Source organism: Wolbachia endosymbiont (group A) of Norellia spinipes, assembly GCF_964273535.1.
This window is the reverse complement of record NZ_OZ187006.1, coordinates 1,672,471-1,730,141: the sequence shown is the minus strand read 5'-3', so window position 1 is coordinate 1,730,141 and position 57,671 is coordinate 1,672,471. Positions and strand designations below refer to the sequence as shown.

Below are 57,671 nucleotides of genomic sequence, written 5' to 3'. Positions count from 1 at the left end.
ATGACAATGAAGGTATTCAGTTATCTTCATCTGTGCAGATTAAACAGCAAGAAAACAACGTAGTTGGCGTCTTATTTTTAATTTTTTGCACTATGTGCACCTTATGTCTTCACAACATTTCTAGGTTTTTACCTATATAAGCTGAAACGCGCTTATAAGTCGTTTAAGACAGTATAGTACGCCAATTTGCAGGATTAGGAAGTGAACACTAATTACCACGGGGTTTCTTTTGCCTTTTTTTCCATTTGGTAAGTTTCTTAATGTTTGTAGCTAAACGACAACCGTCATCCCGCTACGTGTTAGCGGGATCTCTTGTTAGCGGCTGAGATACCGCGAATGAATCGCGGTATGACGGTTAAGTATCCCGCTACGTGTTAGCGGCTAAGAGATACCGCGGCGGTATGATGGTTCGCGGCGGTATAGTATAGCTCTTCTCATAATAGTCAGAATAAAAAAGCAGAATCAACAGCTTGACGGAAAGACTTAAAAATAGGGATATTTTTTCTAGCTCTATTCTTTATAGCAAACCAATTATGCTCAATTTCGTTAAAGTCTGGAGAATATGGAGGAAGATAAAGAATTTCAGCACCAACTCCTCTAGCAAGATTATCTATTTTTTTAGATTTATGGAATGTAGCGTTATCAAGAATTACAGTTTGGCCAGACCTTAAAATTGGAGTTAAAAACTGCTCAAACCAAGCCTCGAAAACATCCTTATTGCAGTATCCTTCAAAGGTCAATGGAGCAATGATCTTCCTTTTATTTAGAGCTGCAATCATACTGACACGCTGAGTTTTTTTACCTGATTTTAATGAATGAAACCTCTCTCCTTTTCTGCAATATCCGTATGGGTAGTCTTCTGTATTATCTATTCCAGATTCATCAATATATACAAGATTTTCATGACGTTTTGTTGCTATAACCTTTAAAAATTGAGCTCGCTTTCCTTCATTTCTTTCTTTATATCCGTAGGTCTTTTTTTCTTGTAAATCCAATATTTTTAAGTGCGCGGTGAATCGTTTGTCGACTGATATTACCCCAGAGTTTAGCCATCTCTGACTGAGTTTTGCCACCATGGTTTTTTGCAAATTTGGTAAAAACATTCCAGTCAGTAATTTTATGGTTATATCCTACGCTTCCAGGCTTTTTTGACTGAAAATCTCCCGTTTCCTTACGCCTTTTCTGCCACTCATATAGAGTCGTTTTTCCAATTTTAAATCTCTCTGCAACAGTTGCTCTACTTTCTCCTTCATCCAATGCCTCCATTGCTTTTTTCCTTAAATCGTAACTATACGCTGCTGGCATACAAACCCCACTACCATAAATCCATATCTTAACTTGTTTGGATTATTATGAGAAGAGCTATAACTCGTCATCCCGCTACGTGTTAGCGGCTAAGAGATACCGCGGCGGTATGACGGTTCGCGGCGGTATAGTAACTCGTCATCCCGCTACGTGTTAGCGGCTAAGAGATACCGCGGCGGTATGACGGTTCGCGGCAGCATGACGATAAGCTCGTCATCCCGCTACTTGGATGACAGCAGATCACCTCTTCACAAAAATTTTATCAGTAATACGCATATCAATAATACTCCAATCGCTGAAAGTAAAATCAGTTGTATTGTGCAAGTGGTTTAAATAGTCCCATGCACTAGAAGGGTTATCTTCAGGCAGTTTCACTGTGGAATCGTTATCAAGTATGATATTCCATCTTCTATTCCCTATATAAGCAAAAGAAGAAATGTGGTTACTTAATTGAGTTTTACTCTCTAACACATCTCTAACAAATTCTAGGTTTGATAACGAGTTTTGTCCTGTAATTACAACAAGATCATCTACTGGATAGTCATCTACGATCACTTTGCCTTCGAAATCAATTACCGAGGTTTTGTTATTATCTTTCCAGAGAGCAAACGGTTTATGCTCATCTATATTAATATGTAGGGTATTGGGCAAAATTCTGTGAACTCCTACGTATTTTATCCATCTGCTTACGGATTGTATGTTACCGGCAAGTTTTGAAAGTGATATATACAGGATAGGTTGCGTTCTATCTGTCAAACTTAGAATGTCCTTTTTGTTTGTAAATTTGTTGCCGCTCACGACTACTTCATCGATTGAAAATCCATTGCTGAGTAATAAACTGGATAGGCACTCATTACACCAAGTAAAGTAGTAATTAAATCGATTTATTATTTTATCAAGTGAACTATAAAGTACTAATGTAAAAAAAAGCGCAGTTATAATAACGAAAGCGCACTTGCGCAAAAAACTCCTTTGGCTTCTAGTAATACTGCTCAACATGACTTAAATCCCTAATATTTTTGTGCTGCAAACTATCTTCAATAATAATTTTAACTAATTCATTAAAATTGATTCCTTTTGCCAATTTTGCAATTTCTGGCACTAACGATAACTCAGTAAAGCCAGGATGTGTATTAATCTCAAGCATTTTTAAAGTGTTATTTTTGGGATTATAACGGAAATCTGAGCGGGAAATAGTTTTACAGCCTAAAAATTGATGAATTTTCAGTGCGTGTTCCAAGGTCATTTTATATATATTGTCAGGAATTTCAGCAGGAAATATATGTTCTGCAAATCCATCTGTATACTTTGCTTCATAATCATAGAATTTATTTTTTGGTCGTATTTCCATAGTGCCAATTGCTTCATCTAGCAATACAGCAGTATGTAACTCTATTCCTGGGACATATTCTTCTATGATCATCAAGTCTCTTGTCATAGAGGTAGCTGACACTGGTTCTTTTTTCTGGATTCCAGTGTCAGCTACTTGAATGACATCAAGTATGATAGCGTCATTTTTAAATTTTAAATGGTCTTCATATGAGGAAACAATATGCACTCCGATGCTAGAACCTTCGTTAATTGGTTTTAAGACGTACGGATAATCGATTTTAATATTATTTTTTAGTAGATCTTCTTGGCTAATTACATAACCTTTTGGAGTGTCGATACTAAGGGATCGAAATATATGCTTTGACATCACTTTATTCATAGCAACAGCAGAAGCCATAACTCCTGAGTGTGTATATTTTATACCTAAGATTTCCAATAAACCTTGAATGCAACCATCTTCACCATAAGGTCCATGCAGAGCAATAAAAGTAAGGCCCGGATTAATCTTTTTAAGCTTTTCAACAATGTTGCTGTCAACATCTATTTCTATTGCATTATATGAAAGGCTATCAAGTGCCTTCTTTACGGCTTTTCCGCTCATAAGCGACACTTCTCTCTCGCAAGAAAATCCACCACTTAAAATTGCTATAGTTGGAATCATGGGCATTCTATGTTTTGCTATATAGCATATAGAAGATACTTTTATCTTCAATAAAAACCTGCTTCTATAGCTAAAAATTTATCAATGAATTAATATTAACTTAGTATTAAATAATGTTAAAAACTTAACATTATGATTATTTTCAGCAATAAAAACTAAAGGTTGTGAGAACCGTTCATTTTGGAATCTGTATACCTATCCTCAAAAGATTATGAACAGGTTCTCACGACTATAATTCATCTGGCGAGTGATCAGATAACATCTTGCTCCCTCTAACCCTTTTTCCTGATTAATTTTTGCTAGCGCTACTTGCTAGCCTATTAAGTGATAATCATGATTATAATCATCTAGCGGGTGATCAGTAGTTGTTATAACATCTTGTTGATCAGATTCCTTTAATTCTTTTTCCTGTTTCTCCTGATTAATTGTTGTTTTAGGTCTCTCTTCTGTATTTAACTCTCCTTGATTATTGTCTAATCCAATGTTTTTTAATTCTTCTGCTACATCTCTTATAAATTCGCCTCTTGGGAAAGAAGTGCCGTAATTTTTCTCATTATACAAATTTAGAGTAACATAAATCATTGTTGTCAAATCATTAGCTATAGACTCACTGTGATAATGGTATTCGTGATAATCCGCGGTAATAGAATCATAATCATCGTCAGACAAATTTGCTAAGTTGTTATATGTAAAGCCTTTAACAGTATGATCTGTGTTCATATCTAAATCATATCTCTCTTGGTAGGCATGAAAAATATAATTAGCGTATTTTTCAATCGTAAGGAGATCTTTCTCATCTAATTGATCGTAATGTATTTCATACTTAAATTTTGTTCCTTCAATATTGATTGTTTTTGAGTTTGGTAATACTACTTTATGCTTTGTTGGGTTTATACTCTCTTTAGCGTGATTTTCCATTTTGATGCCTCTAAATTTTATAATACTGTCATCCTACTAAAAGTTATATAATAATTCGTTAATTCTATATTTAACATAATCTTTCGTTGTTTCCAAGTAGATTATTATTAATCTAATATTAAATATTACTAAAAACCTAAATAATGCGACCATTTTCAATAACCAAAGACAAACAGGATAAGATATAAAAGAAGTTTCTTCCTCTTCAGCAGTATTACTCTAAATTTTCATCAAAATAAGCTGTTTTATCCTTTTTTTCCTTATACTCTTCTGCAGTATAGAGAGGTTGCTTTTTAGCTGTAATGTTTGGCCATTTTTGTGAGTATTCTACATTTATATCGTAAAATAACTTGAAAGTTTTTTGTTCGCTGCTCAGTAATTCTTCATCTAATTCTAAAATATCTTTTATGGAATCATCAGTTACAATTGCATCTACTGGACACTCAGGTATGCACACTCCGCAATCAATACATTCATCTGGGTTAATCACGAGCATGTTTTTACCTTCATAGAAGCAGTCAACGGGACATACTTCCACACAGTCCGTATATTTACATTTTATGCATTTATCTGTAACAAAATGCGTCATAAAACACTGTATATTTGTATTATCTTGGGTACACTAAATTGATAAGAAATTCAAGCCTTTTATGAAGATAAATAAATTGAACAACAAAGAATTAGAAGTATGGTTAAGCTTGGCTAGAACTATAGGACCAATAAAGTTTTTTAGTATACTAAGAACACATGGATCGCTAGATGAGGTGCTAAAATATCTCAATAGGGTGGCTAATAATAAGGTGTATGGCATTCAAGATGCACGAGAAGAAATCAATAATGCAGAAAGAATTGGAGCTAAAATTATACCCGCATGTGACCCAGATTACCCTGATCTTTTAAGAAATATCTCTAGTTGTCCTCCTATAATAACTGCGTTTGGTAATATATCATTATTAAGCCGTGAGATAATTGCAATAATCGGTGGGCGCAACTCTTCGATGAATGGAAGAAATTTTGCCAGTAAACTAGCACTTGATTTAAGCGAAGCTGGTTTTGTTATCGTTTCTGGACTTGCAAAAGGAATCGATACCGCAGCAAACAGTGTAATATACAAAAATCATCCCACTATTGCTGTTACAGCAAGCGGAATTGATGTGGTGTATCCAAAAGAGAATTTTGATCTATACAAAAAAATCACTGGGAACGGTGGTTTAGTAATTACTGAGCTTCCATTTGCTACTAAACCAAAGCCTCAGTATTTTCCTCAAAGGAATCGAATTATATCTGGTCTATCGCTGGGTGTTGTAGTGATTGAAGCATCGAAACGTTCTGGCTCTCTAATAACAGCAGATTTTGCTTTAAATCAAGGGAGAGAGGTATTTGCAGTTTCTGGTTTCCCTTTAGATTCACGCTGTAGTGGTAGTAATTATTTAATTAAAAACGGTGCTAAGCTTATCGAGTCCGCTGATGACATAATAGAAAGTGTTAGGTTTAGTTTACCTCCGCAGCAAAAAAACCTATTTAATGTTGAGCACTATGCTGTTAACCAAAAACAAGAAAAATTACAACAGGCAAAATCTGTTATAGTTGATCATATTAACTCTGTACCTGTTGATATAGATGAACTTATATTAGCAAGCGGACTTTCTGCCAACATAGCTCTAATGGCTCTTTTAGAACTAGAGTTGGAAAACAAAATAGAGCGTTCACCGGGGAATAAAATATCGTTAATTTTCTAGATTACTTTAGCTATAGCTAACCCAAGAAAGGTTTTCCTACGTCATACCGCCACGGTATCTTGGCATAGATTCCGCTAACAAGTAGCGGAATGACGAATTTTTGTTTTTCAAATTATCGGTAAACCTAAGTCACTTTAGCTATAGGTCAGTATGTCGTTTTACTAGATGTTCGTACAGATATATGCTTGACACTGGAATGATGCCATTTGCTATAGGATTCTTAGTTGCTGATTTTAGAATTGATAAGAGAAAACTTTTTTTCAACTTGTTGTATGATTTTATAAAAGTGATCGAAATCTAAGCTTGCACTGCCAATTAAAACTCCTGATAAATTTGAAATATTTAACAAATTTTCTATATTTTCTGAACTGACTGAACCACCATATGTAATGTGTTTTTTACCAGTACACAATTTTATTACCTCTATCACCTCAGCAATTGCATCATTATTTGGCACATGACCTGTGCCTATTGCCCATATTGGCTCATATGCTACGGTATATTCACCGTGTGTTGGCAAACGGTTTTTGCATTGATATTCTATTACTTCTTTTGTTTTTTCATTCTTATAATCTTCTGAATTTTCACCTACACAGATAATTGGGTGTAAGCCTGATTCTATTGCTATTTCCGACTTAAGTTTTATTTCACTATCTGTTTCGTTAGCCCTTTCAGAATGCCCAAGTATTACGTAAGTACACCCTAATTCCTTTAACATTTCTGCGCTAATTTCACCTGTGTAAGAACCAGATTTTTTATAATGGCAATTCTGTGCTCCTATATTAATATTATCGCTCAACTCTATACTGTCTGAAAATGCGGTAAATGGTGGACAAATCACTAGTCTAGAAGTAATCTCATTGTTCTTGTTATTAAGTTTGCCTATAAAGTCAACAAATGAAGACCGTGTTCCATTCATCTTCCAATTTGCTACTATTAAAAAGGACATCAACTTTACTTATATGGGCGAGAGTGCCGGCTGTCGGACTTGAACTGACAACCTACTGATTACAAGTCAGTTGCTCTACCAATTGAGCTAAGCCGGCGTTAAACACATTAATAATATACAATTATCAATGGATTTTAGTCAACTGATTTTTAAAATACTGTATAATGAAAATAATATGAGAAAATTTTTACTGAAGCCAAAAAAGAGTCTAGGGCAAAATTTTATTTTATCGAGTGAGATAATAAAAAGAATAGTCGTTTTAGCTGGCAATCTAGAGAATTTTAACGTCATTGAGATTGGTCCTGGATATGGTGCATTAACAAGAGAAATATTGGTGCATAATCCAAAGTCTCTACTTTCTATAGAAAAAGATAGAGATTTAGTAAAACACCATGACCAACTGCTAAATGAGCATCAAGGAAAGTATAGAATTATAGAAGCGGATGCACTGCATGTTATAGAAGAAGAGCTGATAGAGCGCCCAGTCAAAGTTATTGCTAACTTGCCTTACAATATCTCGATAGCGTTATTTTTAAATTGGTTAAATAATATAAAATTTTTTACGAACTTGACATTAATGTTTCAAAAAGAGGTAGCAGATCGCATTACGGCAAGACCCAATTCTAAAGATTATGGTTCCTTATCAGTGCTAAGCCAGTTACTATGTGATATAAAAAAGGAATTTGATATTGAACCTAAAGAGTTTTTTCCAAGGCCAAAAGTACATTCTTCAGTAATTACAGTAAATCCTTTGCCTACCCCAAAGTTTGCAGTAAATTTGGAAACCTTAACAAGATTAACACGTGCCGTTTTTGCTCAAAGAAGAAAGATGCTGAGAAATAGCTTGCAAAATATAACGAACCACGCTGAAACTGTCCTTGAAAACGCTAAATTGAGTGGAAACGAACGTCCAGAAAACTTAACTATTGAGCAGTTTTGTTTACTGGCAAATAATGTAGAATGCTTATTTTGCAAAAGTCCTATTGCAATTTAATTAATTGGCGTATAAGCTTTAAATAAAGCCTATGAAAAAAATGGAAGCTTGTTATTCGTTTGACGATATACTTCTTTTGCCAGCCTATTCTAATATATTGCCTTGCGATGCAGATACAAAAACTTATTTAACAAATAATATAGAACTAAATATCCCTCTCATATCCTCTGCAATGGATACTGTTACTGAATCGGGCTTTGCAATAGCTATTGCCCAACATGGAGGGATAGGTTGCATACATAAGAATTTATCAATAGATGAACAAGTTTTAGAAGTAAGAAGGGTGAAAAAATATGAAAGTTGGATCGTGTATAACCCAATTACGATTTCACCGGATAAAACAGTTGCGGAAGCAATTTCATTAATGAGAGAGCACAATTATTCTGGCATTCCTGTAGTCGATCAACTCAAGTTAGTTGGAATTTTAACTAACCGAGATGTGAGGTTTATTGAAGACCAGAACATGAATGTAAAAGTTTCCGAAGTGATGACAAAAGATAAGTTAGTGACAGTGCGGGAGCAGGGAGTGAATAGTGCCTCAGCAATGAAATTGTTGCATGAAAATAGAATAGAAAAGCTTTTGGTCGTAGATGAAAATTCTTGTTGTATAGGTTTAATTACGGTTAAAGACATTGAAAAATACAATAGATACCCAAATTCATGTAAAGACAGTAAAGGGCGGCTCAGAGTTACCGCTGCAATTGGCACTGGTAAAAAAGATGGTATAGAAAGATGTGAAGCTTTGATCGGAGAAGAAGTTGATGTAGTTGTTGTGGATACTGCTCACGGTCATTCCGAAAACGTTATCAATACCATTAGGGAAATAAAAAAGATGTATCCTAATACGCAATTAATTGGCGGAAACATTGCAACAAAGGAGGCTGCTGAAGCGTTGATTGATGCGGGTGTTGATGCAGTGAAGGTCGGAATAGGACCAGGATCAATCTGTACAACCAGAATAGTTACAGGTGTTGGTGTGCCACAATTCTCTGCAATCAAGAATGTTGCAGAGACGTGTAGAGCAAGAAACGTCAGACTAATTGCTGATGGTGGGGTAAAATACTCAGGAGATGTTGCAAAAGCTATTGCAGCTGGTGCTGACTCTGTGATGATTGGTTCGATTTTTGCTGGCACTGACGAAAGCCCAGGTGAGATTATCATGTATAAGGGCAGAGCATATAAAGGCTATCGAGGAATGGGATCTATTAGTGCAATGAAACGAGGTTCAGCTAGCCGTTATTTTCAAGATAAAGATTCAAAACTAAAATTAGTTCCACAAGGAGTGGAAGGAAGAGTTCCATTCAAAGGTCCAGCTTCAGGAGTAATCCATCAGTTGATTGGCGGATTGCAAGCTGCAATGGGGTATACTGGTAATAGGAATATAGAAGAGATGAAAAAAAATTGTAAATTTGTTACTATTACTGCATCAGGATTAAGAGAGAGTCATGCTCATGATGTAGTCATTACACAAGAAGCTCCAAATTACGCTTATCAAGCGTCCAATTTGTTAACCGATTCAGAGTAGTGACCGTTTATTATTTTGCACCCCAGTCTTTTTCAAATATTGCTAGCCCTTGGTCAGTAAGTGGGTGATTAATTAATTGTCTAAGTACTTTTGCTGGCACAGTAATTGAATCAGCACCAAGCCTTGCAGCCTCTATTACATGTGCTGGGCTTCTCACTGATGCAACAAGAACTTTAGTATCAAAACCGTAATTAGAATATATAGTACATATATCTTCTATTAGCGATAAGCCATCATAGCTTATATCATCAAGGCGACCAACAAAGGGAGAAATAAAACAAGCACCGGCCTTAGCGGCAAGCAGTGCTTGTCCAGGAGAAAAACATAATGTGATGTTAACAGGTATTTTATGCTCTGTCCACAACTTTTTACAAGAAATTAATCCTTCATATGTAAGGGGCAATTTTACCACAACATTATCAGCGATTTTCGCTAACTTAAGGCCTTCTTTAACCATATCTGCATGGTTATTTGCAACAACTTCAACACTAACAGGCCCCTTGATAATAGAGCATATTTCACGCACTAAATCCTCGTATTTATCTTTACGCCCGGACTTTGCTATTAAAGAAGGATTAGTTGTTATGCCGTCAATGAACTCCTTTAGTTCTTTAATTTCATTTAAATCAACGCTATCAAGAAAAATTTCCATATTAATCTCCCATAAAAAAAATACCCTTGCAAAATCTTGTCATCCAAACGCCCTCCTTTGTCATCCAAGTAGCTGACACTGGGATCCATCTTTTTTTTATTATGAACATTATATGCTCCTAGAATCTATTACCCATTGCATAATTTACAAATATTTTTACACCTAGATCCCAGTGTCACGCACTGGGATGACAAAGATGAATACTGGGATGACAGGGAAGAGAATACTGAATGACAGAAAAAAAAGCACTTGGATGACAAAAGTTGGGCTACTTGGATGACAAGACCGACTTTTTGCCTAAAATAACTAAGAAAGAAATTTCTCATCAAGATAACTTAAATATATACTAATTCTCTTATTTTTAAACGATTTCTCATCATGAATTGCACGATCAAAAACCTGAATTTGACTTGTTATAATGCTACAATTATTATTTGCAACTTCTAATACGCCACTATCAATTACAACCTTCTTTTCTGTTTGGTTACTCATTTTAACAGTAATCATACCAGGCAATAAATAAATTAAGTAAGGAGCATGGTGAGCTAAAATCATAAGCTCCCCTTCGAGCCCAATTACTGAAAGAGAAACCACTCCACTGAATGAAATTTGATCATCAGGAGAGAAAAATTGCACTTTAAAAGTATTCATAATCTTTAACTTTTATTTAGCTTCAGCTTGTATTAATTCAGCCTTTTTTATTGCTTCATCTATATTCCCCACCATATAAAAAGCAGCCTCTGGTAAGTGATCATATTTACCTTCAACAATCTCTTTAAAACTGGAAACAGTATCAGAAAGTGAAACAAATTTACCAGGCATACCAGTAAATATTTCTGCAACGTGAAAAGGTTGAGAAAGAAATTTCTGAATCTTACGAGCCCTATCAACAATAATTTTATCTTCATCAGATAGCTCATCCATACCAAGTATTGCGATAATATCCTGCAGTGATTTATAAGTTTGCAATATACGTTTCACCTCAGAAGCTACCTTATAATGTTCTTCACCAATGATTTCAGCAGATAAAGACTGAGAAGTTGAATCAAGTGGATCAACAGCAGGGTATATTCCCATTTCAGCTATTTGCCTTGACAACACTGTGGTGGCATCAAGATGAGAGAATGTAGTTGCTGGGGCTGGATCAGTTAAATCGTCCGCAGGAACATATATAGCTTGCACAGAAGTAATAGAGCCAGAAGTTGTTGAAGCTATTCTTTCTTGCATTGCACCCATATCAGTTGCAAGGGTTGGCTGATAACCAACAGCTGACGGTATTCTTCCAAGTAAAGCAGAAATTTCAGAACCAGCTTGTGTAAAACGGAAGATATTATCCACAAAAAATAGAACATCTTGGTTTTCACGGTCACGAAAATACTCTGCCATAGTAAGTGCTGTTAAAGCAACTCTAGCCCTTGCTCCAGGAGGCTCATTCATCTGACCATAAACCAAAACAGCTTGAGATTTTTCATGCTCATTTATATTTATTACATTTGAAGTGATCATCTCGTGGTAAAGATCGTTACCTTCACGCGTTCTCTCCCCTACCCCGGCAAACACAGAAAATCCTTTATGAGCTTTTGCTATATTATTAATTAATTCCATTATCAGGACTGTTTTACCAACACCGGCTCCACCAAATAAGCCAATTTTTCCTCCTTTAAGATAAGGTGCAAGAAGATCTATAACTTTTATTCCCGTAACTAAAACTTCTTCCTGTATTCTCTGTTCAGTAAAACTTGGAGGTGCTCTATGTATAGGCTCTAAGTTATATTTTCCCTTCAGTGGACCACACTCATCTATAAGCTCTCCAACAACATTAAAAATCCTTCCTAAAGTTGAACGCCCAACCGGAACTGATATTGGTGCGCCTGTATCAACAAATTCATCCCCCCTTGACATGCCATCTGTGCTATCCATAGCAATACAACGAACTATATTGTCACCTATATGCTGCGAAACTTCTAAAACCAGCTCCTTATCCTTATATTTTAGTTTGCTTTTTAAAGCATTAAATATTTTAGGCAATTCACCTTCAAATTTTATATCAACAACTGCTTGAGTTACCTTAATCGCTCTACCTATATTCATCTCTTTATTTTTATCACCCAACACTATAATTCCATAAAAGAACTTCTAAAGAAAATAAATCTTATATTATTAATAGAAATTTTGCAACATTAAAACGCTTACTAGTTACGCTTCATTACAAACAATGCAAATGCATTTAATAGCCAAGTAATAATAAACAATACTAAACTAAGCGCATAAGCAGCAAGAGTTTGTACACTATTGAAATCCTGATCTCCGGTAAGTAATGTAGCGATCTGCACGGTAATGGTAGTAACTGAATTAAGAGGGTTAAAAGTCAAATTTGCGTTGATTCCCACAGCCATTAGCACAATCATTGTTTCACCTATCACTCTTGAAATTGACAATAAAATTGCACTTAAAATTGTAGGCATTGCATAAGGTATTGTTATATGCCATATAGTTTCCGCTGGAGTTGCGCCAAGTGCCATGAAGCCATAACGCAAGCTTTTTGGAACAGATCTTATGGCATCTTCGAGTAAAGAAATAATAAAAGGAAGAATCATTATCCCAATCGATAAACCGGCAACTAAGGCACTTTCTGAGTGTATACTTAAACCAAAAAAATTTGCTACCTGCTTTATAAAGAAAGACAAGAACACAACCGCAAAATATCCATATACAACCGTAGGAATAGCAGATAAAACTTGCAAAGTTGTATTAACAATATAACGCACTTTCTCACTCGCATATTCACTAATATATATTGCAGAAAATAAACCAAGCGGAACGACAACTAACATTGCTATAATAGTTATAAGTAATGTACCTACTAAAAGCGGCGCTATACCAAAATATCCTATCTTCTCTTCATTGACAGTGACTACATTGTGGCCCCATTTCAAGCAAAACAAGAATTCTGAAATAGCTACTTTATTAAAAAAATTAATGGATTGAATAAAAATAGATAGCATTATAAATAAAGTGATAAAAAATGATATGGCCAAAGCCACAAATAACGAAAGTTTTATTATCTTATTTCTTTTATTTTTAAAGATAAAAGCAAGCATGAAAAAAAGTAACGCTATAGAAATAAAAGTTACAAAACAATTATTATAGAGTACTAACAACCAAGTTAGCATCCATACACAACTAAGATATAGATAAGATTTAACCTTATTTACTTCTTGAAACCTACTAAAACAAAATAAAAGGATTAGTAGGACAGGTATGACTATCACCGAATTCATTTTCCCATGCATCAAATTTTATTCTACGAAAATGTCATACAAGTTCACCATCATTTGACAATAAAGTAAAACAATTTAAAATAAATAATTATATTAATATAAAAACAATGAAGAGAACATTTCAACCAAAAAATTTGATAAGAAAGCGCAGACATGGATTTCGTTCACGTATGGCAACAAGAGCTGGAAGAAAAATCCTTAATAGGCGCCGTTCATTAGGGTGTAACAAATTATGCGCATAGTAAGTATAAAAAAAAAGATTTTTCCTTTGCTTTCAAAAATAAGTTAGCACTCAGCAGTCTTTTTTATCGTGGGCTTTATATATCACTGTACGCCATAAAAGAAAGAGAACCTGAAAAGTACACTCATACTATTAGAGTAGGTCTGGCTATCAGTAAAAAAGCCGGAAAAGCAGCAAAAAGAAATAAAATAAAAAGGCAATTACGAATGCTTGCTAAAATTAGCATTTTAAATATAAGCAATATAGGGCACTACTACATAATACTAACTCATAGAAACATTATGCAAGCAAATTATAAAAACTTACAAAAAGATCTAACTATTTGCTTAAAAAAGATAAAATAAAAAAAATCTCAATTAAGGTATTTACAACTATATTTTTTATGATAACATAAGTAAAATTTTTAAAATAAATTAACGGGTGTGGGTGTTTAATGGTAGAGAGTAGAAAAGAACAAGATAAAAATCTCAATATAAATACAAATAATGTTAAAGAAGATTTTTATGAATATAAAGAATCTAATTATCGTACACAATGGGAATTAGCATTTGAGCAAAGTCGATACTTAGAGCAGAATAAGAATAAGCCTAGACCACAATTATTAGATTTGAATATAGAAGCGACTTCTCGTAATAAAAGAATTATTAAAAGGCGATAAAAAGAAATTTTTATAAACTTGGCGGCGACCTACTCTCCCTTTTCAAGTACCATCAGCGCTAAAAAGTTTCACTTCCGAGTTCGAGATGAGATCGGGTGGTTCATTTTTGCTATAGCCACCAAGTCAATAAAAATTTCTAACTTAACAATTTTAACTTAATATTTAACACTGCATACACACATATAGAAAGCAAATAAATCAATCAGGCTATTAGTACTAGTTAGCTTCACATGTTACCATGCTTCCACACATAGCCTATCAACGTGGTAGTCTTCCACGGCCTTAATTGGGAAATCTTTTTGAAGAGGGTTTCTTGCTTATATGCTTTCAGCAATTATCCCATCTATACATAGCAACCCAGCGATGCTATTGGCATAACAGCTGGTACACCAGAGGTATATCCATCTCGGTCCTCTCGTACTAGAGTCAGACCTTCTCAAATTTCCTTCACCCACGGCAGATAGAAACCGAACTGTCTCACGACGTTCTAAACCCAACTCACGTATCACTTTAATCGGCGAACAGCCGAACCCTTGGGACCTTCTTCAGCCCCAGGATGTGATGAGTCGACATCGAGGTGCCAAACGGTGTCGTCGCTATGAACGCTCGAACACCATCAGCCTGTTATCCCCGGCGTACCTTTTATCCGTTGAGCGATGACCCTTCCATACAGAATCACCGGATCACTATGACCGACTTTCGTCTCTGCTTGGCTTGTCAGCCTCGCAGTCAGGCAAGCTTATGCCATTATACTATCAAGCTGATTTCCGACCAGCTCTAGCTTACCTTCGCACGCCTCCGTTACTTTTTAGGAGGCGACCGCCCCAGTCAAACTACCCACCATACAATGTCCTAGTTCCAGATAATGAAACATAGTTAGATATCAAAAGTGTAAAGGGTGGTATCTCAAGGTTGACTCCATTATAGCTAGCGCCATAACTTCAAAGTCTCCCACCTATCCTGCACATCACACTTTTAATAGCAATGTAAAGCTATAGTAAAGGTGCACGGGGTCTCTTCGTCTAACCGCGGGTACCCCGCATCTGCACGGGGAATTCAATTTCGCTGAAGTGATGTTGGAGACAGTGGAGAAATCGTTACGCCATTCGTGCGGGTCGGAACTTACCCGACAAGGAATTTCGCTACCTTAGGACCGTCAGTGTTACGGCCGCCGTTTACTGGGGCTTCAATTTAGAGCTTGCACCCCTCCTATTAACCTTCCAGCACCGGGCAGGCGTCAGACCCTATACTTCCACTTACGTGTTTGCAGAGTCCTGTGTTTTTAGTAAACAGTCGCTACTCCCTATTTTGTGCCACCTACTCATAGTTGCCTAAAAGCAGGTTACCCTTCTTCCGAAGTTACAGGTATAATTTGCCGAGTTCCTTCAACATCATTCTTTCAACACCTTAGTATACTCTACTCATCCACCAGTGTCGGTTTGCGGTACGGCCTCATAAATATAAGTGCTATTTCCTGGAGCTTCTTTTAAGCATAGATCAATCCAATAAGATCTATACAAATACGAAACCCGTCACACTTAAGAGGTTTAGGAATATTAACCTAATTGCCATCGACTACTCCTTTACGGACTCGCCTTAGGAACCGACTAACCCTACGCAGATTAACTTAACGTAGGAACCCTTAGATTTTTGGTGAGAATGTTTTTCACACTCTTTTACGCTACTTATGTCAGCATTCTCACTTCCGATATCTCCAGCAGTTTTCACAAACCACCTTCACAGACTTACGGAACGCTCCGCTACCGCGCCTATTGATCGAAATCAATAAGCACTCACATCTTCGGTATACAGCTTTAGCCCCGGTACATTTTCGGCGCAGAAAAACTTATTTAGACAAGTGAGCTGTTACGCTTTCTTTAAAGGATGGCTGCTTCCAAGCCAACCTCCTAGCTGTAATGGTTTTTCTACTTCCTTCCCCACTTAGCTGTAATTTTGGGACCTTAGATAGTGATCTGGGTTGTTTCCCTTTCCACCACGGACTTAGCACCCGTAGTGTGCCTGCTGTATAATTAATTGTTGGTATTCGGAGTTTAGTTAGATTTGGTAAGACGTTGAATCCCCCTAGTCTATCCAGTGCTCTACCCCCAACAACATACATACAACGCTCTACCTAAATAGATTTCGCGGAGAACCAGCTATTTCCAAGTTTGATTGGCCTTTCACCCCTAATCACAACTCATCCAATAATGTTGCAACATTAACTGGTTCGATCCTCCAGTGTGTTTTACCACACCTTCAATCTGGTCATGACTAGATCACTTGGTTTCGGGTCTAATCCATAAAACTAAAACGCCCTATTCAGACTTGCTTTCGCTACGCCTACACCTAACGGCTTAAGCTTGCTTCATAGATTAACTCGCTGACCCATTATGCAAAAGGTACGCTGTCACTCTAAATATCAATAAATTGATATAGAGCTCCAACTGTTTGTAAGCACTTGATTTCAGATTCTATTTCACTCCCCTCCCGGGGTTCTTTTCACCTTTCCCTCACGGTACTTGTTCACTATCGGTCGTTAAGGAGTATTTAGGCTTGGAGGATGGTCCCCCCATATTCAAACAGGATTTCACGTGCCCCACTCTACTCAAGGATTTAAAAACTTTCTACTTATACAGGACTATCACCTTCTATGGTTACTATTTCCAGAGTATTCTAATTCTTATTCTTAAATCACTAGCCTTTTCCGCTTTCGCTCGTCACTACTAACAGAATCTCGGTTGATTTCTTTTCCTTTGGCTACTTAGATATTTCAGTTCACCAAGTTTGCTTTACATACTTAGTATGTAATAACTAGCCAAGCTAGTTGGGTTTCCCCATTCGGAAATCTGCGGATCAAAATTTGTTGACAATTCCCCACAGCTTATCGCAGCCTGCCACGTCCTTCATCGCCTCTTAACGCCAAGGCATCCATCAAGTGCTCTTAATAATTTATTTATCCGACTATATGCAGAATATGCAGAGTTAAATATTATTAAAATTGAATTGAGATTAAATTAATCTCTACCATAAAACTTGTCAAACATCTAAAAACTAAATTAATCTTTATATTATAACCTAATAAATAATATGTCAACGCCTTTTTGCACAAAACATTTACTTATATTATCAACAACAATATACTAGCAATCCTAAACAGTACAATCTGAGAAATATGCGTTAAACTTATATATACAGTAAAAATTAATAAAAAAGATATTTTGTAAGATAAAATGTGTTAAAATCAATTGCCTAAAAATGATAATGAACATTCGGAGTATTTCTCATGTATGAAAAGTAATCTCTCTTTTATAAAAAACGTTGCTTTAAATTGTATGTCTAAGCTCATTGGTGTATTAAATATTAAGAAAGTAAAACACTTCATTGTGAATAAATATAATACTCTTCATAAAGAAATGACAGTGCTTCTTAAAAAATCTAAGAACCTGTTAAATACCAACATTGAAATCGGTTTATATCACTTTTATAAAGGTAGCATATCAGATGCAAAGTTACGATTTTGGTTAATTAGCATATTTTACCCCCATTTACCCATAGTCTGGTATAACATCGGAAGGTGTCATTTTGCGGTAGGGAATACTAATAAAGCTTATAATTATTTAACACAGACACTAAAATTAGATAGTGATCACGAGGAGGCATCTTACTATATAAAAAAAATGACAAACTCAGCGCCTATTACAGAATTGCCAAAAAACCTCATAAGACAATATTTTGATTACACAGGTGAATATTTTGTTGAGCATTGGTTGATTGCTAAACAGTATAGAGGGCATGAACTTGTACACATGATAATTACAAAAATCTTCAACAACTCCACTTCTGAGCTCAATATACTTGACCTTGGTTGTGGGACTGGAATATGTGGTCATTTCTTAAAAATAAATAGTACTGGAAGCCACATAACAGGAATTGACATTTCAAGTAGAATGCTAAATATCGCAAGAGGATGCTTTATAAAAGGTAAGCCTGTTTACAATGAATTAATACATATGGAAATGAAAGAGTTTCTTAAACAAAAGAAAAACCAGCAGTATGATGTAATTATCTTTGCTGAAGTGCTACATTATCTACATGACTTTCAAGAAGAATTGGAATTAGCAAAAAGATCTACGAGCAAAAAAGGGGTTATTATATGTTTAATAAGAAGAAAGGAAGGTGAAGGTATTGACTTTGTAAACAAAGGAGACTATTTTCATCACTCAGAAAGTTATGTTCAACATGTTGCAAAAAAAATAAATATGCAGATAAGTTATATGAGTTACTGTAAAATATATGGCAGTCAGGTTGACGGTATCTTGTTTGCATTACAGCATCAACAAGAAAATCCGAAAAACCTAACTTAAAAATCGCTCAAAGTGGCTTTTAAGTATCTATATATAATAAAAGAATAAAAGGAATTTTATGAATAACATTACTATTAATTACGCAAAGGATAGCAAATTAACCGATTTTGGAAAAGCAGTTCTATCAGACAGGTATTTAATAGAAAATGAAAGTTACCAAGACCTCTTTGCACGTATTGCTAATTACTATTCTGATAACAAAGAACATGCGCAGCGTCTTTATGACTACATGAGCAACTTGTGGTTCATGCCTTCAACACCAATACTCAGCAATGGTGGCACCAAGAGAGGGTTGCCTATCTCTTGCTTTCTTAATGAAACCGAAGACAGCTTGCAGGGAATAGTTGACTTATGGAATGAAAATGTTTGGCTTGCTGCACGTGGAGGAGGCATAGGTAGTTATTGGGGAAATTTACGTTCAATTGGTGAAAGTGTAAAAGGTAGTGGTAAAACATCAGGAATTGTACCATTTATTGTGGTGCAAAATGCTCTAACGCTCGCAATTAGTCAGGGATCCTTAAGGCGAGGAAGTTCAGCAGTCTATCTTCCTGTATCTCATCCGGAGATAGAAGAGTTTCTGGATTTGCGCAAGCCAACAGGCGGTGACCCAAATCGCAAAGCGTTAAATATACATCATGCTGTAATAGTAACAGATAAATTTATGCAGGCTGTTGAGAATGATCAAGAATGGAATTTAATAAGCCCTCACAACAATAAGGTTATTTCAACTGTAAAAGCGCGGGATATATGGATCAAAATATTAACAGCAAGAGTTGAAACTGGAGAACCTTACATTATTTTCCTTGATGCAACAAATAACAATAAGCCAGAATCTTACAAAAAGCTCAACTTAGACATCAAGATGTCAAATCTATGCAGTGAAATAACTTTAACTACAGGTTATGATCACCTGAATAAGTCACGCACTGCTGTGTGTTGTCTATCATCCGTAAACCTTGAGTACTACGAAGAATGGAAAGACAATAAACTCTTCATAGAAGATATAATGCGCTTTCTTGATAATGTATTGGAAGATTTCATAAATAAAGCACCGAATGAAATGCAGCGAGCAAAATATTCTGCAGCCAGAGAACGCAGTATTGGTCTTGGTGTGATGGGTTTTCATTCATTTTTACAAAGCAAAATGGTTCCTTTTGAATCAGTAATAGCACAACAATGGAATAAAAAAATATTTAAGTATTTACGTGAGCAAGCAGATATAGTTTCTAAAAAATTAGCAGAGGAAAAGGGGGCATGTCCTGATGCCAAAGAAGTTGATCTAATGGAAAGGTTTACACACAAGCTCGCTATTGCTCCAACTGCCTCAATCTCCATTATTGCAGGCAATACCTCTCCTGGAATAGAGCCATATGCAGCAAACGTATTCATACAAAAGACACTGACAGGCTCATTTGTAGTGCGAAATAAATTCTTGCAAAAACTATTAGCAGAAAAAAATCAAGACAATGATAAAATATGGTCTTCAATTTCGACAAACGAGGGTTCCGTTCAGCATTTAGATTTTCTTAGTGAGCATGAAAAATTGACATTTAAAACAGCGTACGAGCTTGATCAAAGATGGATTATAGAACATGCAAGTGATAGAACTCCGTATGTTTGTCAGTCTCAATCAGTCAATCTGTTCTTGCCTGCCAACATACACAAACGTTACTTGCATAAAATACACATGCTTGCCTGGAAAAAAGGATTGAAGAGCTTATATTACTGCAGATCACAATCAATGCAGAGAGCTGACAAGGTTTCGCATGACATATTCAAAAAAAGTGAAATATTGCAACACAAAACAGATATTGACTACGATGAATGTTTGTCATGCCAATAGTGACCTTATTCAAAAAAAGTAGAGAGAAAGTTAAGCAAATGGGTAAGGAAATATAATAGACTTCTTGCATAACCATATAACGAACTTTTCTTGGGAATAGAAACGAAAAAACTTCCTTGACAAACTCCGCCATCCCCCTTATCATGATAGTGAAGGTATTCAGTTATCTTCATCTGTGCAGATTAAACAGCAAGAAAACAACGTAGTTGGCGTCTTATTTTTAATTTTTTGCACTATGTGCACCTTATTTCTTCACAACATTTCTGGGTTTTTACCTATATAAGCTGAAACGCGCTTATAAGTCGTTTAAGACAGTATAGTACGCCAATTTGCAGGATTAGAGAGTGACAACTAGCTAACACGGGGTTTCTTTTGCCTTTTTTTCTGCTTAGTAAATTTCTTAAACATTTGCAGCGTAGGTTAGTTGCAGTGTTTAAGACTTAAAAAACGCCAAATACTGAAAATAGACAATGACTAGGGCTTCTTTTGCCTTTTTTTTCGTTTGGTAAATTTCTTAAATATTTATAGCTAAACGATAATCTTCATCTCGCTGCTTGTTAGCGGGATCTATGTTAAGAGATACCGCGAATGAATCGCGGTATGACGTAGGACTGCTGTCATCCCAGTGCTTGACACTGGGATCCAGTTTTCCATATAATCTCATCGAAAATGTTGTAACCACTTTCTATGCTAGTTTGCTTGCTTACAAGCAAACTTTTCTGGATCCCAGTGTCGGGGCACTGGGATGACAAAAAAGGGACTACTCGGATGACAAAAAAAGAGCACTGGGATGACAGGAGATACCGTCTTGTTAGTCAACAAAAAAATTATAAAAATTTCCCAAGTTGCATCATAAAATCAAAAAATACTTCCAATTGTGTAACAGTACACAGATTATAGTTAGTGGATATGTTGATAAGTAAATTAGTTTTATACGCACAAAACAGATGAAGTTTACTTATCAACATATCCACTAACCAACAACATTCAATAAATTTGTGTAAGATACCACTTTACATAAGATAGATAGGAAGCATTTTTGATTTTAAAGTACTAAACCTTCAGTCAACCTCCTAGCCCTGTAGTTTTTGATATGGTTAGGATCAAAAGCACTTTTGGATGTCAGAATACCGAAAATGATATGGAGTAGCTTACGCATTGCAGCACCAACGATGGCCATATTATGCTTACCCTTTTCCTTTAATCTTTGGCAAAAGCTCATAATGATAGGATTGTGATTCTTAGCTACTATGGCAGGAAAGAAAAGTGCCTTACGTAATGTTTGTGAACCGGATTTACTTAATCTGGGTTTGGCATATACAGAGGAACCTGACGTCATATTTCGTGGTATAACTCCTGTATATGCTGCCAATTGCCTGGCATCTCTAAAAACCTCTATATCAGAAACTTCAGCTAAAATAGCTATTGCTGATTCTTCTCCTATGCCTGGAATAGTCAATAGAAGTTGAAAATTTTCCAACAATTCTTTGTGTTGATTTAATAGTTCACGTACGGAGTTTTTTATTGTTTCTATTTTTTGAGCTATATTCATTGCAAGGTCTTCCCAAGCATTTGCAACTTCTTTAGGCAGTCTCTCTTTTTTTTCTAAGTGGTTATTTACTAATGTTAACTCATCTTTTAACGCAACTGAGCAACGATAAAGATGTTTTAATTTTTTCATTTCAGGAGAAGGTGGTGTCCAACTAGAAGGTTCCTGTCTTTGGCAATAATCAGCAATAACTTCTGCATCGGTCTGATCATTCTTTTGTCGTATCAGCTTACTCCTTGCATAAGATTTTATGCAATAAGGATTTACAACACTTACAAAATGTCCAGCATTGTGTAGAAATTCAGCCAGTGCTTCGCTATAACAACCAGTAGATTCCATGCAGGTTTTTACTTTTTCTACATTATGTTTGTGTAGAAAATTCAGTAGACTTTGAAACCATCGTTCTTAAAGCTTCTTTTTCTAGTTTCACGCTTTCCTTTTTTGCTTATAAATGAGAGAAAAACATCAAAGCGATCTTTTGATATATCTATGCCCAAAAAGTTGTTGATCATATATAACCCCATACGTTACCATTAAAAATGAAAAGTAAGGCTAGTCTTGTGAATACAGAATTAGAACCATTCAGGTCTTTCTACGATACCTTCCAGCCTATACTTTTGAGAAGGGAATTCTTATCTCCTCTACAGATTTTATATCTAAGAAGAAGCACAGAGTTCCTCCCTTCTCCACCTAATGCTTAAGCTTAAAACATTAGATGCTTTTGACAAGATACAAGCATCGAACAGACGAAATCTGTCAAATCAGAAAGAAACACACAAATTTAAGTTTTTAGTAGTTTTCAAGTATAGTTGTACAGGGAGCGCCTCTGCAGTTATGACCGACATTTTCAATGGTGCCTAAGTGCCCGTATGCAAGCATGGTTTTGGAAGGAACGGTCAAATCATTGATGGAGTCATTTAGACTACCTCGGTTAGGAGATTGTACTATCAACCGTTCCAAGCTGAAGCGTTTCCCTATTACAAATTATATGTAGGAGTTACCATGAAAAAAGCAAAAAGTAAATTAGAAATCTAATGCAGCAGGAATAGACATTGGTTCAGCTGTACACTATGTGTGTGTACCTGAAGGAAGAGATGAACAACGCGTTCAGAAATTTGGCTGCTTTACTGAAGACCTTCATAACTTAGCACAGTGGTTGAAAAAGTGTAAAGTTACAACAGTAGCTATGGAATCAACAGGAGTATACTGGATTCCTTTATTTCAAATACTTGAGTCATACAAATTCGAGGTAAAATGCACGGCATGTAAAGAATGTACCTGGTAGGAAGTCTGACGTTCAAGATTGCCAATGGCTCCAACAACTGCATAGCTACGGACTGCTTCATGGATCGTTTAGGCCAGATAATCAGATGTGTGTATTGCGCAGTTACGTGCGGCAACGCAAAAATCTCACTGAAAGTGCATCTACACATATTCTGCGTATGCAGAAGGCATTAATTCAAATGAATATACAATTATACAAGGTTATTAGTCATATTACTGGGATAACTGGTATGAAAATCATTGAAGCTATAATTGAAGGCGAAAGAGATTCTGAAAAATTAGCAGAATTCAGGGACGTGCGAATGAAAAATGATCAGTCTACTATTGCAAAAGCGTTAGCTGGTGACTATAGAGAGGAACACTTATTCACGCTAAAGCAAGAATTTGAATTATATAATATTTATCAAGAAAAAATAGCAGAATGTGATAGAAATATTGAAGCCTATTATAAAACGTTTGAAACAAAGTCTTGTGAAAGCAAACAGCTAAGTAAGCAAAAGAATAAAAATAGCAAAAGTAAGCCAAGCTTTGCTTTGTATGAGGAACTGCACCGAATAACTGGTATGGATTTCACTAAAATTCCTGGATTTGATGTATTAAGTATACAAACCATAATTTCAGAAGTTGGTATAAACCATAGTAAATGGCCAACAGAAAAGCACTTTTCGTCGTGGTTGGGACTCAGTCCTGCTAATAAAGTTACAGGGGAAAAAGTGTTTAACACAAGAACACGTAAAGTCATTAACCGTGCTGCGAATGCTTTGCGAATAGCTGCTCATTCTGTAGGAAATAGTAAAAGTGCGTTGGGTGCATACTACAGAAGATTGAAAAAACGACTAGGAGCACCAAAAGCAATAACAGCTACTGCAAGAAAAATGGCATGCATATTTTATAGTATGCTCAAATACGGACAGGAATATGTAGAAAAAGGAATGGAATACTATGAAACACGCTATAAAGATAGAACTGTAAAAAATTTGATCAAAAAAGCGAGCGAATTTGGCTACATATTAGTTCAACAAGAAGAGTTAGTTGAGTGAGTTTCTTAGGAGAAGTCTATTGTTGGTTAATGTTTTATGGCTTTACGGAAAGTTTATAGCTATACAACTTATCTTAAAAGCAATATAGTGTTCACTATGCAATGAATCAAAGATAGTAAGTAAAGTCTATGAAATTTCAAATCACTACACATTTTCAACCCGCTGGAGATCAACCGCAGGCAATCGATAGTTTAATTGCGGGGCTAAATAGCAATAAAAGAGACCAAATTTTACTTGGGGTTACTGGTTCTGGGAAAACTTTCACTATGGCAAATGTTATAGCAAGGACAAACAGACCTGCGCTGATCATGGCACACAATAAAACCTTAGCAGCACAACTTTATGAGGAAATGAAAGGATTATTTCCCAATAATGCTGTTGGATATTTCATTTCTTATTATGATTACTATCAGCCCGAAGCTTATTTGCCGCAAACTGATACTTATATCGAAAAAGACTCTGCAATCAACGACAGAATTGACATGCTGCGTTATTCTGCCGTCTGCTCCCTCTTGGAGCGCAGGGACACGATCGTAGTTGCCAGTGTTTCTTGCATATACGGTCTTGGTTCGCCTGAAAGCTACCGCAGCATGACTATATCTTTAAGTGTTGGAGATAAAATTCATGTTAATGATTTCTTGAGTAACTTAGCTGATCTCCAATACAAGCGCTCTGATACCAGGTTTGAGAGAGGATATTTCAGAGTGCGTGGCGATATTATCGATATATTTCCTGCCTATTATGAAAATAAAGCTTGGCGTTTATCGCTGCTTGGTGATGAAATAGAAGAAATTTCTGAAATTGATGCTATAACGAGTAATATTACCAAAAGCCTAAATACAATCACCATTTTTCCAAACAGCTATCACATTACATCACGTGAGACTCTGTTGCAGACAGTTGAGCTAATCAAAAAAGAGCTGCATGAATGCTTGGATTATTACTACTTGCAAAACAAGATTGTTGAAGCAAAGCGCCTCGAGCAACGCACTAATTTTGATATTGAAATGATGAGGACAACAGGAATATGTAAAGGTATTGAAAATTATTCGCGTTATCTCTATGGAATGGAAGCTGGGGATCCACCGCCTACTTTGTTTGAATATTTACCCAAAGACGTAATTTTATTTGTTGATGAGAGTCATGTCACCGTTCCTCAGATTGGTGCAATGTACAGTGGTAATGAGGCGCGTAAAAAGAAATTGATTGACTATGGCTTCAGGCTCCCTTCCGCTTTTGATAATCGTCCATTAAAATTTGAAGAATGGGAGAAAGTTAGGCCGCAGACTATTTACATTTCAGCTACTCCTGGAAAGTATGAGTTGGCAAAGACCAATAATGTATTTATAGAGCAAGTTATCCGTCCAACAGGGCTTACAGACCCAATCTGCATTGTGAAACCAATAGAGAGTCAAATTGATGATGTAATTCATGAGGCACAAGTGACAATAGGAAAGGGATTTTGTGTTTTAATCACTACACTGACAAAAAAAATGGCTGAAAATTTAGCTGAATATATGAGTGAATTAAATATGAGAGTGAGTTATTTGCATTCTGATATTGGTGCGCTGGAGAGAATAGAAATTATATGTAAATTAAGATCTAAAGAAATTGACGTTTTAGTAGGTGTTAACTTGCTTAGGGAAGGTCTTGATATTCCAGAGTGTGGTTTGGTTGCAATTTTAGATGCTGATAAAGAAGGATTTTTGCGATCAGAAACATCGCTCATTCAAACGATCGGTCGTGCTGCACGTAATGCTGAAGGTAGAGTAATTTTGTATGCAGATAAAATCACTGGTTCTTTAGATCGTGCATTAAGAGAGACTGAAAGAAGAAGAAAAAAACAAGAAGAACATAATATATTGCACAATATTGTCCCGAAGACTATAATAAAACCTATATCAAACACCTTACAGGAGAGGGCAATAGCAGAATCAAAAGTAAATACTAATAAGGATGACTTGAGAAAGCAAATGATAGAGCATGCTGAAAATTTAGAGTTTGAAGAAGCAGCAAGAATAAAAAAATTATTGCAAGGTTAAGTAATATATGATGCTATGGGCATAGCATGAAAGTGTAAACAACTAAACTTCCACTATTCTTCTTTTTATTTTAACTCATCTTTTTGAGACTTTTGACAATTTCTTAGAACTGAAGAAGGAAAGGTGTATTTTTTTATTGACTTACCTATGTATTACGGTAATCACTAAAGAATTAGTGAGTAATGGTTATAGAATATGAATGGTGGGGTACCAAGCAAGGGATTAAATGAACAATTACGTGACATTTTAGATAAGTTAGAACAGGATATCAATCTATTAGATAATCCCGGTTATATTCAACATATAATGTTTCTTCTAGGAGCAGGAGCTGATCCAAATACAACAGGAACCCAAGGTGAAAAAACTCTGTCAGATTACTCAAGTGAAAAATTACGTGACATTTTAAATGAGTTAGCAAGCAATAGCGATCTATTAGATAATTCCAATTATACTCGATATATAATGTTTCTTCTACAAGCAGGAGCTGATCCAAATACAACAGGAACCCAAGGTGAAAAAACTCTGTCAGATTACTCAAGTGAAAAATTACGTGACATTTTAAATGAGTTAGCAATCGATAGAAGTCTATTAGATAATTATGCTCAACATATAATATTTCTTCTAGGAGCAGGAGCTAATCGAGATACACAAAACCGATATGGAAAAACTCTGTCACATTACTTAGATAAAAGATTATCTGATATTTTAGGTTGGTTAGCAATCGATAGAGGTATATTAAATGATTATATTCAACGTATAATGTTTCTTCTACAAGCAAGAGCTAATCCAAATGTACAAAACCAAGATGGAAAAACTCTGTTACATTACGTTGCTGAACGTAACGATACTGACGGTATAGGATTTCTTTTAAAAGCAGGAGCTGATCGAAATGTGCAAGATCAAAGTGGAAAGACTCCATTTGAATATGTTACTGAACATAACTGCCTTCAAGCTTTGAAGGATTTAGGTTGTAGTTCTAATGATGAAACAACTTGTACTAAATTAAGTGATCCGGATCCAGACAAGGATCAGGGCTATTATTCAGATGATTCTCGTAAAAATGAAGGGAATGGCTCCGGTGATGATAATAAAACAGTTCCTACTAAAGATAAAGGGAATTTGACAAATAACTCTAGTAATTACCCTAACAAGCACAATGATGATCAGACACTTCGTGATGATCCAGGGTATAGCTCCGGTGACGATAATAAAATAATTTCTACTGAACCGAGTGATTGTGACCGGAAAGACGAGGATTCGAGCTGTAGTTCAAGTGATCATCTTTTTCTAGAAGACTTACTTTCGATGAAGCTAGAAATACCATTAACTACAAGCGAAGAGGGGCTAATTAAAGATTTTTGTGAGAAGATAAGAGGTATAACAGCACAAAATAAACAAGAATCTGAAGAAAGTATTCTAGAAAGTATTGAGAAAATAGTAAATGAGTACTTGAAGAAAGGAATAAGGTTGAATTCAAGTTGTAATAATGGTAATGAAAATGACAATGGTGATAAAGAAACTGTAACAAGTTTAATACTTGAAGAAATAGAAGGTGTTCTTAATAATCGTGTGAAACCACGCGATGAAACCAGAGCGCGTGAAAGGCAGTCTGATAGTATCGCCGACCAAGACGACGGCAACGAAGATAAAGTTTCAGGCATCATAGAAAGCATCACTAACAAGTTATTGTTAAAAGGTGGGAAAGCAAGACAAAAATTTTTCTCCGGTAATACTGAGCTAGCACAAAATTATGGATCTAATTATATAAATGATCTCTCTAAGAAATATAAAGAAACTAAAGACAAGCTAAAGAGTATAGCATATGAAAGTATTGTAGGCAGAGATAGACAAGCTCAAAAGGGGGAGCCAGAAGAGGTAGACATAGATAATGTATGTTTTTATGTGAAATATTCACAAGATAGTATTATTGAACCTGTGAAAATCTTTAACAAAGCTGAAGATTTAAATTTAAAAGTCGGCATACTTCAAGTTGGGGAGAGTATAGTAAGAGTTGAAGGTACAAAAGATGGAAAAAGAAATTACACAGATGTCTTAGAAAGTAGCATTAAAATGTCTTTTATCACTGAGGCAGGAGAGATTAATATTTATCTAAGTCCTAGTGAGAAAGATAGTAATAAAATAGAAGTAGAAATTGATGATGAGAGTGAAGAAAGGCTTAACAAGTTAAAAGCTGAGAAGAAAAGTTTAGGAGAAAACTGTCTTTTGGGAGGAAAAAGTGTTCTGGAAGCTATAGAAGAGAAAGGTTTTAAGAAAAATGGTAATGTACCTACAGAGTCAATCGAGACTATTAAGGATGTTCCACGTACTGATGTTACGCAAGCTTGTTCGCAGCAAATTAACACAAGAGCTAAAGGCAAATAGCGATCTACCCATTATTGAAATTGTGCCACACAATAATAAGCTCACTCAAAATTGTTCCGATTTGGCAGGGTTATTTTGCCGCACCAAGCGGTATGGCTTTGAGTACGAAATTTTAATGTTCCCAGAAGCCCGTTATGATGATCAGGTGGACAGTACGGTACAATATTTACAATGGATGAGAAAAACTAACACCAGTGCTTTCAGGGTCAGGCCCAACCCTACTTAAGTGGCTAAGATATATCTAACGTAGCTTTATCTTTGCTTTCTGACAGTCTTTGTTGATACTCGTTTATCAGCCTTTCAGGCTCGTTCAATACACTCTGAATACAATATGTTGCACAAGTTATGCTAGAGAGTATAATAAAACTTATATCAAATACTTTACAAGAAAAAGTGTTGGTAGAGGCAAAAGTGAACATTAATAAGAAGGAAAGCGCATGCTAGAGCTTGAAAAAGCAGCAAGAATAAAAAATATTATTGAAAGGTTAAATGGCGTATGATATAATATACATAGTGTAAAAATATAAATAATTTTTATTGATATCTTTACGTTAACACTTCTTAAATGTTTAGTACTATAGAATTAAATTATTAAGTTTTATGAAGAGAGTAAAAATGATGGAAAGCTTTTCAGGTAACAATAAAGACAGTAATTTTATTGAGGGGACAAAAATAATGGAAAATTTTTCAGATAATAACGAAAACGATAGCTCAATCTTCCAAGGAAAAATCAGGGAGCAAGATTTCTCTGCGGAGCAGAAGTTAAATGAACTGAAAGCAGCCATAGAGAAGCTTGACAGACAAGATTTGCTCAGAAGGCTCGAGTGTGAGCGTCAGGCTTCTAGTTGTATCGATGAAATATCATCTCAAGCAGAGCTACATATCGAAGATGTTGACGGGGGCTACTTCGATTGTGAAAAACCACTCGGAGATTTCTGGAGTTTCTTTGAACCTCTCTTCAACCTCTTTGAAGTAGATGTAGATGATCCGAAAATCTACCAAATGCTCAAGGAGAAGAAAGAAAAAAACCTGATTGCTGCGATAATGAAGTTTTTGCATGAGAAGCTTAAGGAGTTAATCAAGAAGATTTTTGCACACGATTTAAGTTTCGATCAGATGTTGGACAAAGAGATAAAAGAATTGCAGGAGAAATTGGGCAGTGGTGAGTTATCAGAAGAGGAGCTTGCAAGGGTGCTCGAACGTCTACAATTTTTGCAGGATCTGAAACTCAAGTTACAGCTCGCCGTTACCGGATGGATTATTACAATGTTCGCAGAGATTTTTGGAATTGAGCTAGCAGCTATAGTAGAGGCATCTACAGAAGAAACAACTAAAGCAGAAGATAAAAAAGCAGAAAAAACATCATTAAAGGAAGAAAATAAAGAAGTTCGTGAAGAAATAAAAGTGGATGAAAGAGAAAAACCTAAAGTGCCAGTTTCCCTTTTTGAAGTTTCACCCGGATTTGTAAGGCCGGTTGTTCTGAGCAAGCCAGAACTTGAAATTGTGTCAGATCCTTTGAAACATCTATTGCGTATTACTGAGCTTGAAAGAAAATCTCATGAAAATTCACAAAAACCAGAAAAAGTGGACAAAGAAAAGGAAAAAGCGGAACCGAAGAAAGAGGTGTGTCCACCGAAAGTTCCAGAGAAGAAGCCTGTGGCAAGTGGGATAAAACTTGATTCTAAGCCAAGCGAGTATGTTAATTTTGAAGAAAGGTGTCCAAATACTAGTGTTAATGGAAGAGGAACCACGCCGCCCACTAATGGACAAGGAAACAAGCTTGATAATGGAAAGGAAAACAAGTCTGCTAGACGGCCCGCTGATGAACAAGGAAACAATAATAAAGAGAAGAAAAGCGGGTCTGCTAGTTGCGCAGAAAGCCGTCTAAATGGTAATGTTAATAGTGTTAACAAGGAAGGAATCAAATCTACTAATAAGCAGGAAACGTATGACCCTTACGCTAAGCTTGCAAAAAAAGTTGCTGAAAGGAACACTCAAAGAAAAGAATCTGCCACTATTAAACACGATTATCCAATTGATACTTGGCAAGCTCCATCAGGAACTACTGATAATGGAAAATCTAGTGCTGCTCAGCGTAGTTCTGCAAGTGATGCTAAAGAAAATCCTAAGTCAAAAGTTACTGATGTATTGAATGAACGTGCAGCAAGAGGAAATGGTAATACACTATCGAGATAGCTAGTGCTAGCTACTTATGTGATAAAGAACACCGGATCCCAGTACTGGATGACACCTATGGGTTATTTGTGATGACAAAGGAGGGTAGCCCGTGACGCTGGAATCCAGGATGTACATTAGGTTTGATAAGTGTATGGTTTTATGTTAGAAGGGAGTGTTTTTGATGGAAAAAAAACTGGATCCCAGTGTCTGGGCACTGGGATGACACCCTCTTGGATGGAACCAGCATCAGCTACTTGGATGACGCCTCACCATGTCATTCCAGTGCGTGACACTGGAATCCAGGAGCCAGTGCTTCCTTTTTGTCATTCCAGCGCGTGACACTGGAATCCAGGGGCATATAGATAGATGTCGACAGTTCGTCATTCCGCTACGTGTTAGCGGAATCTATGCTTGAGATACCGCGAATGAATCGCGGTATGACGTAGGGAACTTAGGGTTGCCAATGACTTGTCATTCCAGTGCGTGACACTGGAATCCAGGGGTATATAGATAGATGTCGACAGCTCGTCATTCCGCTACGTGTTAGCGGAATCTCGAAAACTTAAGTTTTATGAAAAAAGAGTGAATAAAATTTATACTAAAAAATATAAAAAAAGTACTTGCACTACAATTTATTTTTAGTATATTAGTTACATAATATTTTTACTGGAGGGTAATATGCCAAATGATAAAAAAAGCAAATCAGGACCTCAACCTGATGGTTCGTGGATTCCAAGTGAAAGGTTAGAATGGATTGGTCCTGATAAGTATAAAAACTACGAGCGGCAACGTGAAAGCAGTAAGCCTAACACACAACTGGGTAGTAGCAGTGCTACTAGTGCCGGTAGTAGTAAAGATAAAGGCAAAAGCAAGTAGTGTTGTTTCTTAACAATTTTTAATAGAGGTAGTTATGGATATAAAAGAGCTGGTTAAAGCGTTTAATTTAAATAATTATGCTTGTAATAAGATCAATACTAATTTTACTGTAGAAGGTAAAAAGATTGTTGGTTTATTTGCTAGTAATACTGATACAAAAGAATATCTGCGAGGAATAGGAGAGGAGATAATAAAGCGGCACTATCTTGGTGGAACTGAGGTAGCAAGTAGATATTATAACTTAAACTGTTTCCCATTTGTTCTAGGTGCTAATCCTGATAAAGAGGATTTAGGTAATGGCATAGTGAAAGTGAAGCTTGCAGGCTCTACAAATAATGAAGTGATTCGTAACTTGAAGGTTCATTTTGCTAATGAGTTTGAGAGGGCTGTGGGAGCGAAAGTGGTTGCATGTCTACAAAAAGAAGTAGGGATAACTAAGGAAGAAGCATATGAATGGATGGAAGGAACTGTTAAAACAGGAGCAATAGGTAAGCCTTATTTGTACTGTATAGCTTTTAGCGATGAATACCTTGAGAGGGAATATGATTTAGAGACTTTTGAATTTTTTAAGCAGGCATATATTAAAGAATTTAACTCAAGGTTAGAAAACTGTGGCCTGAAGAGCTCGGACTTTTACGAATATAAAGATCATATGTTATACGTCAAAAACGTTAGCGATAAGGTAATCAAGAGTGTAACAAAATATGTTAAAAAGGAAGTAGCATTTGATTTTAGAACTCCAGGAATAGAAGATTCTAAAGTCGAAAATTTTAAAGATGTTCTTGGCGATTTTATTTTTAAATTGATAGGGAAATCAATTAACGCTTATGATTATGATATTTTTACAGACAAAAAGAAAATAGAGAATGGTAATGATTTTGTCCTTGTACCTTTAACAGAAAGATATAGTGGTCAGCTTGAATTTTTAAAGCATAAGGATGTGTACAAAATTAATATAAAATATCAAAATCTTATAAGTGATATCAGAGGCAAGACTGCAGATCCAGATATTACTAATTCTGAAAACCCAATTTATGCTATCTCTAATGAAAGAATTGCTCAGTTACTTCCTGAAATTATGGAGTCTCCAATTGCATATAGTGAAAGAAACGGACGTTTTGAATTTGCAGTGGATCCTGAAAATTTTAAGAGACGTGGCTCGAGTCGATTCTCCTCAACAGTAAATTCTCCTATACATGCAGGACCGAGTGGACTAAGAACACCGCCCAACCAAAGGAAAAAAGATACAGACAGTGGTTATGATAGTAATTCACCTCCGAAACCTAAGGATTCTGTTGCACATTCTTCAAGTAGCTATCCAAGATCATCCTTTGAAGAGATAAAGGAGCCACAGTCGTGTTTTCCAAGGCGAGGGGTGCTGCCGCATAATGTAGGCGCTGCTGAGGTAGGTGCTGCTGAAAGTGGATCAGCAGGGACTAGTGCTTAGACTCAGCAAACGAACCCTTGTTTATCACAAGGCACGTCCGAAAATAAATGGATATCGTCAATGCAATTTACTGAACCAGGATTTAGTGGTTTATCATGGAAAGGTGCTAATGAAAGCACGTCAATAGGGAATAGTACTTGGTGGTTGCTATCATCGACTTCTTTTCTTACGACAAGGAATGATTCAATGTCCTCAAGTCTTGGGGTTTTTGCAGATTCTCCAAGTGTTAAAGGTAAGGAGAGCATTTTTAGTGTGGAACCTGAAAAACAGCAAGTTACTGATAAAAGTGATCGAGAAAGTAGTGATGAGTGTTCTGAAGCACAGTCACAAGAGAGTGAATCTCCGAAGAAACATGGGGGTGGTTTGTTCTGTAAAAAAGGAATGCCGATACTAGCAAAGTTATCACCTTTTAAGCGACGTAGCGTAGAGCGTGATACGATGTGTTCAAGTAAAAGTGATCTTGTGTATCATGTAACTGAAAAATCATCTGTGTCTAAGCCATTTTTTTCATTCCCAACTAGAATAAAAGCAAAAAGTAATCCACCCTCAGGGGTGACTTCTCCTACGCATGAAGGTGCGTCAGGTGGACTAAAACCTCTTACTAGTGACGAGAGGAAGGAACTACGCCCATTTCTTTCTCCTGAGCTGCAGAAGAAGCTAGACTCCAACTCTTTCTCCCCTGGGGAGGAGCAGCATTTATATTTGACGCATACTCCTTCGGGGAAATGCGAGATAACAAAATCTTTCGAGAGTCCAGAAAAGAACTTAATGCGATGTGTAAACGCACAATTACCGTCATCTGATAACCTTAGTTCTGAAAAAGTTAATAGAGATAGTGGCTTTTGTTCTATTGGATCGGCTTCTCCTGCTGTGCCACATAAGGGAAGTGTCTCTTCAGAGCTTAAACATCCGCAACAGGTAAAGCATATGTCAGAAGCTTTGGGGAAATAAATTTAGGTTTTTAGATATACCTTAACCATCTAAGCGTTTTATTAGGGTTGGGGCCAAAGTCCCTGACCCTGAAAGCACTGGTGTTAATTTTTCTCATCCATTGTAAATATTGTACCGTACTGTCCACCTGATCATCATAACGGGCTTCTGGGAACATTAAAATTTCGTACTCGAAATCGCTGAGCCATACTGCTTGATGCGGCAGAAAAATCCTGCCAGACTCTATAGTCGGAACAATTTGATAAAATCGAGTGAGTTTGTCATTGTGTGGCACTATTTCAATAATCGGTAGATCGCTATTTGCCTTTAGCTCTTGTGTTAATTGCTGACCACTTGTTTTTGCTTCGATCAAAATTGCATGTGGTGCCCATCTTGCAGCTAGTGACAGAACTTGCTCTTTAAGCTTTGGATACTCAAGCTTTGCTCGATATACATCAAGTAAATAGAATTTATTATCTATTTTTGCCCAGGTGGTGCAGACGCTAAAGTCGCTGGAATCGTTTGTTGAAACTGCAGTGTCCCAGCTTTGTGTTACATGTGAGAGATTATCAGGGAAATTTTTATAGCGCTTTAGCCACTCTTGTTTAATTATACCGCTTGAAAGCGGCAGGGGGTTTTGTTGATATTGAGCAGCAAAAGCGTAACTCCCGAGTTCAACTTTTATCATCTCAACTTCTTCTCTTCCTCCCTCCAGGGGATATAATAACTCATTCTCTTCTCTTGAGTATAATACTCTTGCAGGTAGTGTCATTCCAGCACTTGATGCTGGAATCCAGTCTTTTGCGGTTGAATTTTCTGGATCCCAGTGTCTGGGCACTGGGATGACAGGAGGGGGGATTGGAATGACACCAGTATGGTTATTAATTGAATAAATAACCTCCTTATTTTCAGAAATCATTGGCAAACAAATGTGATGCCATATGTTTTTTGGCTTGGATAAGAGGTGCCCAGTTAAGTCTTCCAGGTGGAGCCTATGCATCACAAGCACAATTACTCCTTTTTTTCTATCGTTGAGTCTCGTTACTAAAGTCTGATCGAACCAGTTTGTAACACGCTTTCTAAACGTTTCACTCAAAGCTTGAGCAGGGTTAAGCGGATCATCCACAATAATAAGATCACCACCTTCACCTGTTAACGTCCCTCCAACTGATGTTGCGATTCTGTATCCTCTCTGCACTGTTTGGAATTTATATTTAGTGTTCTGGTCTTTGGATAATTTTACCTCTGGAAACAGCTCTTTATACCAATCCGATTGCATTACGCACCTGGTGTCAAGCGAGTGCTTTTCGCTGAGCAGCCGAGAATAACTTGCAACTATTATTCTTGCGGTTGGCTGATTTCCCAGTATCCATGCGGGCCACGCAACGCTTATGCACATGGACTTCATTGAACGCGGAGGCATATTGAATATTATGCGCCTTACTTCGCCAGCATTCGCTGCTTTCAGCCTGTCTTCTATGACTTTTATGTACTGATAATCATTATACTCACATCCCGGCACCACCGTTTGAAAGCACAGTTCAATGAATTTTAGGAAGTTGATTTTGTTCATGTGTATATTTTAGTAAATGTTCTTACAAGTAGCTGACACTGGAATGACATCCTTTGGTTTTTATATATGGTTATGCAATAAATCTAATGTAGATTTGATTTATTTGATAAGATTGAAGTAGCTATAATGGCAAACGCTACTGCTTTGTGAATTTAGTAAATAACCTACGAAAAGTGCTATTTCTTTAACTTTATTGAAGTAAAAAACTGATTTCCATTGCGGTAAATGAGCAACATTATTGAATCTTTACCGTTTTTCTTTACTGCTGAATCAACTTGTTTTTGAAAATCATTAGTATTTTCTATATCGGTTCCATCTAATTGGATAATAATGTCTCCTTTTTTAATACCACGCAGCGTGGCATTACTGTTACTATCTACATTAATAACTATCACACCTTTTATAGGATTACTTTCTTTTGATTCTTTTGGCAGGTTTGAAACAGTTAAACCAGTTATGTAATCGGATGTTGATTTATTTTCTTCTTGATTATTACCTTGACCATCATTTGCAGATTCTTCAATCACAACCTTAATATTGACCTCTTTGCCCTTTCTAAGTAACTTAATTTGTACTTTTTTTCCAGGTTCAGTTCTTGAAACCATTTGAGGCAGTTGTGTCATTCTATCAATTTTTTTATCATCAAATTCTAATAATATGTCACCCACCTTAATTCCACCTTTTTCTGCAGGGCTATCCTTTACTATACTTGCAACCAGTGCACCTTTTGTATCTTTTAAACCCAAAGACTCAGCAAATTCTTTCGTTATAGGCTGAACTTGCACACCAAGCCAACCATGTTTTATTTTTTTGCCACTTTTTAATGTGTCAATAATTGACATAGCTAAATTAGATGGTATAGCAAAGCCTATACCCACGTTACCGCCAGACTCAGATGGGGAATAGATAGCGGTGTTAATGCCTATAACTTTTCCATTTAAATCAAATAATGGCCCTCCAGAGTTGCCTCTATTAATTGCAGCATCAGTTTGAATAAATTCATTCATAGTGCCGATACTAATGTCTCTGGACCTTGCAGATATAATTCCTGTGCTTACAGAGCTACCCAAACCAAATGGGTTACCTATTGCAATCACTGTATCGCCAACCCTTGCTGTATCAGAATTACTAAATGCAACAAAAGGAAGATCTTTATTAGAATGAACCTTAAGCACAGCAAGATCAGTTCTTGCATCATAGCCTAAAACTTCTGCTTTGAAATAAGTATTATCGTTCATAGTAACTGTGATATCTTGGGCATTTTTAATAACGTGATAATTGGTTACTATACTTCCACCTTTATCTATAATAAACCCAGAACCAAGCAGCACCACCTCTCTGTTAACACTAGGGCCCCTATCCATAAAAAACTGATCAAAATGCTCAAAAAATTCTCTAAAATCATCAAAGAAATTATTTCTTGGCATAAAAGGGATTTTAGTTCTATTGTTACTTTCTTGTTTGATTATTTGTTCGCTTGAAATATTTACAACCGCAGGAATGAGTTCTTCCACTAAATCGGCAAGTCCTTGATTACAGTTACATGCAGTAGTGCTAGCATCAACGACCTTTTTTGCATTCCAATCAAACATATTAGCGTATGAAGAAAACGCAATTAGAAAATATGCAAATATAGATAAAATAAATGCCTTACTTTTCATAAATTATTTCCATCCTTTGTTTAAAATATCTAAAAAGTTATTGTTTGGTGAAAGTACAAATTTAGTATTATTTTCGGCAAATGATTTACTGTAAGCGCTCATAGAGCGATAAAAGTTAAAAAACTCTTCATCAACCTTAAATGCCTCATTATAAATTCTAGTTGCTTCAGCATAACCACGGCCCCTTATTTCATATGATTCTTTTACTGCACTGGAGATAATTTCCCTTTTTAATTTATCAGCTTTTGATCTAACTTCCTGCCCAGCTTGCTCTCCTTCTGCTCTAATTTCTTTTGCTTCTTTTTCCCTTTCAGTTTGCATACGGCGAAATATTGCAGAACTATTTTCTTCTGGTAAATCTGCTCTCTTAATTCTTACGTCTATTATTTCTATGCCAAATTTTTCAGCTTCAGAATAAACTCCACGCTGAATCAATTGCATAACCTCTGATCTTTTTTCGTTCAACAAACTAATCAACGAAAATCTGCCTATATTTTCTCTTATGTGTGCTTCTATAACCGGATACAATCTTCTAACCAGCCCTGATTCATTCCTCACAGCCTGGTAAAAAGTAACAGGATTTGTTATTTTATATTTTGCATACGCATCTACTATAATACGTTTTTGATCCGCTGTTATCACTTCCCTTGGGATCTTATCAGGACTTAAATCTAAAACTCTTTTATCAAGAAACTCTACACTGTTTATGAATGGTAACTTAAAATATAAGCCACTTTCCATAACATCTCTTACAACTTTACCGAGTTGTATAACTATCGCTTGCTTTGTTTCTTGCACAACAAATATTGAATTAAATAAAACAATCAATAAAACAACAAATACAGAAACAAAAACAATTTTAATATTACTACTCATGGTTATTTCCCTAAATTTGTAAGAGGTAAATAAGAAAACATACCTTTCAGATCATCAGTTACAACAACTTTGTCTACCTTACTGAAAATATTTTCCATAGTTTCAAGATAAATACGATTCTTAACGAGAGAAGGATTCTGTCTATATTCCTCATAAAGAGATAAAAAGCGATTTGCATTACCTTTTGCTTCATTTATTACTTCATTCTCATATGCCTCTGCATCTAATTTTATCTTTATCGCTTCACCCTTTGCTCGAGGTATAATATCATTATTATAAGCGTATGCTTCGTTTATAGTACGCTCTTTGTCTGCACGAGCACTTTGTACATCTCTAAACGAACTGATTACTTTTTCTGGTGGATCAATTTTTTTCATTTGAACAGATAAAATCTCTATGCCCATTTGGTATCCATCAAGAATCTGCTGCAATAGAATTCTAGTATCTCTAGAAATTTCTGGTCTGCCTTGACCAAGTGCAAAAGAGATCGTGTTTTTACCTATTATTTCTCTCATGGCACTTTCAGCAGCATTTTTAACACTGAAACCGGGTTTGTAATCCCGCACTTTGAATAAATAGTCCTTAGCATCTCTAACGCGCCACTGAACCTCGAAGTTAACGTTGACTATATTTTCATCTCCAGTTAGCATCACACCTTCACCGCGATCTGTGTCTCGCCCATAAGAATTACTTACCCCAATTTCTTCACGATTTACTTCCTTAACATTCACTTTAAAAACCTTGCCAATAGGGTAGGGAAAGTGATAACGCAAACCAGGTGTTTCTGTATTAGAATATTTACCAAAGGTAAGTTCTATACTTTCCTCACTAGGATGGACAATATAAAAGCCAGTGCAAGCATAGAACAGTAAAATAATGAAAATGATGAAATAAGGTTTTTTGCCCCTGTTTCTGGTTAATCCATTAAGAAAGAACCTTACATCAGATACAGCTTTACTTAAAATATCTTCATTATTAGGAGTTTTGTTCCCTACCGGTTTCTTTCCCAGATTCCAAGGATTATTCTCATCAAACATAATGATTGATTCTATAATTAATACGCTAATATTACTTCTTTAATAAGAAAATGCAAACATAAATTGCTATTTTATTTACAAATTAATCATCAGGATGGAAAACATGATCGTACACTTCCTTTTCTCTATGTAGTATGGTCGACTCTATAGAATTTTCTGGCTTTTTTTTGAATTCTTTGTTGTCACTCTTTAAGTGCACTACGTCTTCGTGAAAATGGGAATTATACCTAAATAGTAAAGCTATTATTATTAAAGTTATAACAGCCAAAAAGATGAGTGCTCTTTTTATGCACCTCATAAATACTCCGGCTTCTTGACCTAATTTTCTACGCTTCCAAAAAACACGTCAAGCAGAATTATTCAAAGACAAATGAACATTAACAGCCAAATTAACACTAACTTAAGAATCGAGGGTGTACAATATGAATATATTTAATTAATAGTGAGGTTTAAAATGTTACCTAATAATGAAACAAATTCAAATGTTGTTGAAATACAACAACTTCAACAACAAAATAATTCTACGCCTTCTTCAGAGGATTTATTAAAACAAAAAATAGAATCATTGGGGAAAGAAATAAAATCATTACAAAAGCAGGGTCGATTGGACCGTGGTATTTTTAGGTTGGGAGCAATTGGCTTCATATCTTATCTTGTTGCAACCAACTGGTCAGCAATTGCTTCTGCTTTTTCAACTACAGGAACAGCTACAGTCGCTGCAGGAACAGCTGCTGTACCAATAGCTGGAATTGTAATTGGAGCAGTAGTAGGAGCTATTGTTTTGGTTGGTGCTTCTTATGCAATGTGGAAATATAGAGCACAAATAAAAGAAGGCTTCAAATATGCTGCAGAAAAGACAGTTGATGGGGCGAAGTATATTGGCGGAAAAATTAGAGATGGTGCTGTATATTCCAAAAACAAGGTAAAAGAGGGTTATGAATATTCGGCAGCTTCACTAGAAAGAGGTGTTAGCTTCGTAGGTGAAAAAGTAAAGAAAGGAGCAAGTCGTGTGACTGAGGCAGCGGCAAATAAGTTATATAATGCGGCTGGTAGCGAGAATTATTCAGACAGAATAAATGATGAGCTTGTTCCTGATTCATCACAAAAGAAGAAAATTCAAGAAATAAAAGGGGATCTCAAGGCAATTTTTGCTGACAAAGGAAATAATTCTGGGTTAGTAAAAAATATACTTTCTGGAATATCGTCAAAAATTGATTTAAAAATGGCAGAGGAAGCAAAATTAGGATGGAAAGAGTATACTCCTAAGTGGCAAGTACAGAAAGAATTCATTCATAATTTAAATGAAAAAAGTTTGTATAGCTTGTTAACAAAAAGGTCATTGCCTAAGTATAGGTATTTCATCGACAGTGTTTTCTCTGACCATTATGATGAGATTAAGGAGGTTATTAAAGAATGTAAAGAAAGTCATTTGTATTCAAGCGTAAGCAATATGTTCAACAAAGCTGAGAAAAGAGCTAACAGGCCTTCTTTCAAAAGTTTAACTAGGTCTATATCGTCATCATTGTCTTCACTAGGAAGAAAAGACTCTACACAATCAACTAGCAGTTTATCAGAAAGCAGTTCAATGAGTTCACTAGATTCTGTAAGGACTGACAGTACTATTAGCAGCGAAGCGGAATTGTTCAATCCTGCGAAGCATAAAGAAGTGAAAACAACTGCTCCATTTAAAGTGCCATTATGGTTGGGGGGTAAAAAAGCACCAGAAGAAACTACTAATGTTAAATATCAAGTTCTTTCTGAATCAGACACGTTGTCTAGACAAGTAGGAAAGAGCACTTTTTACGTTGATACTCCTATTCCCATTGAAAATACTGGTAAAACTGCAACAGCAGGAGGAAGACTTTCTGGTAAGCAGCCTATTCCAGTTACTCCACCAAAGGTATCAAGAAGCTCTTCTACTGATAGTAGAATGGGTTCTGGTTCTTCTACGCCAAAAAGTCCTTCTCTAGAAGACTTAAGTAAAGCTCGTGCAGAACTGAAAAAAACAGGTTATCTGGGCAAAATGGTGGAACAGCCTTCTACGTGTAAGTCTGAAGTTTACATTGAACCACATCAGCCAGGAGTTACATCTGGTAAGTAGCATAAACAAAACCACTCACTTTCTCCAAAGGATGTTACTCAATGAGTAACATCCTTTTTTTGTTTTTAAACTATAGAAAAATCCCAGCGTTATGCGCACAAACGTATGAACATTGTGATTTCTCCACTAGGGAAGGTGTCATCCCAGTGCCTTGACTACTTGGATCCAGGAATTTTGTTAAGTTGGGAAGCATAAAAGTAGCCGTTTTATGTTAAAATACAACATTTTGATGATTATGAAAAGGCTGGATTCCAGCGTCAAGCGCTGGAATGACATGGTGAGGCGTCATCCTGCTGCTCCTTTCTTGCCATCCCAGTAGCCTCCTTTTTTTGTCATCCCAATACCCCCTCTTGTCATCCCAGCGCCCTCTCTTGTCATCCCAGTGCGTGACACTGGGATCTAGCCATTTCACGCAATCCCATCGAAAACGCTGTGTTTTAAAAAATGTTAGCCACTTTCATGTTTACCAACTTAGTGCTCAATCAAAATTCCTAGATCCCAGTGTCACGCACTGGGATGACATGGGAAGGAAGCACTGGAATGACAGAAGAGAGCACTCGGATGACAGGGGAAGGAGGCACTGGAATGACAGAAGAGAGTGCTGGAATGACAGAAAAATCTAATCTATTTTCTCTTGATGAATAAACCTAAGTGGAGTATAGTAGAAATGCATTTACGTAGATTCTAATGAATAATTTAGTTTTGATTTATACAACTTTTTCAAGTTTGAAGGAGGCTAAAACTGTTTCTGAGGAATTGTTAAACGAGAAATTAATTGTATGTGTAAATATATTTCCTGAAGTGAATTCTCTGTATTTATGGGAAGGTAAAATTAGTAATAGTTGTGAAGTAGTAGCAATTATGAAGAGCAAAAATGATCAAGTTGATAAAATTGTAGAAAAAATCGAAGCAATGCATTCTTATGATCAGCCAGCTATTGCTGTGATGTCCATAGAAAAAGCAAATAAATCTTTTACTAATTGGGCTAATAGTGTTATTGATGTAAGTAGTATTGGGGTGTAGCCAAGTGGTAAGGCAGCGGTTTTTGATACCGTCACGCGAAGGTTCGAATCCTTCCACCCCAGCCATATTGAAGTGGGTGTGAAATGATATCACTTTTCTATAAATTAAGATTATTGAATTATATATTAGGTAGTCTAAAAGATATAATTGTGAAACTGTTTCTCTTCACAATGTATCTTTACACATCCAGCATTGTGCTCATGTTTCTCAGCAATGGTTTTTGGTATGCTGTAGAATTTGGCTCTTTCAAAAATGCGTTTTACCATTTATTTCAATATTGCAAGTGGTATTATGAAAATAGGGAAGACCTCGGTTACGGAATTTCTATTCGAATATTAGTAGCATTCCTTACTCCGCATTTTCTCTATAAGTTGTTCCTTAGCACAGGCTGGAAGTCTTTTTTAAAGGAAAAGATAGTGCAGATACTCAGCACAAGAAGAAAAAAGGGTAGTGAGTTCAGTAACAGTAGTAAACCAAGTGGCAGTAGTTATAGTGATAAGAATAATTACAGCAATAACAGTGAGCATCACGCTCAAGATGCAAAGCGGAAAGTAAACATAATAAAGCAGCTATTAATCAAAGATATAGAGGCAACTATAGATAGGAGATTGAATGATATTTTTTTCGGTAAAAGGAGTAAACCTCATTAAAAAGGCTTTATCTAGTAAGGCTTTTTAAGATTGGCTGTATTTTGTTTTTTACGTATACCGGATCACAATCAGCCAATATACATGTGTGTGCAAAATCTTGACTAAAGTCCGATAACCAAGAAATCGCCTTACGTTTCTCTACCAAGCTTTCTGTTTTTTTACAGTGACTTGCTGCATCAGTCATTGCCTGCGCTATTACTGATTTCCACAGCAAATAATACCTTTGTATATCATCTGACGTACTATTTGTTTCATAGTGGTTAAAAAATTCTTTAAAATTGAAGTTGTTTGACATAATGATACCTCTTTGGATTGAAATTTGAAATGATTTGAGTTTATGTCGCCACAGCAGATCCCGCTACAAGTAGCGGGATGACGATTGTCAGGGTGTCATCCCAGTGCCTCTCTATAATGTCATCCCAGTAGCCCCTATAATGTCATCCGAGTAGCTGACACTGGGATCTCATTTCACTCTATAATAGCAGTGCTCCTTTCTTGTCATCCCAGTACTGATTAGCTATAAAATTTAAGAAATTTACCAAATAAAAAAAAAGGCAAAAGAAGCCCCGTGATTGGCTAATTACTTACATTATACTTTCAAGTATGGCGTTTTTTTATTCTAAACGCTTAATAACCGCGATTTAGCTGCTTTTTAATGCAACTAACCTTTAGTCATAAATGTTTAAGAAATTTACTAAACAGAAAAAAAGGCAAAAGAAACCCTAGGGTAGCTAGTTATTCACTATCCATTTTTTAAGTTGGCGTTTTTTGATGTTTTAAATGCTTTATAAGCGTATTTCAGCTTGTATAGGTAAAAACCTAGAAATTTGATAAAGACATAGAGTGCACATAGTGCAAAAAATTAAACATGAGACGCCAAATACGTTGAGTTTTTTTGTCATTTAATCTGTACAGAGAAGATAAATAAATAGCTTCAGTTTCATAATAAGGGGCTGGCGGAGTTTGTCAAGTAAGTTTTTTCGTTTCTATGTTGTCAGCTACTTGCATGACACCATTTGTTGTAAACTCACTTTTTCTTGATTTTTTGGTTTATCTTGTCTACCTATTTTGCCACTCTGCTAAACGGATACCTACTGAATAACAGTAAGATTTTTCAATCCTGTTCCACAGCAAATTTTAGTGCCATGTGAGTAGTTATAGTGCTGTTAACAATCAAAACGACAAAAATTAACATGGTGATTAGTAGTGTATAAATATTCAAGGACAAATTTTCAAATTGAGTTAGCATTTTAAAATACACAAAGGTTGGCATTATCATTGGCAAAACAAGAATTTGCGATACTCCTGATGCTAAGTTGTTTCGACCAATCATCAATGCATTTCCAGTAGCTGAAATATTAATGATTATCAGCGTATTAAATAATAAAGACACTCCAACTGCTATTGAGTGTTCAATACTATTGCCTAGAACTGCAAAGCTGAATATGGAAGAAACCACTGAAATCGGTAGCCCAAATAATAACCAGTGAGCGAAAATTTTATAAGCAACTATAAGCCTAGAAGAGAGTGGCTGTACAAAGATTTGCTCTAATATTCCATCATGATAATCAGATGTAAACAAATTATTTGTAGAGATCTGCAAAACAAATGTAGCACATATCCATGTTAATGTTAACATAACTTCTTGTTTATTGTTGTTTTCAAGTGTAAATGAAGATAAACTTAACATTATAATAAAAATACATACTATATAGGTAAGGTTCTTACCATCTATTACTAATTTTTTTACTAAGTCGATCATACTAGGCTTTTAAATGTTTATTATAAATTATAGTGTTTACTTTGAGGGTAGTATAATTTTTTGTTCATAAGTTATATAGGTTTTATTATTTTTTTGATAATGCAATTATGGAAAAGTTACCGAAAATAAAGTCACCAGAGGATTATACTCCTTCAGAAGATGAAGAATATATGAGCGTAAAACAACTGGAATACTTCAGCTTAAAGTTACAATCAATACTCGCTGAGTTGGAGAAACAAGAACTAGAAGATAATAGTATTGATACATACTATTCTGATGGAGATAGTGGAAATGAGGAATTAATCAAGCGCCGAAAAGATAGAAAAGAAAAGATTAAGGAGGCGTTAGAAAAAATAAAATTAGGCACTTATGGTTACTGCGATGGAACAGGAGAAGAAATAGGAGTCGAAAGACTTAAAGCTAATCCGCTTGCTATATATTGTATTGAAGAGCAAGAGAGAGTAGAAAAAGAAAAGAACGTGTACAACATTAACGATTAATTTACACATAAGTGGTGAGCCATTGGGCTTCAAGAGGAGCAAGAGGCGGATCAGGACTGAAGTATGTTATGCTATAAAGAAAGTGGAAAATTGGACATTCTCAACTCGACTCTTGCAGATTAAAAATTAAGTTGAATTAAAAATTGGGTTTGACACAGTTTATTTAACACTCCCTAAAAATTTAACGATTAGAATTATAATTACAAACCACAGTAAAAAATAGACTTTTCCATTTGATTTATTTTTAACTTGGATGTTTTCTAATTTTTTATCAGCTATTAGGTTTAATTTTTCTATAAGGCTAAATATCCCTTGGATTGTTTTTACAGGATAAGAATTTCTAATTTTTTCCCTATACCCTATTTTACTTTCATGTTGACTGCTTATCCACGCTTCAACTACTTTCCACATATTGATTTCTGGGTAGATCTTTCTACATGTCCCTTCCAGTAAAATCATAGTTTTCTGCAGCAATAACAATTGTGTTTGAACTTTCATATCAAAATCACCAGTTATTTTTAATAGCTGAGCAAGTAAACTAGCAAATGAAATCTTCTGTATAGGCTGCCCAATAATGGGTTCACCTATTGCCCTGCAAGCTGTGACAAAATTTCTATGCTGTGATGAAACGTAACCAGCTTTAAAGTGCATTTTTGCAACGTGGTCATAATCCCGATTTAAAAAACCTTTGAGTATCTCTATAACGTAATAGCATGTCTCACGATCTATTCTACCCATGATTCCACAATCCAGGGCAATAATATTGTTATTACTATCAACCATTAGATTTCCAGGATGCATATCAGCATGAAAAAAACAATCCCTGTATACCTGACTACAAAACGATTCTATAAGATTGATAGCTATTTGCTTACGATTATTCAGTTTTTCAACTTCGTATATTGGTGTTGCTTCTATCCATTCTAATGTTAAAACCTTTTTTGCAGTTCTATTCCAATCTATTTCAGGTACATAAAAACCTCTGTCATTTTTTGTGTTTTCCTTTAGTTCTGAAGAGTGAGCAGCTTCAAAACGTAGATCTAACTCTAATCGGCAAATTTCAGCAAAAGTTTTGACTAATTCAATTGGCCTCAGCCTTTTTGATTGTTCGCTAAATTTTTCTGCAATTTCTGCAAGCCAAGAAAGCATTTTTATATCCCTTGAGAATGTTTTCTCAATATTTGGCCTTAAAACCTTCACAGCAACTTCCTTACCCTCAGTTGTAACCGCTCTATGCACCTGAGAAATCGATGCTGCTGCAATTGGCTTTTCAGAAAAGCTTGAAAAAATGTCGCTCAATTTACAATTAAACTCACTTTCTATAGTTTTAACTGCTATTTTATGTGAAAATGATGGCAATCTATCACATATCAATAACAAGTTATTTGTTATATCCTCATTTAAAACATCAGTACGTGATGAGATAGACTGCCCAAACTTAATGAACACCGGACCTAATTTTTCAAGAGCACACTTTAGCTTATGGCCTTGTATTTTATTTATTGATTTCTTTGATGGTGGAAGTAAATAAGGTAATATATTGTAACGTGTCAGCACTGTAGTTATGTGCAGAAGACGCAAAATATTTTGAATCATTTTGCTGCGTAACTGCTAAATATTTCATTTAGGGTTCTATTTTTCATAATCTCATCAGGCTTGCCTTGGCAATAGATAGTATTATTTATACAAATTACGTAATCTGAGGATGGTAGAGCAGAGTTAAGATCATGAGAAGTCATAAGAATCGATACCAATCGTTTTTTTGCTATTTTATTTATAATATCATAAAATTTAGCCCGCGCGTTAATATCCATTGCACTGACTGGTTCATCTAGAATGATCAAGTCAGGTTCTGCAATTAAACAACGTGCAAGCAGCAATAATTGTGTTTGCCCTGCAGAAATTTCTAACACTTGATTCTTCAAAATGTTACCGATACTAACCAACTCTATCGCTTCTGTAATAATGGATTGATTTTTCTTTAGTCTTTTCAAGGAGCTATTTAAAAGGAAATATTCAACTGTTATTGGCATCAAATTACTAATACTAAAATTTTGCGGCATATAGCCAATTTTTATGTTGTCAGCAAATACGATACTACCGGTACAGCTTTTATTTATGCCAGCAATTGCTTTCACTAAAGAGGTTTTACCTCCACCATTTGGACCAAGTATTGTAATTACGTCTCCTCTTTCCATGAACATATTGATATTGTCAAGGATTCTTTTACCATCATATGTGAGAGCAAGATTTTCTATTTTTAGAACACGATTATTGACATTATTTAACTTTTTGGCAAAATTTAACTTCTTCTCAACGTTTATATGAGACATTTACTGCCTTTTTTTCTATTACTTTCATTTACACTATACTATAATATTGCCTTTTCATCCAATTTAAAAGTTGTAGCTACAATCAAACCTATCCACTCACTTGTAGCTTCTGTGACAGAAGGAATTTTAGAACCGGAATTGCTTGGCTATGCAACATCTGCGCATAATTATATATTAAAGCCGTCTGATGCGAGTAATTTGGAATCAAGTGATGTCATATTTTACACTGACGATAACTTAGAGACGTTTGTTCAAACTTTCGCCAAAAATAATAAAGAACTAGTGCAATTGTCAAAGGTAATCAACCTACTTCCTGCTCGGCCACATTCATTTTCTAGAAAAATTACCAATACTCAAGATGAAAAAGACCTACACATTTGGCTGAGTCCCGAAAATGCAAAGAGCATGGTACTTTTTATAAGTGCAACATTGTCTAACATAGATAAAGAAAATTTCCATCGATACAACTCTAATGCAACAAAAGCCATAAAAAAAATAGACCAAGAAGTAAAAGAAATCGTGAAAGAACTGAATGATTTTAAAAATCAAAAATACATCGTCACTCACGATGCTTATCAATATTTTGAAAAATATTTTGGTTTAAATCACCCAAGCGCCATTCTTTCTATAGAAGAGGATTCGTACATAGGTATGAAGAGTTTAATGAAGCTAAAAAAGATAATGAAGGAAGAAAACGTTAAATGTATATTTGCTCATTCACAAGAAGATAGCATAAAGCCTAATGCTCTTTCTAATGACGCAAAAATGGTAGTTCTTGATCCTATTGGATCAGACATAGAGCCTGGAAAAGATGCATATCTAGCTATAATCAATAGCATTGCACAAAATTTCAAATCTTGTTTTGTTGAGTAACAAGTTCTTTTTAAAATGCCTCTGACTTACTGTTTTATTGTTCTGCATTTAAATCACCATTTGTCCTTTACATATTATACAGGTTTAGAATTATGCTTTATTCTTACGTTTATGTCTTGGTCCAATGCAATCAATAAGTTAAGCAAGTATTCTAAGGAAAACCCTTCGATTTTTGACCTATTGATTTGAGATACTTTAGGTTGATCAATCTTTAGAGCGCTTGCTGCTTTTTTCTGTGTTTTGTACCTCTTACTTATTAATTGTGCAATGACCTTTATTAATTTCAGTTTTGTATCTTTTACATCCCCCACCTCTATTATTATAGGATAACTTAATTGTAAATTTTGCATAATAATAAAATTCCTTATAAAAAAACTACTTTAATTTTTCTTCTTTAAATAATACGTGCCTTCTGACTACTGGGTCATACTTCCTAAACTCCAGTTTTCTGGTGAGCTTTTTTGGATTACGCTTTTTTACATAAAAATAGCCAGTTGATTTTTCTTCACCAGTTTTTGTTATCTTGATTGCAGTGCTGACTAACTTAACGAGCAAAGAAGCATTTTTTTTCGCCATACTTATAATGATATAATAAATTCTATGCGAGTTTATTACGCAAAACACTAAAAGTCAACCGAATAATGCAGATCGTAAAATTCTTGACAATCAACAGTGCATTAAGTAGCATGAAGTTAACTTCAGAATGAAAAGCAAACGGTAAATAAGTGGCAAATAGTGGCAAAAGGTTATTATTGATAGAAAATTCTGCCTGTTCTAATGAGGTAAGAGTTGCCTTATCAGTTAATAATAAGGTTGTAGAATTTGAACAAGAATTCAAGGAAAAAAAACAATTAAGAGGTAATATATACGTTGCTTATGTAAAGCGTATAGAGCCTTCTTTGCAAGCCGTATTTATTGAATATGGAAAAAACAAGCAAGGTTTTTTATCTTTTTCCGAGATATCTCTAGATTACTTCAATATTCCAGAAAAAGAAAAGGAAATTATCTTTGAGGGCTACTCAAATGACGATTGTACAGAAGAAGCTTCAGCAAATGTTTCTTCAGATTCTGCAGCTAGTAAGAATGTCAACGAGTTAGGTAGTGGTTTTGTAAGAGAGGTACCTTTATATAAAAAATACAAATTACAAGATGTTATTTCAGTAAATCAAAAAGTATTGGTCCAGCTAACTAAAGAGGAACGAGGCAATAAAGGAGCTTCATTTACAACATACATAACTTTAGTGGGTAGATACTGTGTTTTCATGCCAAATTCCATGAGTAAAGGTGGAGTGTCTCGCAGAATTGAAGATGCTAATATCAGAAAGCAGTTAAAGGATATACTGAGTTCAATAAACTTGCCAAAAAGATCAGGTTTAATAGTAAGAACTGTTGGTTCAGGAAAAGATAAGAAAGAAATTGAGCAGGATTACAATTACTTATCCTCATTATGGCAGAGCATTCAAAAAAATGCCTTCTCTGTAAATGCTCCATCATTAATTTACAACGAAGCAGATGTAATTATGAGATCTGTTCGTGATTTTTGTAGCGATGGTATAGAAGTCATAGTATCTGGGAAGGAAGCTTTTGAAGCAGTGAGACAATATACTAAAAATGCATTAAAAGGTAGTAAGTTGCGTTACAGATTGTATAGAGGTTCTATCCCAATCTTTACTTACTATGGAATCGAAGATCAAATTTCTGAGTTATATAGCAATAGGGTAGAGTTGCCATCTGGTGGGTCTTTGGTAATAACTTTAACTGAGGCGTTTGTTTCAATAGACGTAAATTCAGGAAAGATGACAGGAGAAGATAGCATAGAAGAAACAGCTTATAGAACCAATATGGAAGCAGTACCTGAAATATCAAGACAGGTGAATCTTAGGAGCCTATCAGGATTAATAGTAGTCGATTTTATTGACATGTTGAAATATCAGTATTGCAGAGCTGTTGAGTCTGCTATAAAGCAAGCGTTTAAAGACGATAAAGCTAAAGTTCAATTTAGCTACATAAATGACTTTGGTTTAATGGTATTTTCAAGACAAAGAATTAAACCAAACATACAAGAAATTAATACTACAGAGTGTTTACACTGCAAGGGTATTGGAAGAGTAAAATCGAACGAAGTAATTGTTGCATCGATACTAAGGGATTTACAACACATTGCTCATAGGAACCAAAATAAGTCTTTTGATTTAGTAGCGCATAGTGCGGTTATAGCGCATATTTTTAATAATAAAAGGAATACAGTTTCTACAATCGAAAAAGAGTTTAATATTACATTGAACATTAGTATTGATAACAGTTTAGATGTAAATACATTTGTTTTAAAACAAGGAGATGATGTTAATTCAAATGGTTATAAGCCATTACAGAACTCTGGATACCAAATTGAGGATAGCAGCAATGAAGAAGTTGATAATTCAAATAAACTACGAGGCAATTTTTGGCTGACTAAATGGCTTTCGCGCTTTTTAAGTTCTAATAACTAATTAGAAACCCTAAATTGGGCTTGTAATTAATAAGTCCTATACTTATATATTCTTATATCAGATAATATTTACAATGGGGTACTCATTATGGGAAGAGCAATAGGCATAGATCTCGGAACAACAAATTCTTGTGTTGCAATAATGCAGGGCAAGGATACAAAGGTAATAGAAAATAAAGAAGGGGCAAGAACTACTCCATCTATAGTTGCATTTACTTCGTCAGGAGAAAGGTTGATTGGCGCTCCTGCAAAAAGACAAGCAACCACCAATGCAAGTAATACTTTTTTTGCTACTAAGAGATTAATAGGCCGTCAATACGGTGATTCTGAAATGAAAAATCTAAACGTGCCGTATAAAGTGTTTGCAGCAAAAAATGGTGACGCATGGGTTAAAACCACTGATAATAAAGAATACTCTCCTAGTCAAATTGGTGCATTCATACTACAAAACATGAAAGAAGCAGCAGAAGCTTATCTTGGAGAGGAAGTAAAAGATGCTGTGATAACAGTGCCAGCATACTTCAACGACTCTCAACGTCAAGCAACAAAAGATGCAGGAAAAATCGCCGGATTAAATGTGCTCAGAATAGTAAATGAACCGACTGCTGCAGCGCTTGCTTATGGTCTTGATAAGAAACATGGGCACACAATAGTGGTATATGACCTTGGTGGTGGTACATTTGATGTCTCAATACTTGAAATAGGTGAAGGGGTTTTTGAAGTAAAGGCTACAAATGGTGACACTCATCTTGGAGGTGAAGACTTTGATAACGCAATAGTGAGTTATTTACTAGATGAATTCAAGAAAAGTAATGGCATTGATTTGAAAAATGATCCAATGGCTATGCAAAGAATCAAAGAAGCTGCTGAAAAAGCGAAAATTGAATTATCAAGTGCAATGGAAACGGAAATAAATCTACCGTTTATTACAGCTGATGCAAGTGGTCCAAAACACTTAAATATGAAATTAACGAGAGCAAAACTTGAAAGCTTAGTGAATGGTTTAATCGAAAGAACTATGGCTCCTTGTAAAAAAGCTCTTGAGGATGCTGGTTTGTCTGCTAGTCAAATTGGCGAAGTGGTTCTCGTTGGTGGCATGACTCGTATGCCAAAAGTCATAGAGAAAGTTAAAGAATTCTTTGGCAAAGATCCACATAGAGGAGTAAATCCTGATGAAGTTGTAGCAATTGGAGCTGCAATACAGGCGGGAATCATTCAAGGTGATGTAAGAGATGTGTTACTACTTGACGTGACTCCACTTTCTCTTGGTATTGAGACTCTAGGAGGAGTATTCACTCCACTTATTGAACGTAATACTACTATTCCTACTAAAAAATCTCAGGTGTTTTCAACTGCAGAAGATAACCAAACAGCCGTTACAATTAAGGTACATCAAGGTGAAAGAAAATTGGCGGTTGATAACAAGCTACTTGGTCAGTTTAGTTTGGAAGGGATACCTCCTGCTCCTCGTGGAGTTCCTCAGATCGAAGTAACATTTGACATAGATGCAAATGGAATAGCACACGTTTCTGCAAAAGATAAAGCTACTGGAAAAGAGCAAAAAATACGCATTCAATCTTCAGGTGGTCTATCTGATGATGAAATAAATCGCATGGTAAAAGAAGCTGAAGAAAAAGCGCAAGAAGATGAAAAGCGCAAAAAGTTTATTGAAGTGAAGAATCAAGCGGATAGTTTAGTTCATTCTACAGAAAAGTCTCTGACAGAGTATGGTGATAAAGTTTCACCAGAAGATAAATCTGCTATTGAAAATGCAGTTAACGAATTAAAAGAAGTTAGTAAATCTGATAACATTGATGACGCTGATTCAATCCAGCAGAAAGTTACTAATCTTTCTCAATTATCTATGAAACTTGGAGAAGCTATGTATAATGCCTCACAACAAAATAGTGCTGGAAATGGCTTTTCATCAGAAGGGAATCCAAATGATAAAGAAGAAAAAGTAGTAGATTCTGATTATCAAGACATAGATAATAAGGAAGAGAATAAATAAGGGTGTATTGTTATATCACTTTTCCTGTCATCCCAGTGTCAGCTACTTGGATGACAAGAGGAGCATGTTGTTGCTTAAAGAAACCATTATGGATATTATTAAAACAATAGAAGAAAAGATACGCGATTCGATAGATGTAATTGATATCAACATTGTCGATGAATCAGCAAAGCATGCTGATCATTATTTTGCTTCATCTTCAACATTACCTTCGCACATTAAATTAATATTAATATCTGACGGCTTTATTGGAATGAGTATTCTAAAAAGACATAAGTTGATTTATGAGTTATTGAAGGGTGAGATAGAGCTAATACATGCAATTTCTCTTCACTTGTATACGCAAAACGAGTACAATTTAAAAAATAAATAATAAAAATGTGAAGGAAGAGTCTATATTAGTTAAAGCAGGAAGAAAATTTAATGACTATAAAGGTTCTATGAACCCGCCAGTTTATCATTCTTCTACCATATTATTTCCTACTTACAAGGACTACTTAAATGCAGCAAATGGAGAAAGTATATACGATGTAATCAACGATGGTGTTGCAAGGGATTATAGCTACAGTAATGTTGGTACTCCTACTGTCCATTATCTTTCAAATGCACTGGCTGAAATTGAAGGGAGTGGACAAGCGCTTATTTATCCTTCCGGACTATTTGCACTTACTTTTGCTATTTTGACTTTCACTAAAGCAGGCTCGCACGTTTTAATTCAAGATAATAGTTATTATAGGCTTAGGAGGTTTGCAGAAAATGAGCTACCAAAAAGAGGAACAGAAGTAACTTTTTATTATCCAACGCAGGATATAACTGATTTAATTCAGAGTAATACTTCATTGATAATGATCGAGACTCCTGGTTCTATAATGTTTGAGATTTCGAATATAGAGCATATAGTAAAAGTTGCTAAAGAACATGGAATCGTAACCGTTTGCGACAATTCATGGGCCACTCCTTTGTTATTTAAGCCGCTTGATTATGGAATTGATGTTGCACTATATTCAGTGACAAAGTATCTAGCCGGTCACTCAGATTTAGTTATGGGAGCTATTATTGCTGAAGGTGAAATTTTTAAATTGCTTTATGAGAGCTATAAAAATTATGGAGTAACCATTCAATCGCACGACTGCTACCTTGCACACAGGGGACTAAGAACACTGCACACACGTATGAAAAGGCACCAAAATACAGCAATGGAAGTGGCAAAGTGGCTAGAAGCACAGCAAAAAGTTAGAAAGGTTTTATATCCAGCACTTCCCTCCCATCCTCAACACGAATTATGGAAAAGTTACTTCAAAGGAGCAAGCGGCACATTCAGTATAGCACTGGATAGAGAATATTCATGTGAAGAACTAAGCTGCATGGTTGATCATATGAAAATTTTTAGTATTGGTGCTTCTTGGGGAGGGTGCGACAGTTTGATATTACCAGTAGATCGTAGATCTATGTCAAGATCTGTAATGAATTCAGATTGTGGTGGAAGTTTCGTGCGAATATTTTGTGGACTGGAAGATCCTGAAGATTTAATCTTTGACCTTAATGACGCACTAAAAAGGTTACCATGTTTAGACTTTCAAAACGATGAAGTAGGACATGAAACTGAGAGAATTACTGCATGATATTGTTGATGTTAACTTTGACGTTGAAATCAAGGGCGTTACATGTAATCCCAAGAGAGTCAAGGAAGGTTATCTTTTCGTTTGTGTGTCTGCGGTGTCATTCCAGCGCGTGACGCTGGAATCTAGAAAACCAGCATGTATCCAGATTTTTCCTACTGAATCCCAGTATCACGCACACGACTGTGTAGACGTTGTCATACAAGGAACCAAAAAAGATGTCATCCCAGTGCTTGACTACTTGGATCCAGAAAATTTAATTGCAAATGAGCACACTAGGCAATTGTATAATAAAAACTGGATTCCAGTGTCACGCACTGGAATGACAGATACTTCGAGCTTTGCAGTGCTTGAACACCCAAATCCTCAAGAAATATACAGCGAAATAGTCAGCAGGTTTTATCAATTCAAACAGCCCAAATATGTTGCTGCTGTAACGGGTACGAATGGTAAAACTTCAGTAGTAGAATTTTGCCGCCAGATCTGGCAAAACTCTGGCTATAATGCTGCGTCTATTGGAACACTTGGAACATGCATCAATAATGGTAGAAAAGGTAATAGCAACAGTCTTACCACTCCAGATGCAGATGACCTTTACGCAACATTGCGTGGTATAAATGTAGAACACTTAGTGTTAGAAGCATCAAGTCATGGGATTGATCAATATAGAATCCATGGATTAAAGTTGAGTGCTGCAGCTTTTACTAATTTCTCGCAAGATCATTTAGATTACCATAAAAATCTTGGTGAATATTTAGAAACTAAAAAAAGGTTATTTTACGAGGTATTACCAGAAGGAAAAACAGCGATTTTAAATGCGGATATAGATGAATACTACGCGTTGCTTAAGATAGCTGAAAAACGCAGCAACAAAATTATCACCTATGGAAAAACAGGCTCTGATATTACTTTATTGGAGCAAACACCAACCCCTAATGGTCAACACATTACAATAAAAATTGGTGGTGAAATTTATGATACGTTTTTTCCGGTTCTGGGGCAATTTCAAGCATATAATCTGTTGTGTGCAATGGGTATAGTTACCTCGTCTGGACTGAATTACAGAGAAATATGCGTAGAAAAACTCGTTTCTCCACCAGGAAGAATGGAAAAAGTGAAACCTTTTGCATTTGTGGATTACGCTCATACTCCAAGTGCGCTTAAACAAGCCCTATTGTCTTTAAAATGGCACTTCAATAAAAAAATAATTCTAGTTTTTGGTTGTGGTGGCAATCGTGATCAAACAAAACGCGCAGAAATGGGTAAAGTAGCACAAATATATGCAGACAAAGTGATAATCACGGATGACAATCCGCGTGATGGGAATCCTGCAGAAATTCGTCGTGGTATTTTACTACATTGCCCTAATGCGCTAGAGATAGAAGATAGAAGAGAAGCTATAGAGAAAGGAGTAGATATTGCCTATAACGAGGGTATGATTCTGCTAGTTGCAGGAAAAGGACATGAGAAATTCCAAATTGTAGGAAGCCAAACTTTTGAGTTCAGTGATGTTGAGGTTATTAAAAATCATGCCTTAACATACTGATTTTCACAATGGGCTTACCTCCGTATCTGTTCAGGGACGTGGCTAATGTGCGAATATTGAAGCAAAAGTGATGTCATCCCAGTGCTTGACACTGGGATGACATCCTCCTGGTAGACAATGTTCGTACAGCTATGTGCGTAACGCTGGCACTGGAATCTAGAAAAAAATAGATCCAAGTAGTCAAGCTACTTGGATGACACTGACTGCTAATTTTTTATGCAAGAGGTCCAATCATTCACCGTTCTTGCAAGTGATAGCACTCTCACTTCTCTTGCACCGGAGTTTAAAATTTCTTGAGAGCAAGATCTTACAGTTGCTCCGGTTGTTACCACATCATCAACTAATATCACGATTTTATTTTCGATAATTTTCTTGTTGGTTATGCTAAAAGCCTTTTTCAAATTTTTTTCACGCTGTTTAAGTGAAAGACCAGCTTGAGGCGCAGTATGGCGAAGACGTTTTATTGCAAATGGCGTATAGGATAAATTGGACAACTTACTCAACTCTTTTGCAAGCAATGCTGCTTGATTATATTTACGTTTAAACAAGCGCATTTTATGTAACGGTATAGGAATTATGACCTCTGCGTTCTGAAACGTATTCTGATTAGCTTGGTGTATCCACTTTGCATAGATTTTTACGTAATTCAAATTATCAAAAAATTTGAAATTTATAATCATGTTTTTACTATGTTGATCATAAGCAAAAACTGATCTTAATACTTTAAACGGTGGAGGATTGATGATGCACTTACCACACGTATGAATATTGTCTGAGATTACTACGCCACAAACATTGCAGTAATGCTTAGTTAGAAAATTGATTTTTTTGTTGCATTCACTACATAGATTAAGATTTTCATCAATGATATATTCGCAACTTACGCATACGTTCGGAAATATAAGATTTGTAGCTTTTTTTAGTAAGAGAAGGTTCACAATTCATTAAATATATTATAAAATTTATATAGTATAGCTAAAGTAACTTGTGCTTACACTCTTTCACTTTTTATTTCATTTCAATGTAATTCAAACTGAGCCACTGCTGAAAAAGCAGAACTTATAACTTATTAGATAAAAGCTGATGTTTTTCTGGCTCCTGTATTTCACTTAACTTACTTTGCACTTTGTTGCAAGCCCACACAAGTGGCGTTATCATTGACGCGGCAGCCCAAATGATAGCAGCGCAAGCATAACTTACAATCTTGTTAAATACTTCAGCTACTGCACTAGCACAATCTTGCCCAGCACTTAAAAATGCATTTGAATGATCAACTAATGACTTTGTACTTGCTTTTAAACAATAGTCCCCTGTTATTTTTGATAATAACTTAATTGGGAAGTATGACAAATATGCTAGTATCAAACATAAAGGTTGCAATATTATGCTAGCTACTAGAAAAGCACCCCGTTCACAAAGTGGAAACAC

49 protein-coding genes, 2 tRNA genes, 2 rRNA genes and 3 pseudogenes (1 of these 56 running past the window's edge) are annotated in these 57,671 nt (G+C 35.7%); 28 read left to right on the top strand and 28 right to left on the bottom strand.

Annotation, left to right across the window (positions count from 1 at the left end; genetic code table 11):
* Positions 1–443 precede the first annotated feature (443 nt).
* From ACFZP3_RS08315 to ACFZP3_RS08295, 5 genes are all read right to left on the bottom strand, one after another.
* Positions 444–1,305, bottom strand: a protein-coding gene (locus ACFZP3_RS08315; protein WP_386086489.1) for an IS630 family transposase whose coding sequence is annotated in 2 segments (ribosomal slippage) — positions 444–981 and positions 980–1,305 — 864 coding nt in all. Because the reading frame shifts where the segments join, the coding sequence is not laid out codon by codon here.
* Positions 1,306–1,545: 240 nt separating this feature from the next.
* Positions 1,546–2,304 carry a cell division protein FtsQ/DivIB gene (locus tag ACFZP3_RS08310; protein ID WP_253309145.1) on the bottom strand — a complete coding sequence of 253 codons (759 nt, stop codon included), beginning with the start codon at positions 2,302–2,304 and terminating at the stop codon, positions 1,546–1,548.
* Positions 2,285–3,304 carry a D-alanine--D-alanine ligase gene (locus ACFZP3_RS08305; protein ID WP_253309944.1) on the bottom strand — a complete coding sequence of 340 codons (1,020 nt, stop codon included), beginning with the start codon at positions 3,302–3,304 and terminating at the stop codon, positions 2,285–2,287. The genes ACFZP3_RS08310 and ACFZP3_RS08305 overlap by 20 nt, the downstream gene beginning before the upstream one ends.
* 306 nt (positions 3,305–3,610) lie before the next feature.
* Entirely contained in the window at positions 3,611–4,216 is a 606-nt protein-coding gene (locus ACFZP3_RS08300; protein WP_386086868.1) for a hypothetical protein, read from the bottom strand.
* Positions 4,217–4,430: 214 nt separating this feature from the next.
* Positions 4,431–4,805, bottom strand: coding sequence for a ferredoxin family protein (locus tag ACFZP3_RS08295; RefSeq protein WP_010082601.1), 375 nt, complete (start codon positions 4,803–4,805; stop codon positions 4,431–4,433).
* Positions 4,806–4,866: 61 nt separating this feature from the next.
* Here ACFZP3_RS08295 and dprA point away from each other — a divergent pair, with 61 nt between their 5' ends.
* Entirely contained in the window at positions 4,867–5,955 is a 1,089-nt protein-coding gene (gene dprA, locus ACFZP3_RS08290; RefSeq protein WP_253309148.1) for a DNA-processing protein DprA, read from the top strand.
* Positions 5,956–6,175: 220 nt separating this feature from the next.
* Here the strand turns inward: dprA and ACFZP3_RS08285 are convergent, their stop codons facing one another.
* Positions 6,176–6,904, bottom strand: coding sequence for a triosephosphate isomerase (locus ACFZP3_RS08285; protein WP_265016707.1), 729 nt, complete (start codon positions 6,902–6,904; stop codon positions 6,176–6,178).
* 24 nt (positions 6,905–6,928) lie between these two features.
* A tRNA-Thr gene (locus tag ACFZP3_RS08280) sits at positions 6,929–7,001 on the bottom strand.
* 78 nt (positions 7,002–7,079) lie between these two features.
* Between ACFZP3_RS08280 and rsmA the strand changes: the two genes are divergently transcribed.
* A complete protein-coding gene (gene rsmA / locus ACFZP3_RS08275) occupies positions 7,080–7,898 on the top strand; it encodes a 16S rRNA (adenine(1518)-N(6)/adenine(1519)-N(6))-dimethyltransferase RsmA (protein ID WP_386087112.1) in 819 nt (272 codons plus the stop codon).
* Positions 7,899–7,929: 31 nt separating this feature from the next.
* Positions 7,930–9,423 (top strand): IMP dehydrogenase, encoded by a 1,494-nt coding sequence (gene guaB, locus ACFZP3_RS08270; protein ID WP_386086869.1) that lies wholly within the window; start codon positions 7,930–7,932, stop codon positions 9,421–9,423.
* Between the two features lie 10 nt (positions 9,424–9,433).
* On the opposite strand, the gene fsa is transcribed toward guaB, so the two are convergent.
* The 4 genes from fsa to pstC all read right to left on the bottom strand — a co-directional run bounded on the left by fsa (position 9,434) and on the right by pstC (position 13,356).
* The gene (gene fsa / locus ACFZP3_RS08265; protein ID WP_253309151.1) at positions 9,434–10,075 is read right to left on the bottom strand and encodes a fructose-6-phosphate aldolase; all 642 of its coding nucleotides are present in this window, start codon (positions 10,073–10,075) and stop codon (positions 9,434–9,436) included.
* A 306-nt stretch (positions 10,076–10,381) separates the two neighbouring features.
* Positions 10,382–10,726, bottom strand: a complete 345-nt coding sequence (locus ACFZP3_RS08255) for a F0F1 ATP synthase subunit epsilon (protein ID WP_386086870.1) — start codon at positions 10,724–10,726, stop codon at positions 10,382–10,384.
* Between the two features lie 12 nt (positions 10,727–10,738).
* A complete protein-coding gene (atpD, locus tag ACFZP3_RS08250; RefSeq protein WP_253309946.1) occupies positions 10,739–12,166 on the bottom strand; it encodes a F0F1 ATP synthase subunit beta in 1,428 nt (475 codons plus the stop codon).
* Positions 12,167–12,267: 101 nt separating this feature from the next.
* Positions 12,268–13,356 carry a phosphate ABC transporter permease subunit PstC gene (gene pstC / locus ACFZP3_RS08245; RefSeq protein WP_264688474.1) on the bottom strand — a complete coding sequence of 363 codons (1,089 nt, stop codon included), beginning with the start codon at positions 13,354–13,356 and terminating at the stop codon, positions 12,268–12,270.
* Positions 13,357–13,463: 107 nt separating this feature from the next.
* Between pstC and rpmH the strand changes: the two genes are divergently transcribed.
* From rpmH to ACFZP3_RS08230, 3 genes and pseudogenes are all read left to right on the top strand, one after another.
* The gene (gene rpmH / locus ACFZP3_RS08240) at positions 13,464–13,598 is read left to right on the top strand and encodes a 50S ribosomal protein L34 (RefSeq protein ID WP_006279898.1); all 135 of its coding nucleotides are present in this window, start codon (positions 13,464–13,466) and stop codon (positions 13,596–13,598) included.
* 19 nt (positions 13,599–13,617) lie between these two features.
* A pseudogene (gene rnpA / locus ACFZP3_RS08235) lies at positions 13,618–13,941 on the top strand (ribonuclease P protein component); the annotation flags it as partial.
* 89 nt (positions 13,942–14,030) lie between these two features.
* The gene (locus tag ACFZP3_RS08230; RefSeq protein WP_253309152.1) at positions 14,031–14,255 is read left to right on the top strand and encodes a hypothetical protein; all 225 of its coding nucleotides are present in this window, start codon (positions 14,031–14,033) and stop codon (positions 14,253–14,255) included.
* A 16-nt stretch (positions 14,256–14,271) separates the two neighbouring features.
* On the opposite strand, the gene rrf is transcribed toward ACFZP3_RS08230, so the two are convergent.
* Together rrf and ACFZP3_RS08220 are read right to left on the bottom strand one after the other, a co-directional pair.
* Positions 14,272–14,378, bottom strand: a 5S ribosomal RNA gene (rrf, locus tag ACFZP3_RS08225).
* Positions 14,379–14,444: 66 nt separating this feature from the next.
* Positions 14,445–17,210, bottom strand: a 23S ribosomal RNA gene (locus ACFZP3_RS08220).
* A 332-nt stretch (positions 17,211–17,542) separates the two neighbouring features.
* Here ACFZP3_RS08220 and ACFZP3_RS08215 point away from each other — a divergent pair.
* Together ACFZP3_RS08215 and ACFZP3_RS08210 are read left to right on the top strand one after the other, a co-directional pair.
* Positions 17,543–18,619 (top strand): methyltransferase domain-containing protein, encoded by a 1,077-nt coding sequence (locus ACFZP3_RS08215; RefSeq protein WP_386086871.1) that lies wholly within the window; start codon positions 17,543–17,545, stop codon positions 18,617–18,619.
* A 58-nt stretch (positions 18,620–18,677) separates the two neighbouring features.
* The gene (locus ACFZP3_RS08210) at positions 18,678–20,462 is read left to right on the top strand and encodes a ribonucleoside-diphosphate reductase subunit alpha (RefSeq protein WP_253309154.1); all 1,785 of its coding nucleotides are present in this window, start codon (positions 18,678–18,680) and stop codon (positions 20,460–20,462) included.
* A gap of 617 nt (positions 20,463–21,079) precedes the next feature.
* Here ACFZP3_RS08210 and ACFZP3_RS08205 read toward each other — a convergent pair.
* The gene (locus ACFZP3_RS08205; protein WP_265017381.1) at positions 21,080–21,214 is read right to left on the bottom strand and encodes a hypothetical protein; all 135 of its coding nucleotides are present in this window, start codon (positions 21,212–21,214) and stop codon (positions 21,080–21,082) included.
* Positions 21,215–21,507: 293 nt separating this feature from the next.
* Positions 21,508–22,523, bottom strand: a pseudogene (locus ACFZP3_RS08200) (IS110 family transposase).
* Between the two features lie 490 nt (positions 22,524–23,013).
* On the opposite strand from ACFZP3_RS08200, the pseudogene ACFZP3_RS08195 reads away from it, so the two are divergent.
* The 8 genes and pseudogenes from ACFZP3_RS08195 to ACFZP3_RS08160 all read left to right on the top strand — a co-directional run bounded on the left by ACFZP3_RS08195 (position 23,014) and on the right by ACFZP3_RS08160 (position 34,211).
* Positions 23,014–24,335, top strand: a pseudogene (locus ACFZP3_RS08195) (IS110 family transposase).
* Between the two features lie 128 nt (positions 24,336–24,463).
* A complete protein-coding gene (uvrB, locus tag ACFZP3_RS08190) occupies positions 24,464–26,377 on the top strand; it encodes an excinuclease ABC subunit UvrB (protein ID WP_386086872.1) in 1,914 nt (637 codons plus the stop codon).
* Between the two features lie 195 nt (positions 26,378–26,572).
* A complete protein-coding gene (locus ACFZP3_RS08185) occupies positions 26,573–28,759 on the top strand; it encodes an ankyrin repeat domain-containing protein (protein WP_386086873.1) in 2,187 nt (728 codons plus the stop codon).
* A 600-nt stretch (positions 28,760–29,359) separates the two neighbouring features.
* The gene (locus ACFZP3_RS08180; RefSeq protein WP_386086874.1) at positions 29,360–30,955 is read left to right on the top strand and encodes a hypothetical protein; all 1,596 of its coding nucleotides are present in this window, start codon (positions 29,360–29,362) and stop codon (positions 30,953–30,955) included.
* Between the two features lie 141 nt (positions 30,956–31,096).
* Positions 31,097–31,276, top strand: coding sequence for a hypothetical protein (locus ACFZP3_RS08175; RefSeq protein WP_264687821.1), 180 nt, complete (start codon positions 31,097–31,099; stop codon positions 31,274–31,276).
* Positions 31,277–31,615: 339 nt separating this feature from the next.
* A complete protein-coding gene (locus ACFZP3_RS08170; protein WP_253309710.1) occupies positions 31,616–31,813 on the top strand; it encodes a hypothetical protein in 198 nt (65 codons plus the stop codon).
* A 34-nt stretch (positions 31,814–31,847) separates the two neighbouring features.
* Complete coding sequence (locus ACFZP3_RS08165) at positions 31,848–33,260, top strand: hypothetical protein (RefSeq protein WP_386086875.1); 1,413 nt, start codon at positions 31,848–31,850, stop codon at positions 33,258–33,260.
* 60 nt (positions 33,261–33,320) lie between these two features.
* The gene (locus ACFZP3_RS08160; protein ID WP_386086876.1) at positions 33,321–34,211 is read left to right on the top strand and encodes a hypothetical protein; all 891 of its coding nucleotides are present in this window, start codon (positions 33,321–33,323) and stop codon (positions 34,209–34,211) included.
* Between the two features lie 10 nt (positions 34,212–34,221).
* Here ACFZP3_RS08160 and terL read toward each other — a convergent pair whose 3' ends face one another.
* From terL to ACFZP3_RS08135, 5 genes are all read right to left on the bottom strand, one after another.
* Entirely contained in the window at positions 34,222–35,763 is a 1,542-nt protein-coding gene (gene terL, locus ACFZP3_RS08155; protein ID WP_386086877.1) for a phage terminase large subunit, read from the bottom strand.
* Positions 35,764–35,939: 176 nt separating this feature from the next.
* A complete protein-coding gene (locus ACFZP3_RS08150) occupies positions 35,940–37,424 on the bottom strand; it encodes a DegQ family serine endoprotease (RefSeq protein ID WP_386086878.1) in 1,485 nt (494 codons plus the stop codon).
* 3 nt (positions 37,425–37,427) lie between these two features.
* The gene (gene hflC, locus ACFZP3_RS08145; protein WP_386086879.1) at positions 37,428–38,300 is read right to left on the bottom strand and encodes a protease modulator HflC; all 873 of its coding nucleotides are present in this window, start codon (positions 38,298–38,300) and stop codon (positions 37,428–37,430) included.
* Between the two features lie 2 nt (positions 38,301–38,302).
* Positions 38,303–39,337 carry an FtsH protease activity modulator HflK gene (gene hflK, locus ACFZP3_RS08140; RefSeq protein WP_264687825.1) on the bottom strand — a complete coding sequence of 345 codons (1,035 nt, stop codon included), beginning with the start codon at positions 39,335–39,337 and terminating at the stop codon, positions 38,303–38,305.
* A gap of 82 nt (positions 39,338–39,419) precedes the next feature.
* Complete coding sequence (locus ACFZP3_RS08135) at positions 39,420–39,635, bottom strand: hypothetical protein (protein WP_264687826.1); 216 nt, start codon at positions 39,633–39,635, stop codon at positions 39,420–39,422.
* A gap of 156 nt (positions 39,636–39,791) precedes the next feature.
* On the opposite strand from ACFZP3_RS08135, the gene ACFZP3_RS08130 reads away from it, so the two are divergent.
* The 5 genes from ACFZP3_RS08130 (at position 39,792) to ACFZP3_RS08110 (ending at position 43,111) form a co-directional block, all read left to right on the top strand.
* Positions 39,792–41,438, top strand: coding sequence for a hypothetical protein (locus ACFZP3_RS08130; protein ID WP_386086880.1), 1,647 nt, complete (start codon positions 39,792–39,794; stop codon positions 41,436–41,438).
* Positions 41,439–41,939: 501 nt separating this feature from the next.
* Positions 41,940–42,083 carry a hypothetical protein gene (locus ACFZP3_RS08125; RefSeq protein ID WP_265045170.1) on the top strand — a complete coding sequence of 48 codons (144 nt, stop codon included), beginning with the start codon at positions 41,940–41,942 and terminating at the stop codon, positions 42,081–42,083.
* A 42-nt stretch (positions 42,084–42,125) separates the two neighbouring features.
* Positions 42,126–42,461 (top strand): divalent-cation tolerance protein CutA, encoded by a 336-nt coding sequence (gene cutA, locus ACFZP3_RS08120; protein WP_253309717.1) that lies wholly within the window; start codon positions 42,126–42,128, stop codon positions 42,459–42,461.
* Positions 42,452–42,526: transfer RNA gene (locus ACFZP3_RS08115), tRNA-Gln, on the top strand. The genes cutA and ACFZP3_RS08115 overlap by 10 nt, the downstream gene beginning before the upstream one ends.
* Positions 42,527–42,544: 18 nt before the next feature.
* Entirely contained in the window at positions 42,545–43,111 is a 567-nt protein-coding gene (locus ACFZP3_RS08110; protein WP_265016699.1) for a hypothetical protein, read from the top strand.
* Between the two features lie 7 nt (positions 43,112–43,118).
* On the opposite strand, the gene ACFZP3_RS08105 is transcribed toward ACFZP3_RS08110, so the two are convergent.
* Together ACFZP3_RS08105 and ACFZP3_RS08100 are read right to left on the bottom strand one after the other, a co-directional pair.
* Positions 43,119–43,406 (bottom strand): hypothetical protein, encoded by a 288-nt coding sequence (locus ACFZP3_RS08105; protein WP_264687830.1) that lies wholly within the window; start codon positions 43,404–43,406, stop codon positions 43,119–43,121.
* Positions 43,407–44,225: 819 nt separating this feature from the next.
* The gene (locus ACFZP3_RS08100; RefSeq protein WP_253309720.1) at positions 44,226–44,873 is read right to left on the bottom strand and encodes a heme exporter protein CcmB; all 648 of its coding nucleotides are present in this window, start codon (positions 44,871–44,873) and stop codon (positions 44,226–44,228) included.
* 107 nt (positions 44,874–44,980) lie between these two features.
* On the opposite strand from ACFZP3_RS08100, the gene ACFZP3_RS08095 reads away from it, so the two are divergent.
* Positions 44,981–45,373: a TraR/DksA family transcriptional regulator gene (locus ACFZP3_RS08095; RefSeq protein WP_253302608.1), complete on the top strand. Its 393-nt coding sequence runs from the start codon at positions 44,981–44,983 to the stop codon at positions 45,371–45,373.
* 159 nt (positions 45,374–45,532) lie between these two features.
* Here ACFZP3_RS08095 and ubiB read toward each other — a convergent pair whose 3' ends face one another.
* On the bottom strand, positions 45,533–46,969 hold the full coding sequence (gene ubiB, locus ACFZP3_RS08090) for a 2-polyprenylphenol 6-hydroxylase (protein WP_253309721.1): 1,437 nt from the start codon (positions 46,967–46,969) through the stop codon (positions 45,533–45,535).
* Entirely contained in the window at positions 46,966–47,706 is a 741-nt protein-coding gene (locus ACFZP3_RS08085; RefSeq protein ID WP_386086881.1) for a metal ABC transporter ATP-binding protein, read from the bottom strand. The genes ubiB and ACFZP3_RS08085 overlap by 4 nt, the downstream gene beginning before the upstream one ends.
* Here ACFZP3_RS08085 and ACFZP3_RS08080 point away from each other — a divergent pair.
* The gene (locus ACFZP3_RS08080) at positions 47,698–48,579 is read left to right on the top strand and encodes a zinc ABC transporter substrate-binding protein (RefSeq protein WP_253309609.1); all 882 of its coding nucleotides are present in this window, start codon (positions 47,698–47,700) and stop codon (positions 48,577–48,579) included. The genes ACFZP3_RS08085 and ACFZP3_RS08080 overlap by 9 nt on opposite strands.
* 74 nt (positions 48,580–48,653) lie before the next feature.
* Here the strand turns inward: ACFZP3_RS08080 and ACFZP3_RS08075 are convergent, their stop codons facing one another.
* Positions 48,654–48,929, bottom strand: a complete 276-nt coding sequence (locus tag ACFZP3_RS08075; protein ID WP_386086882.1) for a helix-turn-helix domain-containing protein — start codon at positions 48,927–48,929, stop codon at positions 48,654–48,656.
* 25 nt (positions 48,930–48,954) lie between these two features.
* The gene (rpmG, locus tag ACFZP3_RS08070) at positions 48,955–49,155 is read right to left on the bottom strand and encodes a 50S ribosomal protein L33 (protein ID WP_064124823.1); all 201 of its coding nucleotides are present in this window, start codon (positions 49,153–49,155) and stop codon (positions 48,955–48,957) included.
* 149 nt (positions 49,156–49,304) lie between these two features.
* Here rpmG and ACFZP3_RS08065 point away from each other — a divergent pair, with 149 nt between their 5' ends.
* The 5 genes from ACFZP3_RS08065 (at position 49,305) to ACFZP3_RS08045 (ending at position 56,243) form a co-directional block, all read left to right on the top strand.
* Complete coding sequence (locus tag ACFZP3_RS08065; RefSeq protein WP_386086883.1) at positions 49,305–51,068, top strand: ribonuclease E/G; 1,764 nt, start codon at positions 49,305–49,307, stop codon at positions 51,066–51,068.
* Between the two features lie 87 nt (positions 51,069–51,155).
* Positions 51,156–53,078: a molecular chaperone DnaK gene (dnaK, locus tag ACFZP3_RS08060; protein WP_264731144.1), complete on the top strand. Its 1,923-nt coding sequence runs from the start codon at positions 51,156–51,158 to the stop codon at positions 53,076–53,078.
* Positions 53,079–53,166: 88 nt separating this feature from the next.
* Positions 53,167–53,451, top strand: coding sequence for a BolA family protein (locus ACFZP3_RS08055; protein WP_253309613.1), 285 nt, complete (start codon positions 53,167–53,169; stop codon positions 53,449–53,451).
* A 7-nt stretch (positions 53,452–53,458) separates the two neighbouring features.
* A complete protein-coding gene (gene metC, locus ACFZP3_RS08050; RefSeq protein WP_386086884.1) occupies positions 53,459–54,700 on the top strand; it encodes a cystathionine beta-lyase in 1,242 nt (413 codons plus the stop codon).
* Positions 54,675–56,243: a UDP-N-acetylmuramoyl-L-alanyl-D-glutamate--2,6-diaminopimelate ligase gene (locus ACFZP3_RS08045; protein ID WP_386086885.1), complete on the top strand. Its 1,569-nt coding sequence runs from the start codon at positions 54,675–54,677 to the stop codon at positions 56,241–56,243. Before metC ends, ACFZP3_RS08045 begins: the two co-directional genes overlap by 26 nt.
* A 206-nt stretch (positions 56,244–56,449) precedes the next feature.
* Here ACFZP3_RS08045 and ACFZP3_RS08040 read toward each other — a convergent pair whose 3' ends face one another.
* Positions 56,450–57,181 carry a ComF family protein gene (locus ACFZP3_RS08040; RefSeq protein WP_386086886.1) on the bottom strand — a complete coding sequence of 244 codons (732 nt, stop codon included), beginning with the start codon at positions 57,179–57,181 and terminating at the stop codon, positions 56,450–56,452.
* Between the two features lie 121 nt (positions 57,182–57,302).
* Positions 57,303–57,671, bottom strand: the 3' portion of a protein-coding gene (locus ACFZP3_RS08035) for a hypothetical protein (protein WP_253309617.1). Its footprint extends 234 nt past the window's final position; the window shows 369 of its 603 coding nt (coding positions 235–603); its start codon lies beyond the right edge, outside the window; the stop codon is at positions 57,303–57,305.

What these genes read in the sequence shown, in the direction of transcription:
- ACFZP3_RS08310 (WP_253309145.1), bottom strand. Translation starts at nt 2,304, where the DNA reads ATGTTGAGCAGTATTACTAGAAGCCAAAGGAGTTTTTTGCGCAAGTGC.
- ACFZP3_RS08305 (WP_253309944.1), bottom strand. Translation starts at nt 3,304, where the DNA reads ATGCCCATGATTCCAACTATAGCAATTTTAAGTGGTGGATTTTCTTGC.
- ACFZP3_RS08300 (WP_386086868.1), bottom strand. Translation starts at nt 4,216, where the DNA reads ATGGAAAATCACGCTAAAGAGAGTATAAACCCAACAAAGCATAAAGTA.
- ACFZP3_RS08295 (WP_010082601.1), bottom strand. Translation starts at nt 4,805, where the DNA reads ATGACGCATTTTGTTACAGATAAATGCATAAAATGTAAATATACGGAC.
- dprA (WP_253309148.1), top strand. Translation starts at nt 4,867, where the DNA reads ATGAAGATAAATAAATTGAACAACAAAGAATTAGAAGTATGGTTAAGC.
- ACFZP3_RS08285 (WP_265016707.1), bottom strand. Translation starts at nt 6,904, where the DNA reads ATGTCCTTTTTAATAGTAGCAAATTGGAAGATGAATGGAACACGGTCT.
- rsmA (WP_386087112.1), top strand. Translation starts at nt 7,080, where the DNA reads ATGAGAAAATTTTTACTGAAGCCAAAAAAGAGTCTAGGGCAAAATTTT.
- guaB (WP_386086869.1), top strand. Translation starts at nt 7,930, where the DNA reads ATGAAAAAAATGGAAGCTTGTTATTCGTTTGACGATATACTTCTTTTG.
- fsa (WP_253309151.1), bottom strand. Translation starts at nt 10,075, where the DNA reads ATGGAAATTTTTCTTGATAGCGTTGATTTAAATGAAATTAAAGAACTA.
- ACFZP3_RS08255 (WP_386086870.1), bottom strand. Translation starts at nt 10,726, where the DNA reads ATGAATACTTTTAAAGTGCAATTTTTCTCTCCTGATGATCAAATTTCA.
- atpD (WP_253309946.1), bottom strand. Translation starts at nt 12,166, where the DNA reads ATGAATATAGGTAGAGCGATTAAGGTAACTCAAGCAGTTGTTGATATA.
- pstC (WP_264688474.1), bottom strand. Translation starts at nt 13,356, where the DNA reads ATGAATTCGGTGATAGTCATACCTGTCCTACTAATCCTTTTATTTTGT.
- rpmH (WP_006279898.1), top strand. Translation starts at nt 13,464, where the DNA reads ATGAAGAGAACATTTCAACCAAAAAATTTGATAAGAAAGCGCAGACAT.
- ACFZP3_RS08230 (WP_253309152.1), top strand. Translation starts at nt 14,031, where the DNA reads ATGGTAGAGAGTAGAAAAGAACAAGATAAAAATCTCAATATAAATACA.
- ACFZP3_RS08215 (WP_386086871.1), top strand. Translation starts at nt 17,543, where the DNA reads ATGAAAAGTAATCTCTCTTTTATAAAAAACGTTGCTTTAAATTGTATG.
- ACFZP3_RS08210 (WP_253309154.1), top strand. Translation starts at nt 18,678, where the DNA reads ATGAATAACATTACTATTAATTACGCAAAGGATAGCAAATTAACCGAT.
- uvrB (WP_386086872.1), top strand. Translation starts at nt 24,464, where the DNA reads ATGAAATTTCAAATCACTACACATTTTCAACCCGCTGGAGATCAACCG.
- ACFZP3_RS08185 (WP_386086873.1), top strand. Translation starts at nt 26,573, where the DNA reads ATGAATGGTGGGGTACCAAGCAAGGGATTAAATGAACAATTACGTGAC.
- ACFZP3_RS08180 (WP_386086874.1), top strand. Translation starts at nt 29,360, where the DNA reads ATGAAGAGAGTAAAAATGATGGAAAGCTTTTCAGGTAACAATAAAGAC.
- ACFZP3_RS08175 (WP_264687821.1), top strand. Translation starts at nt 31,097, where the DNA reads ATGTTAGAAGGGAGTGTTTTTGATGGAAAAAAAACTGGATCCCAGTGT.
- ACFZP3_RS08170 (WP_253309710.1), top strand. Translation starts at nt 31,616, where the DNA reads ATGCCAAATGATAAAAAAAGCAAATCAGGACCTCAACCTGATGGTTCG.
- ACFZP3_RS08165 (WP_386086875.1), top strand. Translation starts at nt 31,848, where the DNA reads ATGGATATAAAAGAGCTGGTTAAAGCGTTTAATTTAAATAATTATGCT.
- ACFZP3_RS08160 (WP_386086876.1), top strand. Translation starts at nt 33,321, where the DNA reads ATGCAATTTACTGAACCAGGATTTAGTGGTTTATCATGGAAAGGTGCT.
- terL (WP_386086877.1), bottom strand. Translation starts at nt 35,763, where the DNA reads ATGAACAAAATCAACTTCCTAAAATTCATTGAACTGTGCTTTCAAACG.
- ACFZP3_RS08150 (WP_386086878.1), bottom strand. Translation starts at nt 37,424, where the DNA reads ATGAAAAGTAAGGCATTTATTTTATCTATATTTGCATATTTTCTAATT.
- hflC (WP_386086879.1), bottom strand. Translation starts at nt 38,300, where the DNA reads ATGAGTAGTAATATTAAAATTGTTTTTGTTTCTGTATTTGTTGTTTTA.
- hflK (WP_264687825.1), bottom strand. Translation starts at nt 39,337, where the DNA reads ATGTTTGATGAGAATAATCCTTGGAATCTGGGAAAGAAACCGGTAGGG.
- ACFZP3_RS08135 (WP_264687826.1), bottom strand. Translation starts at nt 39,635, where the DNA reads ATGAGGTGCATAAAAAGAGCACTCATCTTTTTGGCTGTTATAACTTTA.
- ACFZP3_RS08130 (WP_386086880.1), top strand. Translation starts at nt 39,792, where the DNA reads ATGTTACCTAATAATGAAACAAATTCAAATGTTGTTGAAATACAACAA.
- cutA (WP_253309717.1), top strand. Translation starts at nt 42,126, where the DNA reads ATGAATAATTTAGTTTTGATTTATACAACTTTTTCAAGTTTGAAGGAG.
- ACFZP3_RS08110 (WP_265016699.1), top strand. Translation starts at nt 42,545, where the DNA reads ATGATATCACTTTTCTATAAATTAAGATTATTGAATTATATATTAGGT.
- ACFZP3_RS08105 (WP_264687830.1), bottom strand. Translation starts at nt 43,406, where the DNA reads ATGTCAAACAACTTCAATTTTAAAGAATTTTTTAACCACTATGAAACA.
- ACFZP3_RS08100 (WP_253309720.1), bottom strand. Translation starts at nt 44,873, where the DNA reads ATGATCGACTTAGTAAAAAAATTAGTAATAGATGGTAAGAACCTTACC.
- ACFZP3_RS08095 (WP_253302608.1), top strand. Translation starts at nt 44,981, where the DNA reads ATGGAAAAGTTACCGAAAATAAAGTCACCAGAGGATTATACTCCTTCA.
- ubiB (WP_253309721.1), bottom strand. Translation starts at nt 46,969, where the DNA reads ATGATTCAAAATATTTTGCGTCTTCTGCACATAACTACAGTGCTGACA.
- ACFZP3_RS08080 (WP_253309609.1), top strand. Translation starts at nt 47,698, where the DNA reads ATGAGACATTTACTGCCTTTTTTTCTATTACTTTCATTTACACTATAC.
- ACFZP3_RS08085 (WP_386086881.1), bottom strand. Translation starts at nt 47,706, where the DNA reads ATGTCTCATATAAACGTTGAGAAGAAGTTAAATTTTGCCAAAAAGTTA.
- ACFZP3_RS08075 (WP_386086882.1), bottom strand. Translation starts at nt 48,929, where the DNA reads ATGCAAAATTTACAATTAAGTTATCCTATAATAATAGAGGTGGGGGAT.
- rpmG (WP_064124823.1), bottom strand. Translation starts at nt 49,155, where the DNA reads ATGGCGAAAAAAAATGCTTCTTTGCTCGTTAAGTTAGTCAGCACTGCA.
- dnaK (WP_264731144.1), top strand. Translation starts at nt 51,156, where the DNA reads ATGGGAAGAGCAATAGGCATAGATCTCGGAACAACAAATTCTTGTGTT.
- ACFZP3_RS08055 (WP_253309613.1), top strand. Translation starts at nt 53,167, where the DNA reads ATGGATATTATTAAAACAATAGAAGAAAAGATACGCGATTCGATAGAT.
- ACFZP3_RS08045 (WP_386086885.1), top strand. Translation starts at nt 54,675, where the DNA reads ATGAAACTGAGAGAATTACTGCATGATATTGTTGATGTTAACTTTGAC.